General features: G+C 41.4%; 47 protein-coding genes. 29 read left to right on the top strand and 18 right to left on the bottom strand.

Features of this window, described 5'->3' with window-relative positions; genetic code table 11:
* Together PHI74_07355 and PHI74_07350 are read right to left on the bottom strand one after the other, a co-directional pair.
* Positions 1–936, bottom strand: a 936-nt coding sequence (locus PHI74_07355) for a hypothetical protein (GenBank protein ID MDD5485827.1), incomplete at its 3' end; no start/stop codon positions are given.
* Positions 923–2074, bottom strand: coding sequence for an ATP-binding protein (locus PHI74_07350; protein ID MDD5485826.1), 1152 nt, complete (start codon positions 2072–2074; stop codon positions 923–925). The genes PHI74_07355 and PHI74_07350, both read right to left, overlap by 14 nt.
* 412 nt (positions 2075–2486) lie before the next feature.
* On the opposite strand from PHI74_07350, the gene PHI74_07345 reads away from it, so the two are divergent.
* Positions 2487–3311 (top strand): winged helix-turn-helix domain-containing protein, encoded by an 825-nt coding sequence (locus PHI74_07345; GenBank protein MDD5485825.1) that lies wholly within the window; start codon positions 2487–2489, stop codon positions 3309–3311.
* Positions 3312–3436: 125 nt separating this feature from the next.
* Entirely contained in the window at positions 3437–4396 is a 960-nt protein-coding gene (locus PHI74_07340; GenBank protein ID MDD5485824.1) for a UbiA family prenyltransferase, read from the top strand.
* Between the two features lie 195 nt (positions 4397–4591).
* On the opposite strand, the gene PHI74_07335 is transcribed toward PHI74_07340, so the two are convergent.
* From PHI74_07335 to PHI74_07320, 4 genes are read right to left on the bottom strand one after another with little or no spacing between them, the layout of a single operon-like run.
* Positions 4592–5566: a coenzyme F420-0:L-glutamate ligase gene (locus PHI74_07335; protein ID MDD5485823.1), complete on the bottom strand. Its 975-nt coding sequence runs from the start codon at positions 5564–5566 to the stop codon at positions 4592–4594.
* Positions 5567–5605: 39 nt separating this feature from the next.
* A complete protein-coding gene (locus PHI74_07330; protein ID MDD5485822.1) occupies positions 5606–5797 on the bottom strand; it encodes a hypothetical protein in 192 nt (63 codons plus the stop codon).
* Entirely contained in the window at positions 5787–6689 is a 903-nt protein-coding gene (locus tag PHI74_07325) for a homoserine kinase (GenBank protein ID MDD5485821.1), read from the bottom strand. Before PHI74_07325 ends, PHI74_07330 begins: the two co-directional genes overlap by 11 nt.
* A 2-nt stretch (positions 6690–6691) precedes the next feature.
* Positions 6692–7792, bottom strand: coding sequence for a cofactor-independent phosphoglycerate mutase (locus PHI74_07320; GenBank protein ID MDD5485820.1), 1101 nt, complete (start codon positions 7790–7792; stop codon positions 6692–6694).
* A gap of 70 nt (positions 7793–7862) precedes the next feature.
* Here PHI74_07320 and PHI74_07315 point away from each other — a divergent pair, with 70 nt between their 5' ends.
* From PHI74_07315 to PHI74_07300, 4 genes are all read left to right on the top strand, one after another.
* Positions 7863–8810 (top strand): hypothetical protein, encoded by a 948-nt coding sequence (locus PHI74_07315; GenBank protein ID MDD5485819.1) that lies wholly within the window; start codon positions 7863–7865, stop codon positions 8808–8810.
* Between the two features lie 18 nt (positions 8811–8828).
* Positions 8829–9485: a PRC-barrel domain-containing protein gene (locus tag PHI74_07310; protein ID MDD5485818.1), complete on the top strand. Its 657-nt coding sequence runs from the start codon at positions 8829–8831 to the stop codon at positions 9483–9485.
* A 75-nt stretch (positions 9486–9560) separates the two neighbouring features.
* The gene (locus PHI74_07305; GenBank protein ID MDD5485817.1) at positions 9561–10733 is read left to right on the top strand and encodes a tubulin/FtsZ family protein; all 1173 of its coding nucleotides are present in this window, start codon (positions 9561–9563) and stop codon (positions 10731–10733) included.
* A gap of 11 nt (positions 10734–10744) precedes the next feature.
* On the top strand, positions 10745–11581 hold the full coding sequence (locus PHI74_07300; GenBank protein ID MDD5485816.1) for a hypothetical protein: 837 nt from the start codon (positions 10745–10747) through the stop codon (positions 11579–11581).
* A 13-nt stretch (positions 11582–11594) separates the two neighbouring features.
* On the opposite strand, the gene PHI74_07295 is transcribed toward PHI74_07300, so the two are convergent.
* Together PHI74_07295 and glmM are read right to left on the bottom strand one after the other, a co-directional pair.
* The gene (locus PHI74_07295; protein MDD5485815.1) at positions 11595–12488 is read right to left on the bottom strand and encodes an NAD-dependent epimerase/dehydratase family protein; all 894 of its coding nucleotides are present in this window, start codon (positions 12486–12488) and stop codon (positions 11595–11597) included.
* A complete protein-coding gene (gene glmM / locus PHI74_07290) occupies positions 12489–13814 on the bottom strand; it encodes a phosphoglucosamine mutase (GenBank protein ID MDD5485814.1) in 1326 nt (441 codons plus the stop codon).
* Positions 13815–14607: 793 nt separating this feature from the next.
* Between glmM and PHI74_07285 the strand changes: the two genes are divergently transcribed.
* Positions 14608–15237, top strand: coding sequence for an RNA 2'-phosphotransferase (locus PHI74_07285; protein MDD5485813.1), 630 nt, complete (start codon positions 14608–14610; stop codon positions 15235–15237).
* On the opposite strand, the gene rtcA is transcribed toward PHI74_07285, so the two are convergent.
* Positions 15227–16231, bottom strand: a complete 1005-nt coding sequence (gene rtcA, locus PHI74_07280) for an RNA 3'-terminal phosphate cyclase (GenBank protein MDD5485812.1) — start codon at positions 16229–16231, stop codon at positions 15227–15229. The two genes, PHI74_07285 and rtcA, sit on opposite strands and share 11 nt — an antisense overlap.
* A gap of 319 nt (positions 16232–16550) precedes the next feature.
* Positions 16551–17390: a ribose-phosphate diphosphokinase gene (locus PHI74_07275; GenBank protein ID MDD5485811.1), complete on the bottom strand. Its 840-nt coding sequence runs from the start codon at positions 17388–17390 to the stop codon at positions 16551–16553.
* Between the two features lie 92 nt (positions 17391–17482).
* Here PHI74_07275 and PHI74_07270 point away from each other — a divergent pair, with 92 nt between their 5' ends.
* The 3 genes from PHI74_07270 to PHI74_07260 are packed head-to-tail and all read left to right on the top strand — an operon-like array spanning position 17483 to position 21632.
* On the top strand, positions 17483–18796 hold the full coding sequence (locus PHI74_07270; protein MDD5485810.1) for an FAD-dependent oxidoreductase: 1314 nt from the start codon (positions 17483–17485) through the stop codon (positions 18794–18796).
* A 27-nt stretch (positions 18797–18823) separates the two neighbouring features.
* Positions 18824–20707 carry an ATP-dependent protease LonB gene (gene lonB / locus PHI74_07265; GenBank protein ID MDD5485809.1) on the top strand — a complete coding sequence of 628 codons (1884 nt, stop codon included), beginning with the start codon at positions 18824–18826 and terminating at the stop codon, positions 20705–20707.
* 7 nt (positions 20708–20714) lie between these two features.
* Positions 20715–21632 carry a radical SAM protein gene (locus PHI74_07260; GenBank protein ID MDD5485808.1) on the top strand — a complete coding sequence of 306 codons (918 nt, stop codon included), beginning with the start codon at positions 20715–20717 and terminating at the stop codon, positions 21630–21632.
* Between the two features lie 11 nt (positions 21633–21643).
* Here PHI74_07260 and PHI74_07255 read toward each other — a convergent pair whose 3' ends face one another.
* Positions 21644–22306, bottom strand: a complete 663-nt coding sequence (locus PHI74_07255; protein ID MDD5485807.1) for a diphthine--ammonia ligase — start codon at positions 22304–22306, stop codon at positions 21644–21646.
* Between the two features lie 342 nt (positions 22307–22648).
* Here PHI74_07255 and PHI74_07250 point away from each other — a divergent pair, with 342 nt between their 5' ends.
* From PHI74_07250 to PHI74_07225, 6 genes are all read left to right on the top strand, one after another.
* A complete protein-coding gene (locus PHI74_07250; protein MDD5485806.1) occupies positions 22649–23692 on the top strand; it encodes a hypothetical protein in 1044 nt (347 codons plus the stop codon).
* 343 nt (positions 23693–24035) lie between these two features.
* Positions 24036–24803: an SAM-dependent chlorinase/fluorinase gene (locus tag PHI74_07245; protein MDD5485805.1), complete on the top strand. Its 768-nt coding sequence runs from the start codon at positions 24036–24038 to the stop codon at positions 24801–24803.
* Positions 24804–24843: 40 nt separating this feature from the next.
* On the top strand, positions 24844–25815 hold the full coding sequence (locus PHI74_07240) for a 5,10-methylenetetrahydromethanopterin reductase (GenBank protein ID MDD5485804.1): 972 nt from the start codon (positions 24844–24846) through the stop codon (positions 25813–25815).
* A 54-nt stretch (positions 25816–25869) separates the two neighbouring features.
* Positions 25870–26073 carry a hypothetical protein gene (locus PHI74_07235; GenBank protein ID MDD5485803.1) on the top strand — a complete coding sequence of 68 codons (204 nt, stop codon included), beginning with the start codon at positions 25870–25872 and terminating at the stop codon, positions 26071–26073.
* The gene (locus PHI74_07230; GenBank protein MDD5485802.1) at positions 26074–26388 is read left to right on the top strand and encodes a YbjQ family protein; all 315 of its coding nucleotides are present in this window, start codon (positions 26074–26076) and stop codon (positions 26386–26388) included.
* 344 nt (positions 26389–26732) lie between these two features.
* Positions 26733–27524: a YkgJ family cysteine cluster protein gene (locus PHI74_07225; protein ID MDD5485801.1), complete on the top strand. Its 792-nt coding sequence runs from the start codon at positions 26733–26735 to the stop codon at positions 27522–27524.
* Positions 27525–27786: 262 nt separating this feature from the next.
* On the opposite strand, the gene PHI74_07220 is transcribed toward PHI74_07225, so the two are convergent.
* Positions 27787–28050 (bottom strand): hypothetical protein, encoded by a 264-nt coding sequence (locus PHI74_07220; protein MDD5485800.1) that lies wholly within the window; start codon positions 28048–28050, stop codon positions 27787–27789.
* A gap of 422 nt (positions 28051–28472) precedes the next feature.
* Between PHI74_07220 and PHI74_07215 the strand changes: the two genes are divergently transcribed.
* The 6 genes from PHI74_07215 to PHI74_07190 all read left to right on the top strand — a co-directional run bounded on the left by PHI74_07215 (position 28473) and on the right by PHI74_07190 (position 37153).
* Positions 28473–32129 carry an Eco57I restriction-modification methylase domain-containing protein gene (locus PHI74_07215; GenBank protein MDD5485799.1) on the top strand — a complete coding sequence of 1219 codons (3657 nt, stop codon included), beginning with the start codon at positions 28473–28475 and terminating at the stop codon, positions 32127–32129.
* A gap of 77 nt (positions 32130–32206) precedes the next feature.
* A complete protein-coding gene (locus PHI74_07210) occupies positions 32207–32839 on the top strand; it encodes a nucleotidyltransferase domain-containing protein (GenBank protein MDD5485798.1) in 633 nt (210 codons plus the stop codon).
* On the top strand, positions 32811–33293 hold the full coding sequence (locus tag PHI74_07205) for a HEPN domain-containing protein (GenBank protein ID MDD5485797.1): 483 nt from the start codon (positions 32811–32813) through the stop codon (positions 33291–33293). The genes PHI74_07210 and PHI74_07205 overlap by 29 nt, the downstream gene beginning before the upstream one ends.
* A gap of 1 nt (position 33294) precedes the next feature.
* On the top strand, positions 33295–36471 hold the full coding sequence (locus tag PHI74_07200; protein ID MDD5485796.1) for a helicase-related protein: 3177 nt from the start codon (positions 33295–33297) through the stop codon (positions 36469–36471).
* A gap of 4 nt (positions 36472–36475) precedes the next feature.
* Positions 36476–36967, top strand: a complete 492-nt coding sequence (locus tag PHI74_07195) for a PD-(D/E)XK nuclease family protein (GenBank protein ID MDD5485795.1) — start codon at positions 36476–36478, stop codon at positions 36965–36967.
* Between the two features lie 18 nt (positions 36968–36985).
* The gene (locus PHI74_07190) at positions 36986–37153 is read left to right on the top strand and encodes a hypothetical protein (GenBank protein MDD5485794.1); all 168 of its coding nucleotides are present in this window, start codon (positions 36986–36988) and stop codon (positions 37151–37153) included.
* Positions 37154–37260: 107 nt separating this feature from the next.
* Here the strand turns inward: PHI74_07190 and PHI74_07185 are convergent, their stop codons facing one another.
* Genes PHI74_07185 through PHI74_07175 form a run of 3 tightly spaced genes read right to left on the bottom strand, consistent with a single transcriptional unit; the run spans position 37261 to position 38500 of the window.
* Positions 37261–37464 (bottom strand): hypothetical protein, encoded by a 204-nt coding sequence (locus tag PHI74_07185; protein MDD5485793.1) that lies wholly within the window; start codon positions 37462–37464, stop codon positions 37261–37263.
* Between the two features lie 32 nt (positions 37465–37496).
* Positions 37497–37955, bottom strand: a complete 459-nt coding sequence (locus tag PHI74_07180) for a hypothetical protein (GenBank protein MDD5485792.1) — start codon at positions 37953–37955, stop codon at positions 37497–37499.
* Complete coding sequence (locus PHI74_07175; protein ID MDD5485791.1) at positions 37952–38500, bottom strand: nucleotidyltransferase domain-containing protein; 549 nt, start codon at positions 38498–38500, stop codon at positions 37952–37954. Before PHI74_07175 ends, PHI74_07180 begins: the two co-directional genes overlap by 4 nt.
* A 645-nt stretch (positions 38501–39145) precedes the next feature.
* On the opposite strand from PHI74_07175, the gene PHI74_07170 reads away from it, so the two are divergent.
* The 3 genes from PHI74_07170 to PHI74_07160 are packed head-to-tail and all read left to right on the top strand — an operon-like array spanning position 39146 to position 41354.
* Positions 39146–39349, top strand: coding sequence for a hypothetical protein (locus PHI74_07170; protein ID MDD5485790.1), 204 nt, complete (start codon positions 39146–39148; stop codon positions 39347–39349).
* 34 nt (positions 39350–39383) lie between these two features.
* On the top strand, positions 39384–40445 hold the full coding sequence (locus PHI74_07165; protein ID MDD5485789.1) for a hypothetical protein: 1062 nt from the start codon (positions 39384–39386) through the stop codon (positions 40443–40445).
* A gap of 6 nt (positions 40446–40451) precedes the next feature.
* Positions 40452–41354: a carbohydrate kinase family protein gene (locus PHI74_07160; GenBank protein ID MDD5485788.1), complete on the top strand. Its 903-nt coding sequence runs from the start codon at positions 40452–40454 to the stop codon at positions 41352–41354.
* A 144-nt stretch (positions 41355–41498) separates the two neighbouring features.
* Here PHI74_07160 and engB read toward each other — a convergent pair whose 3' ends face one another.
* From engB to PHI74_07145, 3 genes are read right to left on the bottom strand one after another with little or no spacing between them, the layout of a single operon-like run.
* Positions 41499–42137, bottom strand: coding sequence for a GTP-binding protein EngB (gene engB / locus PHI74_07155; protein ID MDD5485787.1), 639 nt, complete (start codon positions 42135–42137; stop codon positions 41499–41501).
* Entirely contained in the window at positions 42121–42294 is a 174-nt protein-coding gene (locus PHI74_07150) for a preprotein translocase subunit Sec61beta (GenBank protein ID MDD5485786.1), read from the bottom strand. Before PHI74_07150 ends, engB begins: the two co-directional genes overlap by 17 nt.
* Positions 42295–42299: 5 nt before the next feature.
* Entirely contained in the window at positions 42300–42551 is a 252-nt protein-coding gene (locus PHI74_07145; GenBank protein ID MDD5485785.1) for a hypothetical protein, read from the bottom strand.
* A 483-nt stretch (positions 42552–43034) separates the two neighbouring features.
* Here PHI74_07145 and PHI74_07140 point away from each other — a divergent pair, with 483 nt between their 5' ends.
* The 4 genes from PHI74_07140 to PHI74_07125 all read left to right on the top strand — a co-directional run bounded on the left by PHI74_07140 (position 43035) and on the right by PHI74_07125 (position 48835).
* Entirely contained in the window at positions 43035–44147 is a 1113-nt protein-coding gene (locus tag PHI74_07140) for an amidohydrolase family protein (protein ID MDD5485784.1), read from the top strand.
* A gap of 320 nt (positions 44148–44467) precedes the next feature.
* Positions 44468–45310, top strand: a complete 843-nt coding sequence (locus PHI74_07135) for a CBS domain-containing protein (protein ID MDD5485783.1) — start codon at positions 44468–44470, stop codon at positions 45308–45310.
* Positions 45311–45315: 5 nt separating this feature from the next.
* Entirely contained in the window at positions 45316–46965 is a 1650-nt protein-coding gene (gene glyS / locus PHI74_07130; GenBank protein MDD5485782.1) for a glycine--tRNA ligase, read from the top strand.
* A 286-nt stretch (positions 46966–47251) separates the two neighbouring features.
* Positions 47252–48835, top strand: a complete 1584-nt coding sequence (locus PHI74_07125; GenBank protein MDD5485781.1) for a helicase-related protein — start codon at positions 47252–47254, stop codon at positions 48833–48835.
* Positions 48836–49097: the final 262 nt, after the last annotated feature.

Here is a 49097-nt window from a genome sequence, read left to right as displayed (position 1 = left end):
ATTGATCAGAACGGGAAAGTTGGCGTAGGTGGTGGAGGGAGTATCTACATTATCGACCTTGGTGTGGTCGATGGTTATCAATTTGCGGTAATTCCAGCTTGGGTTATACCAGTTCGATGCATCGTTGTGTGCATACTCAACATCATCCCCAAATTTAAATTCTAATGTGTGTTTACCAGATATCAACACTTTACTAACTGCATGACCTGTTTCATTACATTCATAATCTTCAATGAACACAGAATTGTTGATCCATTCGTATTCTGCTAATTCATCTCCACGCCTAATTTCCAGGAATTTCAAATCATTATCTTCGTTTTCATCACTCCAGGTTGTTCCATTAACCGCCGTAATCGTTAAGTTGGCTTTTCCTGTTGTGTTGAATCTAACCGTCCAGTTTTCTCCGACAGAAGGATAACTCTGCACGTCTGTCACGTTTATGGTCGGCTCCTCCACTTCGTTAGCCACAATTATGCTCGGCTCCGTATCACCCTCTTGGTTTGGGTTCAACTCGCCATACTTGTTGTATACTATGCTCGGCCCCGCCTCGCTAATTACGATAATCGGCTCCGCCTCGACGGCTCCAACTACGCTCGCCTCCGATTCATCATCTAAAATTATGCTCGGCTCAACCTCGTTAACCACAATAATCGGCTCCGATTCACCGTGATCCGCCTCGACGGCTCCAACTACGCTCGCCTCCGATTCATCATCTAAAATTATGCTCGGCTCAACCTCGTTAACCACAATAATCGGCTCCGATTCACCGTGATCCGCCTCGACGGCTCCAACTACGCTCGGCCCCACCTCACCGCTTACAATCCCGTTATTCACAATAGCCCCCTGAAGAGAGGGTATAAGACCTCCAAGTAAGAGAGATACTACCATCAATACAACGATCCGCTTAGTGTATCTCTCTCCACTATTCATTTTCACCCAGACTCCTCAGGTACTCTTTGAAAAATGGATGGTAGAGCGAATACGCTCCCCTCTCATGTTTTACTATAAGCCCCTTTTTAATCAAAAACCGAAGATGTGTCCTGGCGTCCTTTATACTTATGTCAGAGGGACTAAACCTGTCTGGCAGTTTTGACATCGCCAATAAGATTTCCTTCTCCTTACCGCTCGATATCGAAAAGTCGTTTTTAAATCTCTCTCGTTCCATTGATTTCATGATGGTACGATAATTTTTCTCAAAATCTTCCAGGGTGATTCTACCCTCTCTCTTTAGATACACCAACTCCCTCATTATGAAATTGATGAAAACCGGGTGCCCCCTGGTTAAGTCATGTATTCTCTCAATCACGCTCTCATTAACCGTCAGGTCCAAACCTGACATTTTCAAGGGCGTTAGGATGGCGTCTTTGACTTCATTCAATTTAAAGGGATTCAGGGTATGCTTGATGTTAAAGAAGTTAGCAAAAGTTCTACCATATCCTCTTATATCTGAAAACAGATCACTTCTCCCGGTTATACACAATATAAAGTTACATCCGTTCTTTGGAAGCTCTTGGAATACTGCCCTGATCTCACTCAAGGCATCTGGACACCTACTTAGATAATGTACATCATCCAACATCAGAAGTCCGGTATCAATTCCTCTTTTTTCGAGAGTTTTCCATAGTCCTATAAGCGTATCCCTAAAAATCCTCGTAGCTGATTCATCTCTTTTTGCTGCTTCAGATGTCCCGATTGATTTGGCTCTCCAGTCCTTGATTTCGTTCTTCATTTCCGCCTGATCGAGCGTATTTGTGACAAAGTTTCCACTAATTTCGTCTACAATTTTATTGAGGATGGAATTGAAAGAATTACACGAAATGGGCGTAAATCCTACTATCGCTGAAAACACCTTCCTTTCCTTGAACTCTTCTAAAGCTATGGCTTCAAATTTCCTTAACACAGAAGTCTTGCCGACGCCACAATCCCCTAGAACAGCTATGTTGTCTGGCGTAGGCATCTCTGTTTTCTTGGACCTATCGAACGATCTCCTGAAAGAGGATAAGATGTCCTCCCTGTTAGCGAAATATTTTGTGTTTACAGGAAACGTGGGTGAAAATGGATTTTTTCCTTCCAAGTTTTATATCCCCTGTGTTATTTCTATATCATTTCTTAAATGTGTAACTTGTTCATTTCTTAAATGTGTAACTTGTGAGCATTGTGCAAAATGCGTATATACATTATATATATTTAAACTTTTCCTTTTTTTGAGCAAAATTGCTAAAATCAGACAATATTTTCATTCTTTAGCTGTATATGAAATCACTCAATATTTTTGATTAGTAATTTGTGGATATTGTGCAAAGTATGTGTATACTTTAACTATTATTTAAACTTTTTCCTTTTATAAGCAAAATTGCTAAAATCAGACAATATTTTCATTCCTAAACTATATACATAACTATACTTAAACTCAATGAATGAGAGTAGTGTATACTATAAAATACATGTATGTACTATGACCTAATCGAGTCGAGATGTGAAAGAAAATGTGCGCTTCAGATGAAAATGAAAAAAAGAGATCGAAGATTGTTCGTGCTATGCTTCGCCTCGCTGCTTGTTCCGATCTGAGAAGCGGTATTTTAGTTAGCTTGAAAAAGGGCAAGAAACCACTGAGCGAATTACGAGATGAGATGGAAGCAAGCTCTACAACAGCCATACATGCACTAAGAGAGCTTGAAAAGGGCAAATTCATTTTTCAAGATGAAGCCAAGGATTATGTGTTAACGAAAATCGGCGAAATTGTCGCCTTGAAGCTACTCGATTTTTTGGAGGCGATTGATGTATTGGAAAAGTACGAGGGCTTTTGGCGTACTCATGACCTCAGCGACATTCCGGAACATTTGCTTGAGAGAATTGGGGCATTGCGAAACTCCAGTATGGTAGAGGCTCCTGCCGCTGATGTTTTACAAGTCTTCACAAGCTTCGTCGATATTCTGAGAAATGCTAAAGAGATAAGGGGGGTAACTTCCATGTCCATCCCTGATTTTGGACCACTATTTAAAGAGCTTACAATCGAGAAAAATATTGATGTGGAGCTTATAATATCAGAAGAAGTATTGGGAGGAATAGACCAGGAAATCCTGAAAGAAATCTTCTCTGAAAAAAGCTCTAAACTTAAATTATACGTAATGAAAAAAGACTTAAAAGTTGCTTTTACGGTTACTGACAGCCTCCTATCGCTTGGTTTGTTTAATTTTGATGGTACATACGACTGGAATAAGGATATAGTAGATTCCACTAAGGAAGGTATTGAATGGGGGTGGGAATTGTTTGAATGGTATCGCAAGCGGTCCAATAAATTTCATTTGTGATCCCCATGCAATTTCTAGTTAAGTGCCTGATATATGCCGTTTAGTTGTGGTGTAGTCAATGTCTAAAATATTAACTTGGGTTTAAAACGATAGGTATGTTAAAGCATAACGTTTAATATATAGAAATGTTTAAAATATTAACTTATGGATGTAAGTCTTTATGCGAAACGGATGTTGGGTTAGATGATGGGCTCGGTAGTTATCTGTTACCCCATCTCCATCTCAAACTTAAAAGCATCCGTTCCTTGTTTGATAAATTCCTGTCATTCTTGTCGGTAAGTTCCCTATTCATTGCCATAATCGCCTTTTTGTTACCTTATTTTTCTTTCTTGCTTTATGAGGTGCAGATTAGTTTTAAATTGCTTATTGCTTCTTTTCTCGTTAGTTTTGCCACCTACAACATCAATAAATTAACCGATATAGAAGAAGATGCGGTAAATGTGCCTGAAAGGGCAGGATTTATTGCAAAAAATAAACGTTTGGTCATCTGGGCTACAGTAGCGTCTTTCATTGTTGCCTTGTCTTTATCTTTTTTACAAAACCCCCTTTCCATCTTTATAATTCTCTTTCCTTTTTTTATGGGAGTTATATACAGTATAAAAATATCCAACTTCCGACTGAAAGACATAATGGGCATAAAAAACATCGTAGTTGCACTGTCTTGGGCGGTATTAGGCGCTTTCATACCCTTAGCAGTTTCTTTTCGTGATTATCTTCTAATATCCCTGATTTTTTATTTCTTTTTCATTAAATGCTTCATTAACACGGTTGTATTTGATGTTCGAGATATCGAAGGCGATAGAATGAGCGGGGTAAAAACCATTCCAGTATTTTTTGGAAGAAGTAACTCAAAAAATCTGCTCCTGGGACTGAACTCAACCCTCTTAGTCTGGCTCGCATTTTCCTGTTTTATGGGCTTTTTCCGCCAATACCTTGTCGTCTTAATCTTTTGCATTTTTTACGGATACTGGTATATCCTGTATTTTTGTAAGGATAAGTTAAAAATAGGGACTTCGGTTGATTTGCTCGTGGACGGCGAATGGATGATAATTGCAATGCTGGCCATAGCAGCTACTTTGCTCTGAGCTTACAGGAATAAAGTTTGTTTTATTATGTTATCTTTTGTTACCAGGGCTACAATAATCTAATCTAATAATAAATACATGCAAGCATCCAAATGAGACGCTCATTCCTACCAGTCCCATTTAGATACTTCCTTTAGTTTATTGCCCTAAAAAATCTGTGGCGATTTTTTTGAGTTTTTTAATTATAACTTACAGCTACTTTTTAAGCGCCTTTTTTATCAGATCCTCTTCTTTCGTTCTATATATGCTCTTGATTCCTTCCTTGCTATCTTGCCATTGGATCCCACGAATTATCACCACGGGCGTCCCCCCGGAAGCTTCACCCATCAACAGATTCGCAAAACCAGCCAGTTCATCTACAATCGCCTCTCTTGTCACTTTTAGCTCTCTGCCAAATAGATCTTTTTCACCTCTCCAGTCCTTAATAGCTGAGATGCCAGCACATCCAATTGCGATGCCTGTTTGCCCGGTTCGGAATGGTCTGCCGCATGTGTCTGAGACGATGACCGCAATGTGTTTGCCAGTTGAGTCTCTGATATTTTTTGCGCTCCCATCTGGATCTTCTGGCAACAAAATCACAAATCCTTCCCGAATGTTCGATCTGTCTATACCTGCATTCACGCATATATGACCTGCAGGAGTCTGGACCAGCAAAAAAGGATTCTCGATCAGAATCTCCTCGCTTTCATCCAATACCGCTTGGATAAACCTTGGGTCCTCCCCGTTTAGGCGTGCAATCCTCTCGGCTTCATAGCCCGGCCCTATATCCTTTAGGCGCAGCACTCTACCCTCAGACTTTGCAACGACGGTAGAGGCGACTACTATAATATCTCCATCCGCTGGTTTAGCTAATTCGGATATTATATTGCCCAGGTCATCCCCCTTCTCGATCTGCGGTATCCCTTTAACTATAAAAGCTTCAGCTCTCAAGATTTCGCTTCCATCAAGGTTGATCTCAACTCTTTGACATCCGTCATAAATAACTCCATCCATCCCCAGCGTTACTAGAGTATCATGGTCACCAACCAGACTCACTCCACTCCTCTTACCCCTCATTTCTGCCAACGTACTAAAGCTTGCTGATGATATTTTGTTCTCTCCAGGTCTTATCATTTCCGAGAAATAACGTTCTGTCCTTTCTCCTTCATCTGTTGCAAAATGGTCCAGCATTCAGCATAGACTATAACTTTTTCAGAAGTGATATCTGCATCACCGATCTTTTCCACTTCTAGCTTGTGGTTGAACTTCAGCGGGTTGTTGTCGATGTTGGCGCAACCATCTCCAAGGTGTTGGGCTTGTGGGCGAACTCAATTGATCTCCACATATAGGTGCTAGACCGGATAACAAAATAACAGTGATCATGTCTCGTAGTATCAACAGGTTCAACATCTTACCTTTCATTCATCCCCTTCACGATCTCTGCACCCCCACCAGGTTGGGTTATGAAGGGTTCGCTTTTTATCCCATTGCGACTGAAAGCATCCACCATTGCATCTGCTATTTCGCCCCTTCGCTCAAGCTCGCAGACCGCTATCATGGCTGGACCAGAGCCGCTGATCGTTGCACCTGCTGCACCTGCTTCTAAGGCGCTCTCCCTCACATCCTCGTAACAAGGAATGAGCTTTGAACGCACTGGCGTTATTATGCGATCTTGCATGCTCCTCCCGATAAGCTCCAGATTTCCAGTAACCATGCCGAGGACCAGCGAGGATGCATTTCCGATGTTGAAAACTAAGTCTTCCAGCGGTACTTTTGGGGGTAGGATGGATCTTGCTGCCCTTGTCTCAACAGAAATATCTGGTAGGATTGCAATGATGCCGATATCAGGCGGTTCCAGTTGGATTACATTTTCGCCATTCACGATCGTAAATCCCCCGAGCAGAGCTGCAGCAACGTTATCCGCATGTGCTGTACCAGAAACCACTTTTTCACCTTTAACTGCCGCCCTGATAAGTTCGTTTTCTGAAAGTCCGAGGTCAAAGAGTTCGTTTAAACCCAGGGCTGCTCCAGCTGCGCTAGCTGCAGAAGATCCAAGTCCGCTGCAGGGTCTGATTCCCTTATGAACCGTAATCTTCGCATTGCAGCCCAGCTCTGATGCGGTAATTCCTGCCGTGTTCTTTGCAGGGTCTGTGGGGACTAGGTCTCTGCCAACTCCGTCGACTTTTATCTCCGTTACATCCTGGGGTTCAAGCTCGATGATGTCATATGGGGCTTGCAGGGCTATACCAAAAACGTCAAAGCCTGAGCCTAGGTTGGCAGACGTTGCAGGTGCCTTTACCTTGATATGATCCATCGCTAATACCCTTTGATAAAAATGTCCATCAATCTGTGTCCTTCCTCAATAAAACCCATGTTTGGGAACTCACCTGTGGAGAAGATGGAGAAACCGACCGGGTCAGCAGTATGCGTTCTGAGTGATATCGGCGTGGGATGGTCTGACAGCACCAAAATCTTATGTTCCCCATATCCCTCTAAGCCATCCAACATCGTTCCCACGACCTTTTCATCAAAATCCTCTATGGCTTTGATCTTTGCCCCTATATTTCCTTCGTGACCCGCCTCATCCGGCGCCTCTACATGCACGAAAGCGAAATCTTTTTTTTCTAAAGATCTCAGTGCATACTCTGCTTTTCCCCTATAGTTCGTATCCAAGTAACCAGTGGCACCTGGCACATCTATGATTTGTAATTCAGCACATCTACCGATGCCTTTGATTAGGTCTACAGCAGATATCACAGAACCGCTTAGGCCATATTTCTCCTCAAAAGAGGGCAGGTTTGGCGCTTTGCCAGGCCCCCATGGCCAGATCATGTATTCCCCAAGGAAGGACCTTGAGTCTTGCATAAGTTTTTTTAACAATTTGCTGCCCTTGCCAGAGGGAAGATTTTCCTCTATCAAATGTCCCACCATATCATGCGGTGGGACACATTTCACCTTTTCGCAGCCCTTTAGAACCAACAGATGGCGATAGCTAATTCCGGGATGGAAGCTGATGTTCCTGTCCCCCAATTCCCCATCTATGAGTTTTATTAAGCTCCTGCCCTCCTCAGTTGATATGTGACCTGCACTGTAATCAACGAGTATGCCATCTTTCACGGTAACCAGATTACATCTAAAAGCCACATCATCTTCATCTAAAAAAACTCCCATGCTTGCCGCCTCTAGAGGCCCCCTACCCGTATAATATTTTCTGGGATCATATCCCAGGATTGATAGGTTGGCAACATCGCTTCCTGGATACATGCCCTCAGGTATTGTTCTTACAGTACCCACCATCCCCTCAGCTGAGATGAAATCCATGTTTGGCGTATAAGCCACCTGTAGTGGCGTTCTACCCTCCAAAGCTTTTATAGGATAATCTTCCATTCCATCTCCAACTAGCACGACGTATTTCATCACAACTACTTATATAGTAAGTTACTAATATGGGTTATGGATTACCTAAAAAGTGTACAAGTGAGTAATTATGCGTGAAGCTGCCTTTAAAGATGTTTCAACTGGAGTAATCATGCGTGAAGCTGCCTTTAACGAAAGGGCAATTATACTGGCGAATGAATATTGGCTTTTGAAAGGCCGTGCAGGTGCTGATGACCCGGATGAAATACGAAAAAAGATAAATGACATTGAGACGCTGTTAAACAAAGGGATTGGTGGTAATCTCAGGTCGCAATTAGAGAAAGAGTTGAAACAGTTAAGTAGAACGATAGACGCTAAAGAGGGTGATTTTGCAAGTATTGAACAAGTGAGACGCGATCTTCTTGAGCTGGTGGCATACTTTGGTCCCAGTCTGGATATGAGGCATGGCAACCTATATCCCTACGATCCAGAGAGAGAACCCCTAACAGAGCAATATTTCAGGGCATTAACCGACATATTGTTTGGCGACCCGAAGCCTATTGTCGAATTTAAAAATGCCACGCTGAGCGATAAAGGAGTGACGATCAAAACCCCAGATGTCGATGATATTGAAGCATTAAAAATTTTAGATTCCGTAACCACTCTTCTCCAAGAAACCGCAAAAAAAATGTTGGGCAGGAGTAACCAGCTGGACTTATGCTGGAAACGTCTAAGGGAGAGAGATTATGCATTTACAGGCTTCAACGTCTTAATCAATTCTGGCAGGGGATTAGATATAAAGGAAATTCAAGAAATTTGCAGTATAGAGGATGAGGAGTATAAAGGGCTCGTGAGTGAGATGTACGATGAACTGCTGAAGGATAGCATGGATTACCTGGTCGGGGATGATTGGAACTATAACCTGGTGGAGAAACGTGGCGACACCTATGAGGTAACGGATTTTGGAAAATGGGTTTGGCTGCTGTGCAGAAACGAGGTACCCACCGAAGAGGATGTAGAAAAGAAGAAGAACTCTAAAGCATCAAAATTGTATCAAATGCTTCGAAGGAAATTATGAAAAACTTGGAAGGAAGCTATGAAAAAAGAAATAATGAAAGAGAGAGTTCATAATTACTTACGCTCCCGTCTTTTTCCTTGGAACTTCCTAATGGAGCCCGTTGATGATGAAACCCTAGAGCACTTCGTCAAGAAAGATTTTATGATTCCGTCTGTTATCCTAGATGATCTATCCAAAGAAGAGCTTTCCAATGTCATTTGTGATGAGGTTAAAAGGATATCAAAAGAATATCTTGTCAATAATAATAAACTCGATCCATTTGCCTATGCTCAGGCCCAGGTATATACGATGTTGTATGACTTGCGTAGTAGAGAGAAGCTGAGAGGTTTGGGCGACATCGTGGATACAAAAGCTCTTGCAAGGCTCATGGGAATCAGCATGGATTCATTTAAAAAAAAGGAGGAATCCATATTACAATTGATACATCGGTATAAAGATAATAAACCCTCAGCAAAGGATATCTTCGGCCAAAAAGTTATATACATCGATGGAACCCTAATCGGAACGGTGATCGACATCGTTTATGAGGATAAAACTGGAGACCTGATTGAGCTGAAGGTCAAGACTGATAAGAAATTATTTGAGATACCCATTGAGGGGGTATATCTGAAAAACGTTTATAATAACTGCGTTATACTCAAAGACATTCGTGTTATACCTACAGATATAGAATAGATATATATAGTGGTCTGACACAATATCCAAAAAACAAGGTAAAAATAGAGCAGATAAACACTAGAGTGGATAAAAATGAAGTTATTTGCAATTGGCTTTGGACAGGCAGGAGGAAAGATAGTAGATTTGCTCCTAGAATATGATAAGAAAACCAACCAAAGCTCCATTGCGAGGGCATTGGCTATTAATACTGCCAAAACAGATCTCATGGGTCTGACCCAAATACCAATGGAAGATCGCCTCCTCATAGGCCAGACAGTATCGAAAGGCCATGGCATTGGTGCGGACAATGAAATGGGTGCAAAGATAGCTACAGATGACATCTATACGATTCAAAGCGCTGTGGATGTACGGGGCACTCATGCGACAGAGGCATTTTTGGTAGCAGCTGGATTGGGAGGTGGAACAGGATCGGGTGGGGCTCCTGTCCTTGCAAGAAGGCTGAAAAAACTCTATTCAGAGCCAGTCTATGGTCTGGGAATACTGCCATCAAATGAAGAGGGGTCGCTATATTCATTGAATGCAGCCAGGAGTCTAATGACATTTATCAAGGAGGTTGATGCCCTCTTTTTATTCGATAATGATTCTTGGAAAAAGGAAGGAACAACCCTTGTAGAGTCATATCAGTACATAAATGAGGAGATCTCCAGGAGACTCGGCATCATACTCGGTGCAGGAGAAGCACCACGTTCCACCAAGGGGGCAGTGGGGGAGTCAGTGATAGATTCGTCCGAGATCATCAACACCCTCAAAGGTGGAGAGATTTCAGTCATCGGCTATGCAAGAGAAGAGGCACAAAAAATTGGCTTGCTGAGAAAACTCAGAAACATGTTCAGAAGAAAGACATCCATAGAATCGCTGGATTCAACTACTAAGGTCGTTTCCTTGGTAAGAAGGGCTGCCATGGGGCGGTTAACTATGCCCTGCGACATAAAAAGTGCTGAAAAAGCCCTCGTTTTGGTAGCAGGACCACCGGATCAGTTGAGTAGAGTCGGAACGGAAAAAGCGAGATTATGGCTTGAGGATGCGATAGGTGGCGGAGAAGTTCGTGGGGGGGATTATCCAATCCCGGGTAGTAAATACGTGGCAGGTGTCGTCCTTTTATCTGGTGTGTCAAATGTACCACGAATCAAAGAACTGCAGCAACTCGCTATAGACGCACAGATAAGAATGGCAGAGTTTAGTGAGAAAAAAGGCGAGAGAATCGAAGAGTTGATGAGTGCCGAAGATTTACAGCCTTTATTCTGATGGGGGATGGAATGAGAAGGTTGATCACGTTTGGCATAATATTTTTATTAGTCCTTGCTATCGGATCCCAAGGCGCCCTCGCGCAGAAAATTGAAGAAATTTCCAGGAGTGCTGTCCCCACTGAGGATTTGTTTGTGGGGGAGAAGGTACACATAGATGAGGTTGTTTTGAAAGAGGTCAGTCCAGATCTGACTGACAGGACCGCATTATATTTGAGTACGAGCTTGATTGACCCAGTTTGGGACATTAAGATGGAAAATGCCAGCGGTTGGGCTTATCAGGATACAAATCGTAGTTGGGAATTTACCCTGGAGTTCGATCATTCGATATATGACACCCTAACAATCGGCTTATCTGGCACAGCACCAGAAGTTGGAAAGAAGGAATACTACCATTTGATGCAGATCTCGATAGGGGATAAAGCCATAACAACGATCTCAGCCTATGTAACGACCGATGAAATTAATGAAGTATTGGCTTCCATAGACAGGGCTGACGAGCGAATAATGATGGCTAAAGAAGACATCAAATCTGCCGAAGATGCAGGTGTTCCAGCTGCGATGCTAGAAGCGTCAAAAGGTTTCCTTAACTCAGCAGAGGGGTCATGGGGTCGCGCTAAAGTTTTGTATGAGGTACCGGATATGGGTGCGTCGAAACAAGCGGCTGAAGATTCTTATGGTGAAGCCACAAGAGCCTCTGATAGTGCAAGGGCTGCGATAGAAACCTATGAAAGTCAACTGGCGCGTAACACTCTTATAAAATATGGTATCATCGCAGGGATTATCATACTATTACTCATAGTATTGGTAACAACTCTCAAAAAGAGGGCATGGGATAGGCTAGGGTAAAGAAAAGATACAATTAGATTAGCTTCATCCACTTATACACTTTTTCGATCCCTTCTTTTATGCTGATCTCTGGCTCCCATCCTAATTTTTTTAATTTTGAGATGTCTGCCAAGGATGATTCAACATCCCCTATCCAAGACTCTCCGGTGTACGTTGTTTTGGGGCAAACATCTAAGACATCAAAAATAATCTCTGCGATTTCATTCACCGTCGTGGAGATGCCGCTACCGACATTGTATGCTTCGCCTGGTGCCCCCCTCTCATATGCGGTCATGAAAGCCTCCACGGTGTCATCGATGTATATATAATCCTTCTCTTGCAATCCTGTCCCTATGATCTCCAAGTGCGTTGGGTCGAGTTCCAACTTCTTGAACAAATCGTACATCACGCCCTTTGCATTACCTGGACCATACGCGTTGAAGATTCGGAGAGCTATTGTATCTAAATCAAATATGCTGTTAAAAACATAACAGTACATATCTCCTGCAGCCTTTGATGCACCGTAGAAAGATGCCGGTCGCAATGGGTGTGACTCTTTGGTTGGCATCTCAGCAGCGCCATAAACCGTGGATGTCGATGCATATATCACCTTTGCATTATGCTCTTTGGCTACGGAAAGAACGTTAAAAGTTCCTTCTGAGTTTGTTTTGAAATCTGAAAGGGGGTCCTCAGTTGATTCTGGGACTTTTGTCTGCGCAGCCAGATGAAATACGCTTTTACAACCTTTCATGCTATCCCGCAATTTTTCTATATCGAGTATGTCCCCCCTTACGAGGCTAAAATTGCGATCTCTGATTGATGATGCATTCAGATCATATCCGGTCACTTGAAAACCGCTATCTAGAAGTCTCTTGGCCAGATGGGTGCCGATGAACCCACTGCATCCTGTGACCATTATTTTTGACATTCAGCTCACTTGCTTGATCAGCTTTATGCCGTCCTGAGCAAGCTCGTTCACCCTTTCCTTGGACTTGGATTCTGCATATATTCGAACGATGGGCTCAGTTCCAGAGGCCCTGATCAATACCCATCCATCCTCATACCAAATTTTAACTCCATCCGTTGCATCTATGTTATTCTTGAGCTTACCTAAGACCGCCTCCATCACGCCTTTTTTGTCGATGACTTTCACTTTCTTCTTCACGTTATAGTAGCGGGGTATTTCTTCAACAAGCTGGGACATCCTCTTTTCACAGATCATTTCCAGTATCTTTGCGACTGCCATGGCACCATCTCTGCAGTATTGATGCTTGGGGAATATCAGTCCACCATTTCCCTCTCCACCGAATATCGCTCCCAGTTCAATCATTTTCCTCGCTACGTGGATGCTTCCTATGGGCGTCCACACCAAATCGCCACCATATTGCTCTACGACATCTTTAACGCATAACGATGAGCTCACTGGAGTCACGACAATACCCCTCTTCTTTTGCAATGCATCTTTTGCGCATATTGCGAGCAATACATCCTCACTCACGAAAGAGCCGGTCTCATCCACGAAAACCACTCTATCGGCATCACCATCATGCGCCAAACCTAGGTCTGCACCACTCCTTTTCACCAGTGTAATCAGATCTCCGAGAACTTCACCAGTTGGTTCCGGGGGCCTTTTGGGAAAGGTCCCATCCAACTGGGCGTTCAACGTGATCACAGTGCAGCCCAATTCTCTCAATAAAGAAGGCGTAACAATGCCTCCGGCACCACAGCCGGTGTCCACAACTACCTTGAAATTCCTTTGTCGTATTCTCTCCACGTTGACAAGTTTTTTGATCCCGTCTTTGTATCTCTGGATCGCATCATTTGTAGATAGGGCACCGGTCCCATCCCATTCGGCATTTCTGAAATTCTTTTCGTCATATATCTTTTCTATTTTTCTTTCCTCTTCTCTGCTGAACCCAATACCGTCCCCCGCTACAAATTTCAAGCCATTGTATTCCCTTGGATTATGAGACGCTGTTATGATGACACCAGCATCCATCTCATCTCTCACATAGTAGTTGATAGCTGGCGTGGGAGCTATCCCTAGGTCTACCACCTTGCAGCCCGTTGCCAACAAGCCAGATATCGCAGCATTCTTGAACATCTCGCCTGATATTCTTGTGTCCCTCCCTATCGCAACTCCTCCGCCATCTATGAAAGTCCCAAGACTCATGCATAACTCCAGAGCGAGTTTTGGCGTTAACTCCTTATTTACGATGCCTCTCACACCATCCGTTCCGAAAATTTGTTTCATAATTGAGTTCATAGTATTGTTTCCATGATTAATACGTTTAATCCTAATCGATAACATCTCTTAAGTATTTTCTAAGGGATATAATCGTATCCTTCTGCCATGAAGGCTTTCTAAAGTCAATGGTCACTCAGTAGCCAAAACACTCGAAGATCTTACATTTTCTGAAAGATTTTAGAATCTCATCTTCATTTACCTATAAACTAAACAAGTGAAATGCATAATATTTCTCCCTGTTTCTTCAAATTTCTTCAAATGAGACAAAACTATTTTCGTTCTGAAGTCAGCTTTCCAGTAAAATGGACCTCGATGGAAAATGACCTTAGTCATACAGAACTTAAACCACATCCGTTTTTATAGACTGCACTGTCTCCTAGCAGGAGACCCCTATCTAATCACAGATGTCATATCTTAATCCTGTATGCTATTTTCCCCATGGTATTCCCCTACCCAAAGACGGCGTTTATGTTTTATATGGATGGCAATGTATTTACGATTGCTATTTTTAGGTGTTGCGTTAAAATCTCTGCCAAAACACCGATGATGTCGATGCTCCTTATCGACTCTTTCTTCGAGCTGTCTCGGTATGCCTTCCCCAAATTTTACTCTGAGCTAAACGTTACTCTGAGCATCCCATCATCAATGCATTGTTACGTCAATTATTTCTGCTATGAGAGCTTTGTGATTAACGTTATAGGGTGGTGTTTACCTATGTCCACTCCGAAAAGATTTTAAAATACGGATGGGATAGGTAGGAAAGATATTAGCAACGGTTCACAACGTCGGGGTGAGCAATATGGAAACTGGACAGATACGAATGTGTATCAAGCATGGGTATTTTAGGGGGGAAACATGTGAGTGCGGAAACCCTGGGAGTTTTATTCTAGACGAAACCAAGGTAACCAGGCTTGGAAAGATGGTATCTGGCGCCTTAAGGCACTTTCCCCACGAGCTAGGTCTGAAGATGGACAAGCAGGGATGGGTGGATGTAAACCAACTAATCAATGCAATAGAGGCCAAGTATCGATGGTTTCACACAGAGCATTTATTTGCATTGATAGAGTCTGATGTTAAAGGTAGATACGAGCTAAGTGGAGAAAGGATTCGAGCTAAGTATGCCCATTCTGTCAATGTGGACCTAGACTTTCCAGAAAACGAGTTGCTGGAATTGTATTATGGGACTACCATGGAGGAGGCAGGCAGGATCATGGATATTGGACTGAAGCCCGTCGGTCAAAGATATGTTCACCTTAGCACCTCTTTCGATGAGGCCATCAGGGTCGCAAAATTTAGGACTGATCAGCCCGTGGTAATAATAATTGATGCGCAAAACGCCCAATCCCAGGGGATCAAGATGATGAAAGTCAACGATCAAATTTGCATATCGGATAGCATCCCAACAGATTTTCTGGAGATCATTTCCTAATACAAACCAAATCGCTTCCTACTATTTGATCCTCTATCTTAAATTTAAAATCCAAGAATCTTTCAACCACCTGGATATTTGTTCTTGCATGTGGTGTTAGGAATCTCGTGGTGAGAGAGCATTCTCCCTTGGCCAATGCCATATAGGGTATCAACTGATCCGCTAGATGTACATCAGTGCTTGCACCAGATCTTAATTCATCCAGAAGAGCCTTTGCAGCCTCTCTTCCGACCTCTTCAGCGGGTTTACCCCTTTCACCGAGTGAGCTCCCCCCCATTCCAGGGCACCATAGCGTAATACCACTGCCAGTGGAAGTATTTTGGCTAAATTCCGTGGATATTTGTGCATCATATCCTCCTTCTGCTAACACTTCTTTTGCCGATATTGCCTGTCTCATTGCAACATGCTCGGGCAGTCTTGAGCAGTGGGAAATGCCTTTAATCTCGACTTCCCCTCTCTGCAGAACAACCCCACTGAGAATAGAGGGATATATAACTGCCTTCACTAATCCTCCACCTCTTGGGTGATACCCTCTCCCGATCAAATCGATGTGAGCGTAATATCCCATCTTGGCTATCGTGGGTAGCATGACATATCTGAGATAGTCAATGGGCGGACTCCATGCGACATCCGTGCCACCTCTTATGTTAAGCGAAATTGAGTCTTCAATTCTAACCGCCACTGGCATCAGGCATTGTAGGAGAAGAGTTATGCTGCCTGCAGTGCCAATATCGATATCGTATTCCCCGCTTTTAATCTCCTTTGGATAGAACGTCAACTCGGTGGATCCTAGTTTTAATCCACTAACATCAGCATCTGTGAGCAATGCGATGCACCTTAACGCCTCCAAATGTTGAGCAGCCAATCCAGGTTTTGGTCTTTTTGCCCTGATGTTCTTAATGTAAACTGGTCTACCGGTAACTGCTGACAGTGCGATGGTTGTCCTAAGGATTTGGCCTCCACCCTCCCCATATGAGCCGTCTATTTCCAACATCAGACCTATCCTAAAATTTATTTTACATTTATGTATATTTTATTTCCATTCATTTATTCTAATCTGGCAATAGGGTTATGGTCAATACAATACAAGGAGATCAATTATAATAACTTTTTTTGAATTAAGAAGAATAAAAACACATGTCATCCATCCATCGGATCATCCTGATGGTGCTCAAAAATCTTCGCCATTTTCGGCAAATGCTTATGATCGTTTTCGCTCTATATAATAAAGAGGTTTTTAGCAGATGAAACGCGCTGAAACTTTTTACGAATTTCAGCCAGACCTTCGCTAGCCTTCATCGATCTGATGCGCATCACTCCAAAGCTCCGGCTATCAGAGGTGCAACGCTGATGATGCTGACCCCTCTCTCAATGGTATCCGTCGCAATGAGTTCCTTTACGCCCGCTTTGAACAACCTACAAACGGCATTCGTAGCCAAGACGGGATGTACGCAGGCGACATAAACATCCTTGGACTTTTGCCTTCGGAGTAGTTCTATTGCCTCAGACATGGTACCTCCAGTGGAGATCATGTCGTCGATAATTATTACGTCTCTGTTCGCTACATCCAGATGTTTCGCCTTTATCTCCACTTGATCTCCGCTCAGCCTTTTTTTCTCCAGCACATCATAATCCGCACCTAGCTTGGATGCAACCGATCTTGCCAATGATCCCGCAAATTCATCTGGTGCTATGAAGATCGGTTTTTGGAGATCCAGCGATTGCATATGCTCTCCGATCAACGGCGCTGCATCTAAATCCCGTGCCTTTACGCTGAAGTAATCTAAGACAGGGGGGTCATGAATGTTTACCGTTAAAATTTCATCTGCCTCAATCGTTTTTGCCATGACCTTCGCACTGATAGCCTCACCGGGTTGGAATCGTCTACCTTGGCGAGCATATCCAAAATAAGGAATGACCACCCTAACGTCTGCCTCACTGCATGCATCGATCAATTGCAATAAGTAGATCAGGTCTTCATCGGAAACCATACTTTGGATGATGATCACATCCTCAATTTCATCCAACACGCGTACGTATGATTCACCATCAGGAAATCGCTTATATTCTGCCAGAGCAAGCTCACAGCCCAACTCAGATGCAACCCTAGCTGCTAGTAATTGAGATGCAGGTCCGCCAATAATCTTCATCATGAGGTAATTGTTTTACCTTATCTTATTAAAAAGATTTCATCAGCAGTCTTATTTATAAATAAATATTGCAATTGATAGGGTATGGTGACATCATGCCAGGAAAGCTCATAGTCATTGGTGGTGGGATTGCTGGGACCTCCGTAGCCTCACATGTCAGGAAAAAAGCTCCGGACATGGACATCACCATTTTTACCAAGGACAAATATACAGCATATTCGCCCTGCGGCATACCTTTCGTTCTTTCTGGCAAGGTTTCGTCCTTTGAAGAGTTGATAATGCACGATGATCAGTATTATAAAGACCAGTGCATTGACATTCAAACCAATACGGAGGTTACCGCAATTGACTTGTCCTCCAAATCGATCATTGCAAATGGAAAGCAATCCTATTATGATAAACTGGTAATAGCAACTGGCTCTCTTCCTTTAATTCCACAAATTCCCGGAACCGATAAAAAGGGCGTTTACATTCTCAGATGTCTTGATGACGGCCAAAAAGTTAAGGAGGGCATGAATAACGCAAAAAAGGCCGTAATAGTTGGGGCTGGTCACATCGGTCTTGAGATTGCCACCGCATTGATCAAAGTTGGGATCGATACAACCGTGGTAGAGAAGGCCCCCTATGTGCTTCCTTGCATGCTGGATCCAGATATGGCCTCCATTGTACAGAACCATTTGGAGAGCTTGGGTGTAAAAGTGATGACCGGTTTTTCATTGGGCTCGATCAATGGCTCTGATAACGTAGAATTCGTAACCATTGGGAAAGAGGTAGTTACAGCCGATTTGGTGATACTGTGTACAGGAACTAGGCCAAACACTAGTCTTTCAAGACCGGCAGGCATAGGGGTTGGCGAAACAGGTGGAATTAAGGTCGACTCAACTATGAGGGTGGCAGAGAACGTATATGCTGCCGGTGATTGTGTTGAGGTTATGAATTACATAACCAATCGTCCATGCCTTAGTCCACGGGGAAGTTCTGCGGTGATGCAAGCCAAAGTTGTGGCAGAGAACGTCTGCGGTGGAAGTAGGGAGTTTGGTCCAGTTATCCATCCAACTATCTGCCTGGTAGGCGATCTTCAGGTCGGATCCGCAGGAGTGACATCCAATGCAGCAAAGAATGCGGAACTTATCCCTGTCGAGGGGAGGGCAAATGGACTGACAAGGTCAAGCTATTATCCAGATGCAAAGAAAATAAATATAAAGCTTTTATTTTTTGAAAAAAGGTTGATCGGCGCACAGATCATCTCAGAAGAAGGGGCAAAGGAGAGGATAGATGCGTTATCCCTTGTGATCAAAAGCGGCATGACTGCCCAGCAAATGCTGATGGCTGAAACTTGCTATGCGCCCCCCATGTCGGCGATCGTTGATGTGCTGACGCTAGCCCTTGAAGATGTGATAGATTTATAGGTTATGAATGCCATTTTATAGGGTAATATGGGCGATGAAAACGATATTTTTGGTGGACTAGAGTTTGAGGCTACTAAGGATATACAAGTGCCAGAACTCCTAATCGATCAGGTGATCGGTCAAGAGAGAGCTGTCGAAGTAATCAAGAAGGCGGCTAAGCAGAGAAGACATGTAATGCTGATCGGCACTCCCGGAACGGGCAAATCGATGCTAGCGAAGGGTATGGCCGAACTTCTACCCAAGGAGGAGCTGCAGGATATCCTGGCATATAACAATCCAGAGGACACTAACAATCCAAAGGTGAGGGCAGTTCCGGCCGGGAAAGGAAGGCAGATAGTACAGTCTCATAAGATGGAAGCCCAGAAGAAAGCCCAGACGAGGAATCTATTATATATGATGCTCGTCATGACCATCTTGATTTTCGCCTTCATGCAAGGACAGTGGTTGATGGGTATCATAGCCGCCCTCCTTCTTTTCATCGCGCTCAGATATATTACGCCCAGAGAAGAGAGGGACATCCCCAAGTTGTTGGTATCCAATGAAGGGAAGGATACCGCCCCATATGTTGACGCCACCGGTGCGCATGCCGGCGCACTCTTGGGAGATGTACGACATGATCCTTTCCAGAGCGGGGGGCTGGAGACTCCGTCGCATGATAGGGTTGAGGTGGGTGCCATTCACAAGGCGCATAAAGGCGTTCTTTTCATAGACGAGATTAACACCCTACACATAGAATCTCAACAGAGCCTGCTCACTGCTTTGCAGGAAGGCGAGTATCCCATTACAGGCCAGTCTGAGCGAAGCTCAGGAGCGATGGTGAAGACCGATCCAGTACCCTGTGATTTTGTCATGGTGCTTGCGGGTAACCTAGATGCGGTAGAGGGTATGCATCCTGCTCTTCGTTCAAGAATAAAAGGATACGGCTATGAAGTTTACATGCAGGATTATATGGAGGACACTCCTGCCAACAGACAAAAGTTGGTCAGGTTTGTCGCTCAGGAAGTGGAGAAGGACAAAAAAATCCCTCATTTTACGAGGGATGCCGTCAAGGAAATCATCAGAGAAGCCCAGAGGAGGGCTGGTAGGAGAGGTCAGTTAACCCTCAAGCTAAGAGATCTCGGTGGCTTAATCCGGGCTTCTGGGGATATGGCCATATCTGGCGATGCTGAATTTACTACGGCTGAGCATGTTTTCGGGGCTAAGAAGATAGCACGTTCAGTCGAACAGCAGGTTGCCGATCAGTATCTTGAGCATAGAAAGGATTATGATATGTTCAGGAGTAAAGGTGCGGAAATCGGCAGAGTTAACGGGCTTGCAATCATGGGCGAGCCGGGCGTTGTGCTTCCAATCGTCGCGGAGATAACTCCTGCGCAGTCCAAAGAAGAGGGGAGAGTGATAGCAACCGGTCTGCTTCAAGAGATAGCCCAAGAGGCGGTGCAGAACGTCTCAGCGTTTATCAAGAAATTTAGCGGACATGACATATCCTCTAAAGACATACATATCCAGTTCATAGGCACATATGAAGGGGTGGAAGGAGATTCTGCAAGCATAAGTGTTGCAACTGCGATCATATCTGCACTAGAGGGGATTCCCATAGATCAAAGTGTGGCTATGACCGGCTCTCTCTCAGTCCGGGGGGAGGTACTCCCAGTTGGGGGGGTGACCTACAAGATAGAGGCGGCGGCAAAAGCAGGCATCAAGACAGTTTTGATACCCAAGTCCAATGAGAAGGATGTGTTGATCGAAGAAAAATATGCGAAGGACATCAAGATCATCCCAGTCTCCACCATAGAAGAAGTTTTGGAGCACAGCCTGATCGGAAAGAGACGAGCGGGCTTGCTCAAAAGGCTCAAAAAAATTGCCTCTGAGACCAAGGTCGGCATCCCATTAGATAAGGCAGTACTTCAATGATGATGTCATGTCTTTCGTACAAGGATTGGATCGATACTTCGCCGTCTTAAGCAACGATCAAAGGGCCAGGTATCTAATTGCGAAGGAAAAATCTGCGAAGGAAAAATCACTGCTCGATAGAAAAATAGAGATCGCTGAGGATATCCTGCAAAGCTGTCATTTTTGTGAGCGCCGCTGCGGAGTGAACCGACGGGCAAAGGAAGTTGGATACTGTGGCATTAACGCCATCTCGCGTTATGCATCTGAATTTTTACACTATGGCGAGGAGCCCGAACTAGTGCCATCGCACACGATCTTTTTCGTGGGCTGCACATTTGCGTGCGTATACTGCCAAAACTGGGACATAGCAAACCGGTTTGTCACCGGAACACCCATACTTCCAGAAAGAATGGCAGAGATCATCACGATGAGGAACTATCAGGGTGCAAAAAACGTGAACTTCGTGGGAGGGGAGCCAACTCCCCATTTGCATTCCATACTGCGTATCATGAATGCGTGCAATGTCAACACACCCATGATCTGGAACTCGAACATGTATTGCTCCAGCGAGACGATGGACTTGCTAAGTGATGTAATAGATATCTATTTGGCGGACTTCAGATATGGGGATAATAATTGCGCTGAGAAGTATTCAAACGTAAAAGACTATTGGGAAATTACTACCAGAAATTTTATTAGCGCTTATCAGGATGCAGAGGTAATTCTTCGCCATCTTGTGCTGCCCAATCATCTTGAGTGCTGCACCAAGCCGATAGTTCAATGGATTGCGGACCATATGCCTGACATAAGGTTCAATCTCATGTTCCAATACACTCCTCATTACAAAGCGAGCCAATATCCAGAGCTGAACCGTAGCCTCAGATATGACGAAAGAATGAGGGCGCTCGAGATCGTCAGGGATGCAGGACTGAAGAATTTGGTATGAATACGGATTGATTATTTGTCAATGATCTCACACTTTGAGATATCCAATAGCCAGCGTCCTTCCTTTAACACCTTGTCGCCCTCAAGTATCTTTAAGCGCCTTTTAAACAGTGGTCCGTCGACGACGAATGTGTGATATTCGCCTGACTCGCCGCACGGGTCAATCTTTCTTTCCTTAAAATCTTCTATGAGATTTTTATCGATCTTCCGCCCCAGCCATTTATCACTCAATATTTCTGCCTTAACGGCGACGATAATGGCCTCAAATCCGCCATCGATAAAATCAAGGACTATTTTTTCTGTGTCCATTCCCCATAAGGGAAATACGGGTCTGATATCCATCTCGCTGCAAACCCGCTCTATCCAATCCCTATGCTCCTGAACATAGATGTCCCCAAAAACTATTCCCTGGATGTCATCTTGCTTTAGCCTACTTACGATCTTTTTGAACTCCTGCTCGTAAGCACTCCTTTTGGTTCGACCTTGAACGATTGGTATTCCTACTGCCTGTGATTGTATTGATAATAGCCCAGTACGTAATCCGTGGGAGCTCCTGTTGCTATCTTCGTGTGCCAAATTCAGGAGATGGACAACATCGAAGCCATCTAAAATCGCCTTGTAGCATGCAAAGCAACTATCTTTACCACCGCTCCAGGATGCGACGACTTTTGTCATAATGATCAATTCAAAGTTGTAAAGGGATATCTATTTATCGAACCTTAAACGTTACAGTTTATTCTCTAAGGCACCGTTTTTTTACTCATCTCTTAGGGGGGTGGAGTGAGTCTCCGATAAATTCAAGAATTCTTGAGACGCAAAATACTAAGGTCACTGAAATCTATGCATATTCCTTTAAGCAACAAAGAACCGAGCAATATAAAATAATCCTTTGGATAGTTTATTTGTTAGAAGGTTAAAACAAACGAAGAAATAGTTCAGATATAAAACCAAAATGGAAGGATATGCGAACTCAAGTTCGGATATAAGGAGTTAAACGAAAGTGGCTCATCATAAGAATTGGAGGATACAATGCCACAAGATGTAAAAGTATGGGAAATCATTGACAGGGACACATTAAAGGAGATCGGCAAATCAAAGCTTGATATAGAAGAGCGATTAGAGGATTGGCTGGAAAAAGATATTTCAATAATTTCCAACGACTTATTAGTGATTGGCAGGCAGGTAGAAACAGGATTTGGGGGGATTATTGACCTTTTGTGCATTGAATGCAATGGTGATATCCTCATTGTTGAATTGAAACGTGATAAGACCCCAAGAGAAATAACTGCGCAAGTATTAGATTACGCCTCTTGGACAAAGGATTTGTCAAACGAGAAAATAACTGAAATTGCCAATAGATATCTTGGCGAAAAAGGTCCTCTTGAAGAAGCTTTCAAGAGGGGGTTTGGCACAGAAATCCCAGACATTTTGAACGAACATCACAAGATGCTGGTTGTAGCCTCCGAAATAGATAGCAGTTCCGAAAGGATAATCAAATATCTTTCTGACTCTTACGGCGTTGGGATAAACGCAATTACTTTTCAGTACTTTCAGGATGAAGAAGGAAGAGAATTTTTAGCAAGAGTATTTTTGATTGAGCCAAGCGAAGTCGAGTACAGGACACAAACTAAGACCACATCAAAAAGAAAGCCCCCTCTGACTTATGAAGAGTTACAAGAGATTGCAGAACGTAACGGTATTGGTGAAATATATCTGCGACTTGTTGAAGGACTTAGCCGTCATTTTAATCGGACAGGCACAACAAGAAGTTCAATTGCATTTGTGGGAAATATAGGAGAAAGTCAAAACACCATATTTAGTTTAATTCCAAAAGAAAGTAATCCTGATGACGGACTTAGATTTCAGGTCTATATCACTAGATTAGCAGAGTACTTTGGCGTCAATGAAGAGCAGGCAATCGCATTATTGCCTAAACACAAGGAGGAGTGGAAATATTGGAAAGGAGCACCACCAGAATGGTCTGGCTTTGCAGGATTCTTTAAGAATTTAGAGGAAGTGGAACGCTGTTTGACAGGATTGAATGAAGTTAGGAAGAGATGAGTCAACTTTTGCCTAAAAGACGGGTATCTGGCTCGAATCACTGCATTCGCCTCGACCCAAATTTATTACGCAAACTTCAGATACTCGCCAGCCGTTATACACAATACTTTTCACTTTGAAAATGAAAAATATCAAAGCGCAAATTTGACTTATAAAATCTTCATCAAAGATAACGTTTAACGTTTAAAAAAATATATTATCATCGAATCCAATCGATCCGATCTTGAGAGAGTCTTTAATTGAGAGTGTCTTAAGCATCTTATTAAATTCAATTGCATCTTATTAAATTCAATTATACCGAAATTTTTTAAGTATCGTGAATTCAACCATTGATGGGAAAAGGATGACAATAATCACGCTATTAACCGATTTCGGAGATCTGTATCCTGCAGTGATGAAAGGCACAATTCTAAGTATCGATCCAGATGCCAAGATCGTTGATATATCTCACAGCATCCCCCCTCAAAACATCAGGTCTGGTGCCTTTGCATTGATGTACGTTGCTGGGCGATTTCCAGAGGGCACGGTCCATGTCGCAGTGATCGATCCCGGTGTGGGTACCGGGCGCCGCCCAATCGTTATCAAAGGCAAGCAAACTTTCGTGGGACCTGATAATGGCTTACTTATCCCAGCTGCGCGTAGTATGGGGTGCTTCACAGTGTATGAAATCCCTCCAGAGCTTTGCATCCCTCCCGTCAGCTCCACATTTCATGGTAGGGACGTATTTGCCCCAGCTGCTGCACATCTGTCCAGGGGATACGATATTTCAGAATTCAGGAAAATAGATGATTTTATCGATCTGGACTTTGGTGAATTTTATGCGTCAAGGGAATCGCTACGGGGTGAGGTAATATATATCGACGATTTCGGCAACGTCATCACCAATATTCCGGGGTCACTAGCACTCGAACACATAAATTGTGGGGATCACGTGGATTTACTGGGAAGAAAAATCCCCTTTGTCATGACCTACGATGAGGCCACCACCGAGCTCATAACGATCGGGAGCCATAATTTTCTTGAGATATCGGTTAAAGGGGGTAATGCAGCAAGGTTATTCAGACTGAACATCGGAGATGTTGTTCACATTACATCAAATCAAAAACAATAGTATTTTAAGCTGGTCAGGCAATTCTAAATGGGTGTTTTTCATGTTAGGCATAGAATTTGTCCCAGATATGCCCCTGAATGATCTCGTAAATCACTGCGTTTTAGCTGAAAATCAGGGATTCGATGCAATCTGGATCACGGATCACTATAACAACAGGAATGTCTATGCGACATTGGCATTGGTGGCCGAAAGGACGGAAAGAGTTAGGCTCGGGCCAGGAGTAACAAATGCATATCAACTCCATCCTGCACTGACAGCTTCTGCCATTGCCACCATCGATAATATTTCCAACGGGCGGGCCATGCTCGGCATCGGAGCAGGTGACAGGACCACTTTAGCATCGCTGGGCATCCAGATGGACAAACCCGTGGCAAAGCTAAAAGAGGCAGTAGAGATCATTAGACATCTCTTGGCAGGAGAGCGCCTCTCTTTTCAGGGGGATTTCTTCAGGATTGAGGGAGCCAAACTATCTTTAAAGTGCTCGGAGATACCCATATATATCGGTGCTCAGGGCCCCCTCATGCTTAGAACCGCTAGTGCCATAGGAGACGGTGTATTGATAAACGCATCTCATCCCCTGGATTTTAAGTATGCGATCTCTCAGATTCAAGAAGGCTCTCCAAAAGCAGGTTTTGACATAGCCGCCTATGCCAGCTTTTCCGTGGATTTAGATGAAGAGAAGGCGAAAAAAGCAGTTGTGCCAGTTGTGGCTTTTATCGTAGCTGGATCGCCCGCACCTGTTCTTGAAAGGCACGACATCGATCCCACGGATGTAGATGTAATTAAGAGCGCATTTGCCAAGGGCGACTTCAGGATGGCTTTCGGATCTGTTACCGACCCCATGGTGGATGCATTCTCGATCTATGGCTCACCTGACCACTGTATCCAGAAGATTAAAGAGTTACAGGAGATAGGGGTAACACAGGTGGTCGTAGGCTCTCCGATCGGTCCGGATGTGCCAGCCTCTATCAAGCTGATTGGCGAAGAAATTATGGGGGAGATTAGTTTTTGAGTTAGAACAATTCAAAAAAAATCGTTAGAAATAAGGGTAGGTGCAAATAAAATAATGGAAAAAGTAAGGCTTTTTGGTTTTGCCCTTTTTGGATTCGGCGTGATAATCTGCCTCACCTATGCGTTGTATCATTTCATCAAAGCATCAGAAGTACCTTTGATTATCAGGTTGGGAGTGGTGGGCATAATAGCAGGAGTAGTCTTTCTGTTAATTTCTGTCATCCGAGAAAGGTTCGAGGAAGAGGAAGAGGTAACATAAATGTTGGTAGTGACCTCAGAGAAGATAGAGGGAAAGAAGATAGTTGAGACGTTGGGTCTGGTCAAGGGAAATACGGTCAGAGCGAAATGGATCGGAAAGGATATTTTAGCTGCGTTGAGGAATCTCGTAGGAGGAGAGCTGAGAGAATACACAGAGATGTTGAGCGAGGCAAGAGAAGAGTCCATCAATAGAATGGTAAAAGATGCAGAGAAACTGGGAGCAGACGCAGTCATCAGTGCAAGATTCATGACCTCGCAGACGATGAGCGGCGCAGCCGAGCTGCTGGCATATGGCACTGCGGTGAAGTTAGGATAGTGGATAACATAACGTAATTAATCAAAGAAATCATCCGAAATAGTCTTTGGTTAGTTATAGTGTTACTTGGATCCCGGGTACAAGATTATAACGTGATCTGGGAATTTAATGAAAAGATTGGTAAGTGAACTGTGAGTTTTGAGGAAATTGAGTAAAGAACGAGTTAAAACGCCTTGTGGTTTATCGTAGGCGACAGAATCTTTCGTTTAAGTATTTTTAGTTTCTCCATCAGTTACTCAATTTCGGCGGTTTCTTCTGAAAAGTTTTGCCTTGCCAATATGCTAGTTTCAGCCTTATTTTTTTTAAAAAAGTTTATAATCTATTGAATTACAAATAGAATCAGAATGTATAATCTAGATGAAGTAAAAACATTTAAATGTCTCTGTTGCGGTGAGTGTTGTCAGAATATGCTTTTGGATGAATCTAGAGACAAAAAAATTGGAGAATTTGATGAACGGCGTCCTTTTATTATTAACCTAAATAGACTATCTCTTCCTTTTTTTGATTGGGAAATTGATGATTTTTTACAGGAGTTAAAAAAAATAAATTCAATGAGAAAAATAGTCCCTGGTAGGGTTTCCTTTGATTTGAAGAGCGAAAGAACAATTGTACACAATTACACATTAGATGGACAAGATTGTCCTTTTCTTTCCAATAATAAATGCAATATTTATGAAAAAAGACCAATAATATGCAAGCAATTTCCTTGCATGTACGATTTAAGTTGGCTTACATCGGATCAAGAGATAAAACTCTACGAAAATACAGCATGCAAATTTGAAAGAGAGAATGAATTGAAATATGATTTTTTTAAATATCTTTTTAAAAATCATCGTGATAGGGTGGGGGCATCAGTAATTGAAACTACTGATTTTTTAAAAAAAAGATATGGAGATTCTTTTTTCTATAAGTTAGAAAATGTTGCGTATGGCATACGTTCAACCACATTTCTGATCAATTTAGAGAAGGAAGGCAAGATTAAACTAGCCAGAAAGGGGTATAACTTAAAATATTTACTAAAAAGAATAAATAACTCAGAAGCTATCGGCTTCTCAAAGTTATATGAGGAAATTACAGGAAATCCACGAAAATCAATTTATGATATGGATTCTACAAAATCTTATTTTAACAAATAATGGCTTAAGCGAGCCTAACTCCCTACCCCACCCAACCTCTTGGGATATCTCATTTCACACCTGCGTTCCGTGGTGTTTCTTTTTCAGGGGCAACGTTTTGGCAATGTATATTTAAGGGGTTGAAGATACAAGAAATAGTGTTGGTTTATACAGCTGAAGAGCTGGCATATGGCACTGCGGTGAAGTTGGGGTGAGTTGACTATTGGATTCATCCTTTTTTACTCTGAAACTAAGGATAACAGAGGCGTGAAAGCTTTATATTCTATGTTGGACCATGTAAAACAAGAACTATGAAGATGGGAAGGCGCAGGTTCCTAAAGTATCTCGCATTTGCAGGAGCTATGGCGACTATGGGCTTTTCAGGATGTTTGTCAAGTCCAGAGCCTGCACCAACTCCCATGCCAACTCCCATGCCAACACCAAGACCAACAACAGTAGAGTTAACTCCGATATCAAGATCTAATAATAAAAATTTTACAGAAACTAAAAAATGTCCCCAGTGCTGGATGCCCACCCTTCTGCACATCATGGACATCCAAGGTGTACTGTGGTGGGTCTGTGATGGATGTTCATATATGGAGAAAGTAATGGAGCCAGAAATTTTGAGAAAGTATGGCTATAGCACTTAAGGGTAATTAGTCGGAAAATGATGGAGATTACAGAGTATTGACAGCATTTTTAACAGAATCCTAAAGGGGTATTTTTTGGCAATGTATATTTAAGTGGTTGATTGTAATAGATAACAAGATAAAATCTCAAAGAGAAGAACAAATGTCTACCTAAAAGAGCAATCGAAGGAAGATGTCAATAGGTTAATCTAAAATATGGTTGGATCAAACTTATGGAAAAGGAGATATTGCAATAAATGGGTTTTATAGAGACCCCTAAAAAATAAGATAAAATGTTACATGATGAAGAACTAAAAGAAATTATAAAGAAATCGAGAAAATGAAAGATGAGTTTAAGTTAAGAAGGGAAGTGCAGGAGCATATCAGTAAAATTAATTCAGCAAAAGATATTTTTGAACTCTTCAAATATCTTAACTATCCTGAAAGGGTCCTTTTTGATACCTCCTCTAAAAGAAAAAAGGATACTTTTGATTTCAAAAAAGAGGATTCAGAAAGGATTAAAGAAATTTACTCCATTCTAAGCTTTGACGAAAAGTTACCTGTTTTCCTGATTGAGTCAAAAACATTAGTCCAGTCCTTCATAAGGTCTGTAACAACAACTTTTGATAAGCAGTACTTGCACTTTCTATTAATATTTGCTACAGACTACTCTGAGATTGTCTTTGTATATCCGAAGAGAGAGAAAATCGAAGTTGGGAAACACAAATTAAAACTAACAAAACTTACCATAAACAAAAAGTCACTTCATTATACGGATATTCAAACATTGGCAAACATAAATTTCGAAAAAGAGGGGACTTGGCGTGATGTCTGGAGAAAATGGAACAAAGCCTTCAGCGTAGAGAGGGTAACAGAGAGTTTCTTTGAAGATTACAAAAATATTTTCTTTACATTAAGAAAAGAATTGGACAGACAGAAGATATCTAGAAAAGAGTCTCACGAATTCAGTCTGCAGTTTCTGAACAGAATAATGTTCATTTACTTTATATCTAAAAAAAGTTGGCTTAGCGATGCCAAATTTATGGAATGGTTCTGGACAGAATATAAAAGAGATAAAAATAAGAAAAAAGGTGTTTTCAAAAGAGATGACGCATTTTATGGCATCTGGTTAAAACAAATCTTTTTTAAGGCATTTAATAACCGTTCAAATGAAATAACAGACCTGCCAGAGGATGTCATAAAAGTAATTTCTAATTCCCCATACCTTAATGGTGGGTTGTTCAGGCAGAATGACTTAGATGAATTAAATGTAAAAATAACAGACAGCTTGTTCCAGAAAATATTTGATTTCTTTGAGAAGTACAATTTTACAATAAAGGAAGATATGCCTCTTGATTCAGAGGTCGCAGTTGATCCTCAAATGATTGGTTATGTTTATGAATCCTTAGCTAATGTTGCTGAAGAGATTTATGACAGGAATGATTTAGGAATTTTCTATACCCCAAGAGTTGAAGTTGACTTTATGTGCAGGCGTTCTATTGTTGAATATTTATCAAAACAACTGCCAGATATTCAAAAAGACAAAATTTATCATCTTGTGTTCGATTTGCCAGAAGAAAAAGAGAGAATTGAGAAATGGTTTGATAAGGAAAAATTATGGTATAAGTTAGAAGAAGTCTTAGATAATCTATCCGCTGTAGATCCTGCCTGCGGTTCAGGAGCTTTTTTGGTTGGTTTGTTGAATGTTCTTGTAGAACTTTACCGAATCATCTTTAGGCACATTAAGAGAGATTTATCAGATTTTGAGCTGAAAAACAAAATCATTCAATATTCTCTTTATGGCGTTGACGTAATGCCTTGGGCTATTCATGCTGCTGAACTAAGATTATGGTTGCAGTTGATTGTTGAGACGGAATTCAAGAAAGAGGAATTGAGAAAACATCCCCTTCTTCCTAACCTAAATCTTAATCTAAGGATAGGTGATTCTTTGGTTCAGGAAATGGGTGGAATCAGCTTTAATGTAAGGACAAATAATCTGAAACCACACCTAAAGAAAAAATTAGATAATCTAAAGCAAGAGAAAAGGAAATATTTTGAGAATTCTCTAACAGCTAAATTCAAAACTCCCGAAGAGGTAAAAACAGAAGAGATAAGACTTTTTGAAGAGATTATCGATGAAAGGATTGAAAGTCTGGGAACAGACATAGAGGTTTATGAAACTGAAATTAAGAAAGCAAAATCCCAGAGAACCTTAACAGGGGAATATAAAATAGATGATAAAAAGGTAAAAGAAAATGAGGCAAGAATCGAGGCTAACGAAAAAGAGATTGAAAAGCTGAAAAAGGTTAAAGAAGTTCTGAAAGACCCAGAAAAAAAGCCATTCATCTGGGACATTGATTTTGCTGAAATATTTGGGGATAAAAATGGATTTGATATTGTTATAGGAAATCCGCCTTATGTCCGGCAAGAGATGATATCCCCGCCAAACAAAATTAAGTCAGAAGTATCAGCAGAAGACAGAAGGGAATACAAAGAAAAGCTTATTCAATCAGTTAAAAACCAATTTTCTGTGATTAATAAAATTGATGGGAGAAGCGATTATTACATCTATTTTTATTTCCATGGGTTGTCGCTTCTGAATGAAAAAGGAAGTTTTTGTTTTATTACTTCTAATTCTTGGCTTGATGTCGGCTATGGGAAGAATTTGCAGGAGTTCTTGCTGAAGTATACGCCAATTCACGCAATTTATGATAATCCAAAACGAAGCTTTGCCCATGCAGATGTTAATACGATCATTGCATTGTTCGGAGCTCCAAGATTTGAAGAAGAAAGACAAATCGAAGGATTAAGGGTTGGTGGAAATAATGACTGGACAATGCTACAAAATACTGCAAAGTTTGTCATGTTCAAGAAGCCCTTTGAAGAGGTTTTGTCTTCGCAGAATCTCATTGAAATTGAAAACACCAAAGCAAAAACCAAGGGCGAAGGAATCACTGAACTGGTGAAGAATGTTGTCAGCACAAACGATTACAGGGTTTTTCCAATAATCCAAGAGGATTTGCTTGAAGACGGCTGGGAGTATCCTGAGGACTATAAGAACGGAAGGTTTAAGGCTGGCAATTATGAAGGCAATAAATGGGGCGGGAAATATCTGAGAGCTCCCGATATATTTTATACGATACTGGCGAAGGGAAGGGGAAAGCTTGTTAGGCTTGGAGATATCGCCAAAGTCAGATTTGGAATCAAGACAGGCGCAAATGAATTTTTTTACTTAGATGAAGAATCACAAAAGAAATGGAACATTGAAAAAGAGTTCTTGAAACCGGTTATCAAGAGCCCACGGGAGTGCAAGTCCATCATAATTGATCCCAAAGACTTGAAGTACAGAGTTTTCATGTGTCGCAGCCCGAAGGGAGAACTGATGGGAACAAATGCGTTGAGGTATATTGAATGGGGTGAAAAACAAAAAACGAAAGACGGGATTTTGTGGTGCAAGGTGCCAAGTGTTTCAGGAAGAAAACGATGGTACTCTATGGATTATCAAGAAGGAAATACCTTTTGGGTTAAAGAAACGAATGATCGACTTGGGGCATTTGTATCAGAACGTTATATGCTTTGCGATTGCAGATTGTACTTTAATAAATCAACACCTGATGTGCAAAATTTTGTAAATTCTTCATTAATGGCATTAATTTCAGAAATTTTATCTAGGAGTGGCTTAGGTGAAGGAGCAAAGTCGTTAATGGTTTATGAAGTGAATAAGTTTGTTATCTTGCCAAAAATAGCTAAGCTAAAGCATCAATTTATTCCCAAGAATAGAGATTTATTGTCAATCTTCTCAGAACTCGGCATCGATCCAGACAAGCCAATCAGAGAGCAACAACCAAAGCCTCTTCCTGACAGGGCTGAGCTTGATAACATCATATTTGATGAGCTTGGATTGACCAAAGAAGAGAGAAAAGAAGTTTACTGGGCAGTTTGCGAGCTTGTAAAACAAAGGCTTGAGAAGGCGAGGAGTTTTAATGGCAAAGGATGAAAATATTAAAATACCTTAAGTAAAAAACACATCAATCCTAAAAATAGGATTAATTATGCCTAAAAATAGGAGTTAAAATGCTAAAGAAAGACTATCAAATACTAACCCCTTTCGTAAGGGAGCCTTGGAAGAGATTTACTTTTAAGGATATCAAGGCTCTTTCAAAGAAGAAATCTGAAAGCTATGTTTATTCTGCAATCAAGAAATACGTAAAAGAAGACATCCTATCAGAAGAAAGCGCAGGGAATGTTATTTTATACTCGCTAAATCTCAATAACCCAAAAACACAGGTCTACGCAGGATTTATTGCAGAATTCATCTGCTGGAGCTCGAAACATCTTCCATTCGATATTATAAAAAAGGTTAATGAAAAGATTCCAAATACTTTTTTCACATTTCTCATAACTGGCAGCTATGCCAAACACAAGCAAAAGGAGACATCAGACCTTGATATAGTGATTATAGTAGATGATTCCCAAAATACAACGCATATCCTTGCCGAAATAAACTATGCCTGTGAGCTTTCGATACCCAAAGGGCACCCATATGTATTTAAAAATTCGGAATATTTAGAAATGCTGACAAATAACGAAGCAAATTATGGCAAAGAAATTGCAAAGAATAACCTTATAATAACAGGTGGGGCCCAATATTATCGAATTATAAACGAGGCGATAAAGAATGGATTCAATGGTAAAAGTCTATCTTGACCGCGCAGACAATGAGGCCATACTCGCTGACGCTGTAAAAAAACTCAGCGACGAGAATGACGTCAAACAGTCTTTCAAGATAGATAAACATCAAACATTCTACAGCGCTGTAATCTCTCATTCGTATTATGCGATATTTTACTCAGCAAAGGCGATACTGCTTACCAAAAATATAAAGACAGACTGGCCAGACGTTCACAGGAAAACACTGGATGCATTCAAGGAGCAGCTTGTGGATACGGGCATCTTGGATGTGAAGCTTTTAGAGATATATAGAAAGATGGTTGTCAGAGCAGATAAGCTTCTCCAAATATTCAGGGAAGAAAAAAAGAAAAGAGGGGATTTCACATACAAGACCTTGCCACAAGCAAACCGAGAGCCTGCTGATGACTCAGTAAAAAATGCAAAGACATTTGTATCAAATATCAAGAAAATAATTGAGACGATGGAATAAAATGCCAATACCAAAAGAAATCATAGACAACAGTGAAGGAAACAAATTAGTCGGTTTCCTGAATAATGTTTTAAAGGAGAATCCGAAAACAAATTTTGACATAGCAACAGCTTTCTTTAACATTCAAGCCTTTGACATGATCAAAGACCATCTAAATGGAGTTAAGAGTTTCAGGCTTCTTCTTGGGAAAACACCAGAGATTCAAAATGAGAAAACCCTCGGAGATGTTCTTCTACAGGAGATACGAAAAGAGATTGAAGGTTTTGATCTGACAAAAGAACAGGATAAAACAATAAAGTTGTTTATCGAATTTCTAAAAAGAAAAGATGTTGAAATCAGACTATTTGAGAGATTTTTGCATGGAAAAACCTATATTTTTGATGACAGGATTGTCATTGGCTCTTCTAACTTTACTGCTGCTGGATTAACAAGATATGGGGAATTAAATACATGGCAATTGAGGTCTCAGGCCGAATACACAAAAAGAGAATGGTTTGAAAAGTTTTGGTTAGAGTCAAGAGACTTTAAAGACGAGCTTATAGGGATATTGGAAAGTTCCAGATTCGGAAGCAAGGAATACTTGCCTTATGAAATCTATATCAAAACATTGTATGAATTGCAAAAAGAAGATATAAAAGAGGAGGATAAAAAGGAAAAACCAAGAGGTCTTCCGGAGACTAAGGTAAACTTAGCACAATTCCAAGATGATGCCATCGCAAGAATCTGGACAAGATTAAAGAAATATGGCGGTTGCATTGTCGCCGATTCTGTCGGATTAGGGAAGACATGGATTGCCAAAAAAATCCTTGAAAAAATTGGATATTATGAACGAAAAAACATTCTGATAATATGCCCCGCTCAATTGATGGGAATGTGGTCTCAAGAGATGAAAAAAATAGATGTTAAAGAAAACATATTATCTCAGGAAAATTTGGCATCAGAAAATTTCTTAGAAAAAGCAAAGAAAACTCTCGGCGGAAGATTTGATGATGTAGAATTGATAGTTGTTGATGAAAGTCACAATTTCAGAAATCCCTTGTCAAACAGATGGGAGAACTTCTTCACTTTGGTTAATGACAATATTGCTAAAAAAGGTAAAAAACCGTATATGCTTTTCTTGACAGCTACACCAATAAATAATACCCCTTGGGATTTGTATTGGCAGATTATGCTCTTAATTTTGATGGATAGGTCTTCATTTATTAAAGAAAATATTCCTGACCTATTCAAGTTCTTTAAGCAGGCAAAGGACAATCCCTCTTTACTAAATGACTTGTTAAATGAAATCTCAATAAGAAGAACTAGAGATTATATCATTGAAAATTATCCAGATGCATATATTCTTATTGAAAAGCCCAATGGAGAACGAAAGGAACAAAAGATAGTTTTTCCAGATAGGGTCTTGGAGAACATAAATTATCAATTAGACAAGGCTTACAAAGGAATGTATAAAGAAATCTCAGATACTATCACAGAAAAACTGACAATGGCTTATTATAATATATTAGAATACAGAAAAGAAGGATTGAAAACTGAAGAAGAAAGACTTGCATTAGGACGCATGATTGCTATTGGCGGAATTTTTAGAACAATTCTGCTTAAAAGATTGGAAAGCAGTGTTGACGCTTTCAGAAAGAGTATTTTTAACCATATAAGATTCTTAGAAGAACTAAAATCTCACCTGAAGTCTGGAAAACTGCTTACAAAACAAACATTTGTCAAATATGTAATGCGTGCAGATGAAGAAATAGGGGAAGAAGACTTAAGCGAAGTGTTGGAAAAATTTGAACTAAAAAGTTACAATACCGATAAGTTATTTAAAGACATAGACAAGGACATTAAACTTCTAAGCGAAATTCTCGAAAAAATAGATACTATCAAACCAGAAGATGACTCTAAATTAAAAGCTCTAAAAGAGAGGCTATTAAATCTGTCAAAAGATGGACAGGTCATCCTGTTTACGTATTATGCAGATACTTTAAATTACATTTATAATGAAATAATAAAAGACGAAAAATTCTCAAAGCTAAAAATTGAAGCAATTTCTAGTTCTGGTTTGACAAGCAAAAATCCCCAACAAAGAGAGAAAATTGTAGAAAAGTTGTTTAAAAAAGAGATTGACATCTTAATGAGTACTGATGTCTTGTCAGAAGGACAAAATCTTCAGACAGCTAAGTATCTCATTAATTATGATCTCCATTGGAATCCAACCAGAATGATCCAAAGAGCAGGCAGAATAGATAGAATTGGCTCTCCTTATGAAAAAATATTTGTATACAACTTCTTCCCAGAAGATGAGTTAGAAGGGCTATTAAAATTAGTTGAAATTCTGCAAAATAAAATTATTGACATTGACAAATCAGTAGGTTTGGATCAGACGATATTAGGGGAAGAAATACATCCTAAAGTATTTGGAGTTATTAGAAAAATTAAAGAAAAAGACTCTAGAGTGTTTGCAGAATTAGAGCAGGATGCTTTTGGTGGTGGTGAAAAATTTTATCAACCATTAAAAGATTTTCTGAAGAAAAGAGCTTTAGATGAACTAGAAAAAATACCCCATGGTGTTTTTAGCGGATTAAAGAAAGATCAAATTTCAGGCATATTTTTCTATTACAAATATGGTAATGATTTTCACTTCTGGTATTTGTATGATGTAAACACGGGCTCAATATTAACCAATAAGACCGAAATAATTGATTTCATATCGTGCAAACCAAATAAAGAAAGAGACATCCCTAACTTCTTTGAAAAGACATATGGTGTCAATAAAATAATAGTTGAGGATATAGAAAGAGCTTACAAAGAGATTGAGTTAAGCCAAACGCAAGACTCAAAATTGAAAGAATTGAGCAAATCTAGAAGTACTAAATTTGTAAAAAGTATGATAACTGAAATAGAATTACAAATTGATTCCTACCTTAATGAGTTCCCTGATGACGACTCTATAGAAAAATTCTGGGAACCTGTAAAGAATAAACTTATATCTATCCCTCCAACCAAGAAAAGACTGCAAGTATTAAGAAGAATCTGGAGGCAGTATAAAAAAGATAATGATTGGAAGGAAATGATTAAAGAACTAAGCAATTTCTTAATGGAAAAAGGAATATTCAAGAAAACAATTGTAGAACCTTTTGATAAATCAAAATTACAATTAATAACCATAGATTTTATTTCGTGATAAAATGACCTACCGATTTTCCCCATCATCATTGAGTTTGTTGAAGGAGTGCCCCAGATGCTTCTGGCTTCACTTTAACAAAAATATTAGACGGCCCTATGCACCATTTCCGTCTCTGCCGAGCGGAATGGATAAAATTCTCAAAGAGCATTTTGATAGATTTATTGAGAAAGGGGAGTTGCCGCCCGAGCTACAAGAGTTGAGCGGAGAGGTAACGCTATTTGAGGATAAAGAATTGCTTAACGTCTGGAGAAACAACTTTAGGGGCATTCAATGGATCGATGAGAAGAGAAATATTTTCATGGGTGCCGTTGACAACATCCTAAAGAAAGGGGATCTGCTCATCGTTTTGGATTACAAGACAAGAGGATATGCTGTAAGAGAGGATACCCACACGTATTATCAAGACCAAATGTATATCTATAACCTGCTTTTGCGTAAGAACGGTTATCAAACAGAAGATTACACCTATTTGCTGTTTTATCATCCGAATTAGATTGATGAGAACGGTAATGTGGATTTTCATGCTGACTTGATAAAGATTCAAGTCAACGTCAAAAATGCTGAGGAGATTTTCAAACGGGCAGTTGATGTGTTGGAAGGAGAGATGCCCGAACCGTCAGATGAGTGCGGGTTTTGTAAATGGGTCTATAAGTGCAATTGTGAGAGTGAAATAAAGTAAAATAAATAAGGTTTTCTCGTCCATCCGATCATCAGGTGAGAGCGTTTTAGGAAACTGAAAGCACAGCAAATCTTACCTATCTACTAGGTTAGATAAATCAGGATTTATTAATAGGTAGAAAAAGGTAGAGAAATGTTTAGTTGGATTGTCTTTCTTGCAGTATTTGCTGGCGTGCTGGCAAGAACAGGCGTCCCATATATTGTAAAATTGAAAAGCAATCCCAATCTGAAATGGGAGAACAAATACTTGCTTCCTGCTTTTGCTGGTTTTGCCTTGTCCCTCATTATGATGTTACTTATCCTGCCGGGCATCAGGCGAGGTGGGGTTATCTTTAATATTTTCTTTATTTAGCAACGTCATTTTGTATTATTTCTTTCAATCGGCGATAGAGGCGCTTTGTAAACGTTATCACTTTTTCTGCGTATGTTTTATCTAAGATCGTCCCATAATAAAGCATTCCATTTCTAAAATAGCGTAATTGATTTGCGAATTGCACATCCCGCTCATCAATGCCTATAACTCTCATATAGGCTACTTCTGCTTCATGAGCTCCATAACCAGAAGCATTATAGCCTTCCAAAAGCATTTTTGCCCTTATAAGTTCCATTAGAATGTCATAGCAGGATTTTACAAAAGTATTTGCATTAGTATCGTTTAATTTTATCTTCCCCATCATCTCTAATAAATTATTATAACCATTTTCAGATTCTTTAATCAGAAATTCTGCCCTCGATTTGTCTATACTTTGTTTTTTGACAATGTTCTCCCTTATGAGCTCATCAAATCTTCGTATCGCTTTCATAGCTCAACCCCCCCTGTGAGCATAATTCCATTGCATAAATTCTCCTTTAAATTCTTATGAATATTTTTGAATGAATCATAAACATTGATGTTTATTTTTCTTTCCAGCAATTCCTCATACTCTGTTACATCTATTTGCTTATCTTCCCTGTCAATTACAGCAATATCTATGTCAGAATTGATGAGGTCCTCTCCTCTTGCATAGCTTCCGAATAAGATTATTGTCGCTCCGGCAAACTCTTTTTCTAAAAAGTCGGCAAGCCCTGCTTCGTATATTTGCCTTAGATTGTCTGCCCTTTTTAATTGCATTACCCTGTGATTATCTCTGTTTAATTCAATGGACCACCTTTTTGTTTCCTTGTCCTGATCAAATTTGATCAGGCCCTCTTGTTCCAGTTTAGGCAGGGCTTTCATTACTGCCGGGGGCGATACATCTAAGAGGTTTGCAATCTGTCTTTGATTAAGGGTTATTCCCGCTTTTACAAACAAAAGCCTTAGAATCTCCTGTTGGAGGATCGTTAACTTGAGTTTATATATGTTTACCACAGTTAATAGACATTTACTTTAGTTTATATAACTTTCGGTTTTGTTTTAACCCCAACTGGAACTCTGATTTTACCTGACATAAGCCTTGGGAGGGGGCACGGATTCGGGATAAATTCCTTATAATTGTCTTATTGTGGTAAATTGTATCAAATAACTATAAAAAATCTTATGGGATAATCTTAATGGGTGATCATCAGGAATAATGACTTTCCGATTCTTCAAGTTTTTTGAGTTACTAGTGGTTGTGTATTACCTCATTCTTTTTGGATTACTGATAAATTCGAGTATAGAGAGCGAATATACCCGAAGGACAAGATGTGGGGCTTTTTTAGCCCCCATCCCCATTAATATAATATATCAAAAAAATGGGCAAATGAAATGAGCCATCAAATCAATGTTAGGTTTGGTTGCTATGCAATTGAAAACCCTTTTTCTTTTTATCGATTTAAAGAAGGCACCCATCTAAAAGGATTCGAGGTTTACCGACGACAGGAGGCGTAAGAAAATTTGGCTAACTCCTTATATGCGAACCTGCTCTAAAAGGATTTCCAATATCATTCCCCCATCCGATCATCGGTTTCGTGGGCTCCAATAAAAACATTTATTAGCTCACTCATCGAGGATAGAAGCTGTAGGTGATCATTAATGGCAGAGGATAACACTATTCTAGTAGGAAGTAAACCGGCAATGAATTATGTTCTCGCCGTAATCACACAGTTCAACAGTGGCTCAAAAAAAGTAATCGTGAGAAATAAATTCCTTCCTAAGATCAAGGTAAAGGATATCATATCAAGATTTCAACCGATATTCGGGGTACAGAAGGGGGACCAACCAACATCTCAGCGATAGAGATCAACCTCGCTTAGGGGAGGGAGAGAAAAAGATGGGACCACGAATAATCTGTTTTGACTTGGAAGGCCCTTTATCACCTCAGGACAATGCATATGAGGTCCTATCTCTGGCTGAAAATGGAGAGAAGATATTTGAGGTCATCAGCAAATACGATGACATAATAGCACTTGAGGGCAGGGATGGCTATGAGCCCGGCGATACCCTTGCGTTAATAGTGCCATTTTTGTTGCTCAATGGAGTCTCAGAGAAAGATATAGAGGATATATCGAAAAGGGCAAAGATCGTTGATGGAGCCAAAGAGTTGGTGTCAACACTTCAGCATGAGGGTTGGAAGACGTACATCATCTCAACAAGCTATGAGCAGCACGCCCGCCAAATAGGTGCAAAGCTAAACGTTCCAAGGGATGATATCACCTGCACAAAGCTTTCATTGGAGGAGTTAAAGGCGAATGTGGGGGATTTGGATGTGATAGAACATGCTGAGAGAGAGATCATCCGACTTTATCCACATATGGAGGATCATAAAAGAGTTGTCAAGATCTTAGACCGATTCTTTTTTGAGGAGCTTCCGAAGACTGGCTACGGAAACGTCCTAGAAAGAGTGCGAGTGGTTGGAGGGGAGAGAAAAGTCCAGGCCCTATATAAAATAGCTAAAGAGAACAAAGCCAAGCTGAGAGATATGGTAGTAGTTGGAGATAGCATTACGGACTACAAGATGTTAAAAGAGGCAAGAGAGCACGGCGGATTGGCGGTTGTCTTCAATGGGAATGAATATGCGATTCCCTATGCAAGCATAGGTCTGGCATCCTTGGACATGCGGTTTTTGCATCCGGTGTTGAGAGCTTTTGATAAAAGAGAGCGTCTGATTGGAATCGTCAAATCTTGGGAAACAGAACGGGATAGGTTTGAAAAGGATCCAGAGAGCATTCTAGATGAGCTAATCACACCTGAGATCAAAGATTTTCTGATGGAGTCGGGCCAGATACTTCCCTACTTCCATTACCTGGAGGACAAAGGGAATTTAGACGAGGTGGTCAAGATACACAAGAGATTTAGAAATCTTGTGAGAGGGGAGGCGGCAAAACTGGGGTGAAAAAACATGGATGTGTTCGGTCTTGGAGCGTTGAACTATGATAAGCTGTATGTCGTCACTAAAATAGCAAAAGCAGGAGAAGAGGTTGGAATCAAAGAGGTGAGAGAGTCTCCTGGCGGCTCTGCGGCAAATACAATCTTTGGATTGGCAAGGGTGGGAGTCAAAACAGGATTTGTGGGGGTGGTAGGCAACGATGAAGAAGGGGGGGTCATCTTAAGAGACCTTGCAAATGAGGGCGTTGATATAAACAGAATAAAGGTACTGAAGGGTAACAGCGGCCTAGCCATAGGACTTGTGGATGACGAAGGGGAGAGATCGCTTTACATTTACCCGGGCGTCAATGATGAATTTGATGTGAGCGATGTTGATGTTGAGTATATGGGGGAGGCAAAATTCCTGCATATGAGTTCCTTCGTAGACAGAAGACAACTGGAGATGCAGATATCGCTAATCGAGCGTATAAAAACGGGAGTGAGCTTCAATCCTGGCATGTCATGCTCCAAGTTTTCCTTGGAGACCTTACAGCCCATTATCGAAAAAAGTGAGGTGATTTTTGTAAACTACGAGGAGATGGGGGCGCTTACAAATTCTGATTATGAAGAGGGGTCAAAGCTATTGCTGGAGCTGGGCACCAGGACAGTCGCAACTACCCTTGGTAGAAGGGGATGTTATGTAACAAATGGCAAAAGTGCACACCTGATCTCCTCCTGCAAAACAAGGGTTGTCGACACCACGGGAGCTGGTGATGCTTTCGCTGCTGGTTTTTTATACGGCTTGCTGGGTGGAGAGGATATCCATAATTGCGGAAAGATGGGAAACTTTTTCGCAGCTAGATGCATCAGCGAATACGGTGCAAGAAAAGGGTTGCCCCATAAGAGGGATTTAGAGATTGCGTTTCCCAAGCGGTAGCTTTCGAATAAAGTTAATCACCCATTAACTTTCAGGGTTTCACAAATGTTAACAGCATGATCTTCTCAATCCACGGCGAAGCTGAATTACTCTTTTAGGAAGGTGATGTCAGGAATATTATGCCATCTATGGAGCCGTCATTATCTAACGTACAATGCTAGAAAAATGCTTCAACAAATCGTCCCGCTTAATAGCATGCAACCTGCTCTTTATCAGCTCCCTTAACTCGTCTATTTGTCCCTTCTTTGCGCATATCAGAGCAAGTTGGTCTCTCCACTGTCTCCAGGGGGGATACATGCCCAATCGCTGAACGATTGCATCTAGTCCACATTCTACATCCCCCAACTTATCGATTTTATTGACTGCAATAACCACATCAAGATCAAGATCATGTAAAAAATGGAAAAACTCAACGTCGATGGGCATTTCATTCCTCATGCTCCATCGGTCCACTAAATCGACGAAAGACCCTGCATCGATGACTTGTACGGCAAGCAAAATTCGATCTGAATGCTCTTCTAAGTAGCGAATGATGGAGCTTTTGATTTGCTCGTTTTTCTGCTTTTGTACCCCATGCATGAACCCAAACCCAGGCATGTCAGTGAGGAGCAAATCATCCAAAAAGAACTGATTGGGCTTGAGCGTTACTCCAGGCTTCCTTCCAACCCGAACTTTCTTACCGATCAATTGACGGAGAAGGGTGGATTTACCTACATTTGAGCGTCCAAGGAATATGATTTCTTGCCCTGTTCTATTACTGCTATTACTAAGGCCACATACCATAATATGCGCTCAACATTATTACGATGGCTGCCACAAGAATGCCCATGATAAAAACTGCTTTTGGACTGATTGCGATTGCGGTTTTTTCCACATCATAATATCTCATCAAACCCGCAGAGGACATTAAACCGCTTTTGGATTCCTTTTTCTTGGCCATGAAATCTACCTCTCAACAACATCCACCTTAATAAGTTCCACCGTTTTTTTACCCACTTCCGTCAACTTTAGATTATCGTCAACTCTCTCGACGAACTGTTTCTGGATTAATCGGTTTATTGCCTCTTTCACTATATGGCGCGATGACGCTAGTCCAACCCCCATCATACATCTTATTATCTCTTCATCAGCATGGCATTCAGCTACAAGTCGTAAAACACCGGCTTCTGTCTTTCCCAACATAAATCCGTTCTTCATGATGACTCTATGCCTCCTTTAACTAAAGATAGTCTTTTTAGTACTTATATTTTGGGTATAAAACCAATACATTTATCTACTATAAAAGCATAATACTAAAGTAGATAAAGATATGAGATAAATAAGGTATATGTAAAAAGCATATATTAGAAGGGGTGGAAATTTCCTCCATTTCTGTATCACATCTCAACAATCCACCCCTGACTCAGGATGTATCATACATAAAACGTCTTATCCTAATACGATAAATAGGAAAGGGGCGTTGCGCCGCGCGCCCATAAAAACCCAGAGTGGGTGTCACCTCCCTATCCCCTTCAAACTCTCGTCTTTTCTCTCTGGGTTGTGAAAAGCGTGCGGCCTAAATTAAACTTTTTGATGTTCTGATATGATCTTTAGTCGTAGTTATTCTATATTTCTTGATTTTATGCAAAGCTTGTGAAGCGGAAAAGTTTTAATCTGCGATAACCTATTTAATTCGTCCTCATGACTCATGAACACATCATCTTGGGTAGCATCATATATGGCGATGATTTTGATGTGATAGAAGGATATTTGGTCATCAAAGACGGGATAGTTAGTGAGGTCGCCACCGGAGAAGTGGATTCCGTCTTAAAAGGAATTATCGCCCCGGCATTTATAAACGCACATACACACATCGGCGATTCTGTCGCAAAGGATGTAAATTTTGATTCTCTGGAGGCATTGGTTTCGCCCGGCGGACTGAAACACAAAATCTTATCAGAAACGCCAAAAGATGAACTAGTTTCATCTATGAGGTCAAGCTTATTGGACATGAGATGTTGCGGTACCGCCGCATTTGCCGATTTTAGGGAGGGGGGTGTAACCGGGGTGCTTGCCCTGAAAGAGGCTTGCATAAGAGGGGTAAAACCGATCGTCTTGGGTCGCCCAGACGGCGATGTTGAAAGAATTCTAAAAATCACAGACGGCATTGGCATGAGTAGCATTAACGACCACCCTTGGGATTATCTGGAGATGTTGGCAGAGCTGACGAGAAAGGAGGATAAGCTGTTTGCGATACATGCAGGTGAGGCAAATAGTGCAGATATTGACGACGCATTGAAATTGGACCCGGATTTCTTGGTTCACCTAACTCATGCAGATCGTAAAAATCTCAAGATGGTCGCCGATAAGAATATACCCGTGGTAGTCTGCCCTCGATCGAACTTCGTAACAGGTGTCGGATGTTCATGGACGAGACCGCCGATCGAGATGATGATCGAGTTAGGTATAACTGTAGCGATAGGAACTGACAACGTAATGCTTAATTCAGTTAATATGTTCTCTGAGATTGAATTCGTGGCAAAAGCATTTTTAAGGGATGACAGACAAGTATTTACGCTCTGCACTCTTAATGGGGCAAAGGCATTAGGTCTTGAGGCTGGAATGGGTTCGATCGTTGAGGACAAAACAGCACACATAATGATCGTCAACGGTGAATCAAACAACATGAGGGGTGTGAGGAATCCCATAAGTGGTATCGTAAGACGGGCAAGGCCCGATGACATAATTGCGGTGATTGAAGGGGAAAAGATTTATACACAAAAGGATCACAATCGACAGGATGTATGCGGATAAGATAAGAAAGCGATGCTTCCTTTCAGGTTGTTTTTCAACATGTAACAGGTGTATATTGTTTATATATTTACTCCATGAACAAGGACAAAGGAAGTAAGAGTGTCAAATAAAGGGCTAATAAAGGGGGTGCATTTTTCACGCGAGGGTCTGCTACCGAAATCATTAATTCTGCAGAGGAATTATGAAGTAGATCTGTAATGATTGTTATGCTTGAAAAAACATATCTTTAAAAACCCTTAGGAAAAAAGTTTGATATAAAAAGGTCATAAGAAAACCACCAGTTTCGGTGACCGTCTTACATAACATAGTAGGGGTAGATAATGTCAATAAAAGTCAAAGATATAATGATAAAAGATGTTGTATGCGCAACCGTTCCAGGGTCAAGAGACGATGTCTTAAAAATACTGAAGAGTGAGCGCGTTTCTGGGGTTCCGGTGATCAAGAACAGAAAATTGGTCGGAATAGTGACCAGAACAGACTTACTCAAACATCCGGATGAAGAGCAGCTTGCGCTGATAATGACCAGAGACCTCATTACGATCTCCCCAGAATGCAATATATCTGATGCAGCAAAAGCGATTCTTAGAGGAAACATACGGCGATTGCCTGTTGTAATCGACGATGCGCTTATAGGAATTCTGACTGTTGCCGACCTAGTAGGAGCCATCGCCAACATGGACCTAAAAGACTCGATCGAAGCGTATGTTCAGTCTGAGTTGGTTGCAATTTGGGAGGGCACCCCCATACCAGTTGTCATGGATATTCTGCGATTGAGCAATCAGGAGGCTTCGCCAGTGCTTAATTCAAAGGGGGAGCTGGTCGGCATCATAACCGAAAGAGATCTGCTTGATGTAAGCGAGATCGAGGATTCGGTTGAAAAATCTGACATGTCGGCCGCATCTGACGGGGATGCGTGGGCATGGGAGAGCATGAGGGATACGATGAACCTCTATTATAGTGTCTCACGCATAAAGCTACCAGAAGTTCCGGTAAAAGATGTAATGATCAAAGATGTCATAAAAGCATTTCGTCGGTCAGAAATCAGCGATTGCGCAAAAAAGATGCGTCGTAACCGAGTTGATCAAATTCCGGTAGTGACAGCGCACAACAAGCTAGAGGGGCTACTTCTAGACAAGAATTTGATCAAAATTTTGATCAAGTGATCGCGATGGACAAATACGAGAGGGTCATAGAGCTGGCAAAGCGACGGGGGTTTCTCTGGCCATCTTTTGAGATTTATGGTTCTACTGCTGGATTTTGGGATTTTGGACCCTTGGGAGCTACCCTGAAGAGAAGGATCAAGGAGACATGGCGCGATTTCTATGTAATAAGAGAGGGGTTCTATGAGATCGAAACGCCGACGATGAATATAGAAGAGGTGTTTGTTGCATCTGGACATGTGGACAATTTTACTGATTTGATGGTCGAGTGTAAAAAATGTGGGGAGGCGTTTAAAGTAGATTTGGCCCTTGAAAAATGTCCAGAATGTGGTGGTTCGCTTGGCGATGCATATGCATTTAACCTGATGTTTAAAACCTCCATTGGACCGGGTTCCAAAAGAATTGGATATCTCCGGCCAGAGACTGCACAGGGAATGTTCGTCGATTTTCATCGAATGTTAAGGTTTTACAGGGATAGACTTCCATTTGGTGTTGCACAAATAGGAAAGGTTTATCGAAATGAGATATCGCCCAGACAAGGTACCCTACGCCTAAGGGAATTCACGATAGCTGAGGTCGAGATTTTCATAGATCCCGAAATGAATGAGCATCCGCGCTTTGACGAAGTCAAGGATACCATGCTGCGATTACATCCTGCGCAGGCTATCAATAGTTGCAATCTGGATATCTCCGTAAAAGATGCAGTCGAAAAAGGAATCATAAAACACCAAGTAATGGGATACCATATTGCATTGATCCAGCAGTTTTTACTTAAAATCGGACTTTCGCCGGAAAAAATCAGGTTTAGGCAACATAAAAAAGAAGAAATGGCCCATTATGCAAGTGATTGCTGGGATGCTGAGGCACTAACAGACAGATTTGGGTGGACCGAGATAGTTGGCATTGCCAATAGAGGGGACTACGATCTTAAAGCTCACGCAAAGCACAGCCAAACCGAAATGACCGTTTTCACCCCATATGAGCAACCCATAATGAGGGAAAGAACGATTATAAAACCAAACGTAAGTGCCATAGGACGCAAATTCAAGGACCGGGCAGCTAAAATCATAGAGGCACTCAGAGCACTAAGTCCAGATCAATTCAAAGAAGGTGTGATTCAAGTTGGGGATGAGATAATTCCTCTTACAAAGGATTTGGTCGAATATGAGCGCGTTCAGGAAGAGATATGCGGAGAGGGAATCATACCACATGTCATTGAGCCTTCGTATGGCATCGATCGGATCGTTTACGTATTGTTAGAGCATTCTTTTGAGGAGGAGACCGTAGAAAGTGAGAAGAGGGTGGTTCTCCGTCTTCCCCCCAATATTGCGCCAGTGCAAGGAGCCGTATTACCACTACTCTCAAGGGATGGTTTGGACAAGAGAGCGAGGGAGATAGAGAGCTCCTTACGCAAAAGCGGATTTCTGATCGACTATGACGAATCCGGCACGATCGGGCGAAGATATAGACGCCATGATGAGATCGGAACGCCCTTTGCCATAACCATAGATCACCAGACGTTGGAGGACGATACCGTAACCATCCGAGAGAGGGACTCAATGAAACAGATACGGGTTCCTATCGAAGACCTTTCTAGCGTGATGAAGAAGTTGATCGCTGGGGAGGCTATATTTGAAAATGTTGGAGTGTTGATCTGATTGATTATACGTATCAACAGTGTTTATGTTTAAAGTGGTACGTCCCCTAGGAGCGTATAGCACTACACAATACAATATAGTTTCCTTGGCAGGTTTGGATTATAAACAACCTATTGCTTGCGCTTGCGATCGCCATGATCGCCACACTAAGCTAGATGGCGTGGCGTGACATCAGCTTAGTTCCCTTATGATAAGAGTTTTATCCAGAAGAGCGTATTGACGTCTTTTCATCTTAAAATCCAAAAATCAAGTAATTATTTATGTTTACGGACCATATTTTTCTTTGATGGCGAGTAAATACGTGTCTCATCCACTGATCCGACCGGAAACGGTGGAAGAACGATTGTACCAGCAAAACATCCTCAATACATGTTTAGAGCATAATACGCTGGTCATACTTCCAACCGCCTTGGGCAAGACAGTTATATCTCTCTTAGTGGCAGCCCACAGGCTTAGTATTCATCCTTTGAAAAAGATCTTGGTCCTCGCGCCCACGAGACCACTGGTTTTACAGCATCACGATAGTTTCAGAAGATTTCTCCTCATCGATGATTTCGAGGTTTTGACCGGCAAAGTGGCGCCTAAAAAAAGAGTTGAATTATGGAAAAATGCACAAATCATCTTTGCAACGCCACAGCTTATAAGAAACGATGTTGTTGGCGGTCGCTATGATTTTGGCGATGTCTGTCTCATCGTATTCGATGAAGCTCACAGAGCCAGAAAAAAATATGCATACAACCAAATTGCAGAGACATATATGGATCAGTGCATCGATCCGCTCATCTTGGCATTGACTGCTTCCCCTGGGCAAGACAGAACGGTGATCAGGGGGACGTATGAGAGCTTGTTCATCAATGCCATAGAATATAGATCTAAAGAGGATGATGATGTAAAACCATACATCCACCCCCTGACGATGAGTTGGCAAAAAGTGGAGTTGCCCAAGGAGTATAAGGAGATTGGGGATGTCTTGGTGGGCATGCTCAATAGCGAGATAAAAAAACTACAATCTATGGGATTGTTGACATACAAGAAAACAAAATACATCAGCAAAAGGGACTTGTTGATACTGGGTCAAAGGCTGAGGGCTAATCTAAACCGAGACAAAAGGCAAGGGAGCGTATACACCGCCATCATACTTCAAGCTGCAGCGATATCTCTCTCACACGCTATCGAAGTTCTGACGACACAGGACATAGAAGTATTGCACAAATTTCTAAAAAGCATACAGGATAAAGCCAAGAGAGATGTTAAGTTTGCAAGAAGGGTCACAAGGCTCCAAGGCTTTTCGGTGTTGACGGAACTAGTGAAAAAATACTTGAATATAGATCATCCAAAGCAGGAAAAGCTGAGACAGGCGATAATGAGCGAATTGTCACAGAACCCCAAATCAAAGATCATCGTTTTTACTCAGTTTAGGGATACCGCGACGAAGATCGTTCACAGCCTGAAAGAGGTGGAACTGGCGAGACCAATAAGATTTGTGGGTCAGGCTTCCAAGCAACATGACCCGGGGCTTACGCAGGACGAGCAGTCCCACATACTTCGAGAATTTCAGAGTGGTACATACAACATATTGGTAGCAACAAGCATTGCAGAGGAGGGACTGGATATACCGTCAGTAGATTTTGTCATTTTTTACGAACCCGTCCCCAGCGAGATCAGACTTATCCAAAGGATGGGTAGGACGGCTCGAAGGGGTTTTGGAAGGGTTAAGATATTGATTACTGAGGGGACGGCAGATGAAACCTATTATTGGGCTAGTATGGCCAAGGAGAAGAAGATGAGAAAGATAGTTGCGAGTTTGAGTGAGGAGCTGGCAGGATTGGGGGTGGCCCCACAAAAGCAAAGCTTTTTAGGTAAATTTTGATGTTAATAAATTAAGTCATATAAATTAAGTCATCGATAGAGGTGGTCTTCATTGAATTGGGGGTTACATTTGACTTTATATGGTTGGATTTGATTGTGGTCTGTGATTTAAGATAGGACATATACAAGATATAAGATTTGGCCTTGTAGAAAACCTCTATCCGAATGAACATAAATGCTCTCCTGACTGCTCTATCGATATCGTATTGTATATCACCAGCTTGATCTCCTTGACCAGATTCCTATGCTTTCTGGCTTTCAGA

The sequence above is a fragment of the Methanocellales archaeon genome (assembly GCA_028715985.1).
Lineage (GTDB): Archaea > Halobacteriota > UBA148 > UBA148 > UBA148 > UBA148.
Note: the sequence above shows the minus strand (reverse complement) of the source record. Positions and strands in the feature narration are given on the sequence as shown.

Bases quoted from the DNA above. Each gene is read 5' to 3' on its own strand.
- PHI74_07135 (MDD5485783.1), top strand. From the start codon at position 44,468: ATGTCAATAAAAGTCAAAGATATAATGATAAAAGATGTTGTATGCGCA.
- PHI74_07230 (MDD5485802.1), top strand. From the start codon at position 26,074: ATGTTGGTAGTGACCTCAGAGAAGATAGAGGGAAAGAAGATAGTTGAG.
- PHI74_07330 (MDD5485822.1), bottom strand. From the start codon at position 5,797: ATGAAAGGTAAGATGTTGAACCTGTTGATACTACGAGACATGATCACT.
- PHI74_07125 (MDD5485781.1), top strand. From the start codon at position 47,252: ATGGCGAGTAAATACGTGTCTCATCCACTGATCCGACCGGAAACGGTG.
- PHI74_07315 (MDD5485819.1), top strand. From the start codon at position 7,863: ATGCGTGAAGCTGCCTTTAAAGATGTTTCAACTGGAGTAATCATGCGT.
- PHI74_07275 (MDD5485811.1), bottom strand. From the start codon at position 17,390: ATGATGAAGATTATTGGCGGACCTGCATCTCAATTACTAGCAGCTAGG.
- PHI74_07205 (MDD5485797.1), top strand. From the start codon at position 32,811: ATGGATTCAATGGTAAAAGTCTATCTTGACCGCGCAGACAATGAGGCC.
- PHI74_07170 (MDD5485790.1), top strand. From the start codon at position 39,146: ATGGCAGAGGATAACACTATTCTAGTAGGAAGTAAACCGGCAATGAAT.
- PHI74_07270 (MDD5485810.1), top strand. From the start codon at position 17,483: ATGCCAGGAAAGCTCATAGTCATTGGTGGTGGGATTGCTGGGACCTCC.
- PHI74_07185 (MDD5485793.1), bottom strand. From the start codon at position 37,464: ATGCCCGGCAGGATAAGTAACATCATAATGAGGGACAAGGCAAAACCA.
- PHI74_07165 (MDD5485789.1), top strand. From the start codon at position 39,384: ATGGGACCACGAATAATCTGTTTTGACTTGGAAGGCCCTTTATCACCT.
- PHI74_07325 (MDD5485821.1), bottom strand. From the start codon at position 6,689: ATGGATCATATCAAGGTAAAGGCACCTGCAACGTCTGCCAACCTAGGC.
- PHI74_07255 (MDD5485807.1), bottom strand. From the start codon at position 22,306: ATGACAAAAGTCGTCGCATCCTGGAGCGGTGGTAAAGATAGTTGCTTT.
- PHI74_07340 (MDD5485824.1), top strand. From the start codon at position 3,437: ATGTTTAAAATATTAACTTATGGATGTAAGTCTTTATGCGAAACGGAT.
- PHI74_07140 (MDD5485784.1), top strand. From the start codon at position 43,035: ATGACTCATGAACACATCATCTTGGGTAGCATCATATATGGCGATGAT.
- rtcA (MDD5485812.1), bottom strand. From the start codon at position 16,231: ATGTTGGAAATAGACGGCTCATATGGGGAGGGTGGAGGCCAAATCCTT.
- PHI74_07220 (MDD5485800.1), bottom strand. From the start codon at position 28,050: ATGTGCAGAAGGGTGGGCATCCAGCACTGGGGACATTTTTTAGTTTCT.
- PHI74_07300 (MDD5485816.1), top strand. From the start codon at position 10,745: ATGAGAAGGTTGATCACGTTTGGCATAATATTTTTATTAGTCCTTGCT.
- PHI74_07225 (MDD5485801.1), top strand. From the start codon at position 26,733: ATGTATAATCTAGATGAAGTAAAAACATTTAAATGTCTCTGTTGCGGT.
- PHI74_07215 (MDD5485799.1), top strand. From the start codon at position 28,473: ATGAAAGATGAGTTTAAGTTAAGAAGGGAAGTGCAGGAGCATATCAGT.
- PHI74_07245 (MDD5485805.1), top strand. From the start codon at position 24,036: ATGACAATAATCACGCTATTAACCGATTTCGGAGATCTGTATCCTGCA.
- PHI74_07335 (MDD5485823.1), bottom strand. From the start codon at position 5,566: ATGCTGGACCATTTTGCAACAGATGAAGGAGAAAGGACAGAACGTTAT.
- glyS (MDD5485782.1), top strand. From the start codon at position 45,316: ATGGACAAATACGAGAGGGTCATAGAGCTGGCAAAGCGACGGGGGTTT.
- PHI74_07180 (MDD5485792.1), bottom strand. From the start codon at position 37,955: ATGAAAGCGATACGAAGATTTGATGAGCTCATAAGGGAGAACATTGTC.
- PHI74_07160 (MDD5485788.1), top strand. From the start codon at position 40,452: ATGGATGTGTTCGGTCTTGGAGCGTTGAACTATGATAAGCTGTATGTC.
- PHI74_07240 (MDD5485804.1), top strand. From the start codon at position 24,844: ATGTTAGGCATAGAATTTGTCCCAGATATGCCCCTGAATGATCTCGTA.
- PHI74_07200 (MDD5485796.1), top strand. From the start codon at position 33,295: ATGCCAATACCAAAAGAAATCATAGACAACAGTGAAGGAAACAAATTA.
- PHI74_07295 (MDD5485815.1), bottom strand. From the start codon at position 12,488: ATGTCAAAAATAATGGTCACAGGATGCAGTGGGTTCATCGGCACCCAT.
- PHI74_07210 (MDD5485798.1), top strand. From the start codon at position 32,207: ATGCTAAAGAAAGACTATCAAATACTAACCCCTTTCGTAAGGGAGCCT.
- PHI74_07320 (MDD5485820.1), bottom strand. From the start codon at position 7,792: ATGAAATACGTCGTGCTAGTTGGAGATGGAATGGAAGATTATCCTATA.
- PHI74_07285 (MDD5485813.1), top strand. From the start codon at position 14,608: ATGGAAACTGGACAGATACGAATGTGTATCAAGCATGGGTATTTTAGG.
- lonB (MDD5485809.1), top strand. From the start codon at position 18,824: ATGGGCGATGAAAACGATATTTTTGGTGGACTAGAGTTTGAGGCTACT.
- PHI74_07195 (MDD5485795.1), top strand. From the start codon at position 36,476: ATGACCTACCGATTTTCCCCATCATCATTGAGTTTGTTGAAGGAGTGC.
- PHI74_07235 (MDD5485803.1), top strand. From the start codon at position 25,870: ATGGAAAAAGTAAGGCTTTTTGGTTTTGCCCTTTTTGGATTCGGCGTG.
- PHI74_07260 (MDD5485808.1), top strand. From the start codon at position 20,715: ATGTCTTTCGTACAAGGATTGGATCGATACTTCGCCGTCTTAAGCAAC.
- glmM (MDD5485814.1), bottom strand. From the start codon at position 13,814: ATGAAACAAATTTTCGGAACGGATGGTGTGAGAGGCATCGTAAATAAG.
- PHI74_07150 (MDD5485786.1), bottom strand. From the start codon at position 42,294: ATGGCCAAGAAAAAGGAATCCAAAAGCGGTTTAATGTCCTCTGCGGGT.
- PHI74_07305 (MDD5485817.1), top strand. From the start codon at position 9,561: ATGAAGTTATTTGCAATTGGCTTTGGACAGGCAGGAGGAAAGATAGTA.
- PHI74_07345 (MDD5485825.1), top strand. From the start codon at position 2,487: ATGTGCGCTTCAGATGAAAATGAAAAAAAGAGATCGAAGATTGTTCGT.
- engB (MDD5485787.1), bottom strand. From the start codon at position 42,137: ATGGTATGTGGCCTTAGTAATAGCAGTAATAGAACAGGGCAAGAAATC.
- PHI74_07310 (MDD5485818.1), top strand. From the start codon at position 8,829: ATGAAAAAAGAAATAATGAAAGAGAGAGTTCATAATTACTTACGCTCC.
- PHI74_07145 (MDD5485785.1), bottom strand. From the start codon at position 42,551: ATGAAGAACGGATTTATGTTGGGAAAGACAGAAGCCGGTGTTTTACGA.